Below are 44838 nucleotides of genomic sequence, written 5' to 3' on the forward strand. Positions count from 1 at the left end.
CGCCCGCCCCCGGCCGCGGGGGACCCCTCCCCCCCCCGCCTCCCGGGCGGGCCGCCCGCCTCATCTTAACACCCCACGTGCGGGGGCGGCCCGCCGCCCCCCCCCCCCCCCCCCACTCTGGTTCCCCCACCCGGACCCTGTCCCGGAAAGTCACGGAGATTCACTCCACCGGGGAGGCGCTCGGAGCAGAAGGGGGAGTGAGAGGGGGCGCGTTCCCCTCCGTGCGCCGTCGCCCGATCACCGGCCGCCTACCGTCGTCACCATGGGACGCGGGGACCTGGCGACGCTGGTGCGGATCTGCGATCCGGCGGGCCGGACGCGCGGCACCGGATTCCTCGCCGACCACCACGGGACGGTCGTCACCAGCCACGAAGCCGTCGACGGGCTCAGCCGCGTGCTGCTGCGCGCGCCCGACGACCGCAGCTGGCTCGCCGAGGCCGGGGCCGTCACCCCCCTGCCCGAGAGCGGGCTCGCCCTCGTCCGCAGCGAAGGACTCGGCGTCCGCCCCCTGCCGCTCGCCACCCGCCCCGAGATCGAACCCGGCACCTACGTCCGGATCGAGGCCCACGGCTGGCGCGAGGCGCGCGTCCTCGGTCCCGCCACCGTCACGTACACCGCCGCCGACCGCTTCCACGACCTCGACGAGGCCCTCGCACTCGCCATCGGCACCGAGGGCGCCGAGGCGCTCCGGCGCGGCGGCCGGGCCGCGGGGAGCCCCGTCCTCGACACCGCCACCGGCACCGTCCTCGCCGTCCTCGGCACCGCCCTCCACGGCGGCCGCAGGGCCGCCGGATACGCGGTCCCGCTCCGGCCCGAGGGCCCGCTCACCGAGCTGCTGCGGCGCAACGCCGCCACCGTCCCCGCCTACGGCCCCGACCTCAACCTCGCCGGGATCCTGGAGCTCACCGCCACCTCCACCGGCCCCGTGCGGGACCCCGGGCCCTGGCCCGAACCCGTCGAGCGCGCCGGGTGCGTCCGCGAACTCGACCGCTTCGCCGCCGGGGACGCCCCCGTCCTCGCCCTGGTCGGCACCCCCGGCAGCGGCCGCACCACCGCCCTCGCCGCGCTCTGCGCCCGCCGCGCCCGGGGCGAGGCCCCGGCCCCCACCGTCCGGCTGCGCGGCGCCGACCTGCGCGCCGAGGACCACTCCCTCGCCGACGCCGTCGGCCGCGCCCTGGACCGGGCCGGGCGCATCGTCACCGCCTCCGGCGCCCTCGGCGACACCACCACCGCCACCCCCGAGCGGGCCGCCGCCCTCGCCCGGGAGGCCGGCCGGCCGCTCCTCGTCGTCCTCGACGGCCCCGAGGAGATGCCCCCGCTCCTCGCCCACCGGCTCCCCGCCTGGACCGCGGCCACCGAGCGGTGGCTCCGCGCCCACGGGGTCCGGCTCGCCACCGCCTGCCGCCCCGAGCACTGGGAGCGGGCCGGCGCCCTCTACGGCCCGGAGGCCCCGCACCGCCCCGCGGCCGGGGACGACGGGAGCGGGCTCCCCCCGGCCGTCGTCCTCGGCCCGTACACCGAGGCGGAGGCGCGGGCCGTGCGCGAGGGGTACGGGCTCCGGGAGACGGACCTCGCCGAGGCGGACGCCCGGCACCCGCTCGCCCTGCGGCTGCTCGCCGAGGTCCGCGCCGCGCTGCCCGGCGAGGTGCCGGGCCGGCCCTGCCGCGAGGAGGTCTTCACCGCCCACCTCGACCTGATGTGCCTGCGGACCGCCGTCCGGATCGCCGCCGGGACCCGGCCCCTGGTCCGGGGGACCGCCGTCCGCCGGCTCGCCGCGCGCGTGACCGGCCGGGTCCACGAGGCGGCCCGCCGCTGCCTCGGCCCCGGCCACGGCGTCCTCGACCGGGCCTCCTTCGAGGAGCTGTTCCCCTGGCGGGAGGGCTGGGCCCCGGCCGTCCTCACCGAGGGCCTCCTCGTCCCGGCGGGCTCCGGCTACCGCTTCGCCCACGAGGAGCTCGCCGACTGGCTCCAGGCCGCCCACCTGGACCTGGACACGGCCCTCCACGCCCTGGTCCACGCCCACCACGAGGACCGGACGCCGGCCGCGTCCCCGGAGGCCCCCGGCCCGGTGCCGGGTCCCGCGCCCGGGAGCACCGGCCCGGGGGCCTCCGGGCCCCTCGCGCACCCGGGCGCCCCCGGTGGCACGGAAGCGGGCCCCCGGCCCCTCACCGGGGCGAACGGCCCCGACCTCCCCGCGAGCTCCGGCTCCCCCGTGGACCCGGACGTGCCCGGGCCCCGCACGGCCCCGGACGCCTCCGGACCGCCCCCGCGCCCCGGCACCCCCGCCCCCGTCGTACCCCCGGCCGTCCTTCCCGGTCCGGCCGGCGGGGAGTCCCGGGCCGCCGGGGCTCCCGAGGCGCCGCCCGTGCCCCGGCACCGGATCGGGCCCGTGCTCCAGGCGCTGCTGCTCGAACACCGGGAGCGGGGGGCGGGCGGGTCCGTGCCGCGGCTCGCCGGGCTCGTCGAGGCGCTCGCCCGGTTCACGGACGCCGGGAAGGACGGGGACGGGGCCTGGTGGGCCGCGCGGCTGCTCGGGGAGAGCCTGCGGCGGATCCCGGACCCCCGGCCCTGCCTGCCCGTCCTGCGGCTGCTCGCCGACCGGATCGGCGCCCGCCCGGGGCGGCACCCCGCCCTCGCCGCCTTCGGACCCGCGTTCTGGCGGGGCCTCGCGGTCGGGGAGGACGAGCGGATCGACCTGCTGCGGCGGCTCGTCACCGCCGACCCGCCGGGCGGGGACCGCTGGTTCGGCACGGTCGCGGAGCTGCTCGCCGCCGACCCCCGGGGCGTCCAGCCGCTCCTGTGCCGCTGGTTCGGCGACGCCCGCCCGCTGCCCGCCGCCCCGCACGCCACCGTCGCCACCGCCGCCCAGGCCCTCCTGCACGCCCACCGGGACCTCGCCGTCGACGACCTGTGCGAGGCGCTCGTCGCCACCGCCCACCCCCTCGCCGAGGGCCTCCTCGCCGCGCTCGCCCGGGACGAGACCTCCGCCCTCTGCCGGGCCGTCGACCGCTGGGCCCACGACGACGGGCGCCCGGAGCGGCGTGCCGCGGCCGCCGCGTACGGACACCTGGCCGCCGGCCGCGCCACCGCCCCCGCCGACCGCGAGCTCCTGCGCTACGCCGCCCTCGCCCTCCTCGCCCGCCCCGCCGACCGGGACCTGCACGGCGCCGCCCTCGGCCTCCTGGTCCGCGACCCCGAGTCCCGCGCCCGGCACCTGCCCCGCGCCGCGACCGAGCCCGGCGTCCCCGTCGACGCCCTCGTCGCGGCCCTCGCCACCCACCCCGGGGAGGCCCTCGACGCCCTCCGGACCCGCCTGGACGCCCCCGGCGGGGACCCGGCCGCGATCCTGGAGGCCCTCGCCGGGATCGACACGCCCGCCCTCGCCCGCCGCGCCGCCGCCCTCGTCCGCGACCACGCCCTCCTCCACCCCGGGGACGCCCCGCACGTGGCCGCCTTCGTGGACCGGCGCCTCGAAGCCGGACCCGAGGCCGGGGCCGTGCTGTTCCCGCTGGTCGGCGATCTGGTCCGGAGCCGGTCCGTCCCGCTCCGCCGCGCCCTCGCCCCCGTGCTCGCCGCACCCGGCACCGGCGCCTCCCGCCACCTGCGGGCCGAGCTGCTCGACGTACTCCTGGAGCACGAGCGGTACGGGGCCGAGGCCGGGGACTCCTCCGTCGTGGAGGCCCTCGTGACGGCCGCCGCCGAGCGGGCGGAGGAGCGCAGCGAGCCCCGCACCCGGCAGCTCACCCACCGGGCCGGACTGCTGTGCGTCCGCACCTCCGAGGGCGCCGCGCGGCTCGACCGGCTCCTCGCCGCCCTCGTCCGCGAGCGGCCCGTCTTCACCGAACTCCTCGGCGGCTGGATCGTCGCCGCCCCCGGCGACTGGGCGCCGCTCCTCGGCATCGAGACCCTCGACGCGCTGCGCTTCCCCGGCACTTCCATGCCGATGCGTGCCGACGGGCGTGGGCATGGCAGTCTTAGACCTGCGTAATCGGCGAACAGGCGGACGAGGAGCGGTCACAGTGCAGCGCTGGCGTGGCTTGGAGGACATTCCCCAGGACTGGGGGCGCAGCGTCGTCACCATCGGCTCCTACGACGGTGTGCACCGCGGGCACCAGCTGATCGTCGGGCGGGCCGTCGAGCGCGCCCGCGAGCTCGGCGTCCCCTCCGTCGTGGTCACCTTCGACCCGCACCCCTCCGAGGTCGTGCGCCCCGGCAGCCACCCGCCGCTGCTCGCCCCGCACCACCGGCGCGCCGAGCTGATGGCCGGCCTCGGCGTGGACGCGGTGCTCGTGCTGCCGTTCACCGCCGAGTTCTCCCAGCTCTCCCCGGCCGACTTCATCGTCAAGGTGCTCGTCGACAAGCTGCACGCCAGGGCCGTCATCGAGGGCCCCAACTTCCGCTTCGGCCACCGGGCCGCCGGGAACGTCGCCTTCCTCGCCGAGCTCGGCACCACCTACGACTACGAGGTCGAGGTCGTCGACCTGTACGTCAGCGGCAGCGCGGGCGGCGGCCAGCCCTTCTCCTCCACCCTCACCCGCCGTCTGGTCGCCGAGGGCGACATGGCCGGGGCCGCCGAGATCCTCGGCCGCCCGCACCGCGTCGAGGGCGTCGTGGTCCGCGGCGCCCAGCGCGGCCGCGAACTCGGCTTCCCGACCGCCAACGTCGAGACCCTGCCGCACACCGCGATCCCGGCGGACGGCGTCTACGCGGGCTGGCTGACCGCCGCCGGCGAGCGGATGCCGGCGGCCATCTCGGTCGGCACCAACCCGCAGTTCGACGGCACCGAGCGGACCGTCGAGGCGTACGCGATCGACCGCGAGGGCCTCGACCTGTACGGGCTCCACGTGGCCGTCGACTTCCTGGCGTACGTGCGCGGGATGCTGCGCTTCGACACCCTGGAAGACCTGCTCCGGGCGATGGCGGGCGATGTGAAGCGCTGCCGCGAGCTGACCGAGGAGTACGACCGGGAGCACCCGGAGCAGGTCTGATCCGTCGGGGCCGAGGCACCCGGAGCGGGTCCGGCCCGCCGTGGCCGAGGCGCCCGGACCGGGTCCGGCCCGCTGGGTCCGGAGCCCCGGCCCGGGTCAGTCCGCCTTCCCGCTCCCCACCCAGTGGCAGGCCACCGCGCCCGCCCCGCCGCCGGGCAGGACCGGCAGGTCCTCGCCCCGGCACCGGTCCGCGACCGCCGCCGCCGCGCCCGAGGCGAGGACCTGGCAGCGGGCGTGGAAGCGGCACCCGGAGGGGATCCGGGACGGGTCCGGGGGCTCGCCCGTCAGCACCACCGGCGGCCCCTCGGACTCCGGGAGCACCGAGAGCAGCGCCCGCGTGTAGGGGTGCCGCGGGTTCGTCAGGACGGTCTCCACCGGGCCCGTCTCCACGACCCGGCCCAGGTACATCACCGCCACCCGGTCCGCGATGTTCCACGCGAGCCCCAGGTCGTGCGTCACCACCAGGGCCGACAGGCCCAGTTCGTCGCGCAGCCGCAGCAGCAGCGCCAGGATCTCGCCCCGCACGGACGCGTCCAGGGAGGCCACCGGCTCGTCCGCGACGATCAGTTCGGGCTCCAGGACCAGCGCGCCCGCGATGACCACCCGCTGCCGCTGCCCGCCGGACAGCTCGTGCGGGTAGCGCAGGAAGAAGCGCTCCGGCGGGCGCAGTCCGGCCCGCGCGAGGGCCCCGGCGACGGCGGCCCGCTCGTCCCCCGCGTACCCGTGGATCCGCAGCCCCTCCGCCACCGCGTCGTACACGGTGTGCCGGGGGTTCAGCGAACCGCTCGGGTCCTGGAGGACGAGCTGCGCCCGCTTCCGGTAGGACTTCAGTGCCCCGGAGGAGTACGCGAGCGGCTCCCCGTCGAAGGCGACCGTGCCCGACGTGGGCCGGACCAGGCCGAGCAGCGAGCGGGCCAGGGTCGTCTTGCCGCAGCCCGACTCCCCGACGAGCGCCACGATCTCGCCCGCGCCGACGTCCAGGTCCACGCCGTCCACCGCCCGGGCGGGCGGCGCGCCGCGGCGTCCGGGGAAGACCACGCGCAGGTCCCGGGCCGAGAGCAGCGACCCGGTCGCCGTCCCCGTCTCCGGGCGCGCGGAGGTGTCCGTACTCATGAAGCGCTCCCCACGTGCACGCAGGCGGCCCGGCGCCCCGCGCCCGCCTCCCGCAGTTCCAGGTCCAGTTCCCCGCAGACGTCCACCGCCACCGGGCAGCGCGGGTGGAAGGCGCAGCCGCCCGGCAGGTCGGCCGGGTCCGGCGGATCGCCCGGCAGACCGCGCGGCGCCCGCCGGGAGGCGGGGTCGCCGATGCGCGGGAACGCCGAGGACAGCGCCCGCCCGTAGGGGTGCGCGGCCGCCTCGTACACCTCCCGCGCCGGACCCTCCTCGACGACCCGGCCCGCGTACATCACGGCGAGCCGGTCGCAGGTGTCGGCGAGGACCGCCAGGTCGTGGCTGATCATCAGGAGGCTGATCGACTGCTCGGCGACCAGGCCCTCGATCAGGCGCAGGATCTGCGCCTGGATCATCACGTCCAGGGCGGTCGTCGGCTCGTCCGCGACGATCAGCCGCGGATCGCAGGCGAGCGCCATCGCGATCATCACGCGCTGCCGCTGCCCGCCGGACAGCTCGTGCGGATACGCGCCGGCGCGGGCGGCGGGCAGCCCGACGTGTTCGAGGAGTTCCCCGGCCCGCTTGCGGGCCGCCGCCGGGGTCGCCCGGCCGTGCACGAGCAGCGGCTCCGCGATCTGGTCCCCGATCCGGTGCACCGCGTTCAGCGAGTGCATCGCGCCCTGGAAGACGATCGACGCGCCCGCCCAGCGCACGGCCCGCAGCCGTCCCCACGACATCGCGAGGACGTCCTCGCCGTCGAGCAGGATCTCGCCCTCCAGACGTGCCGACGCCGGGAGCAGCCGGAGCAGCGCGAGCGCGAGCGTGGACTTGCCGCAGCCGGACTCGCCGGCCACGCCCAGTTTGGTCCCCGCCTCCAGGGTCAGGTCGACCCCGCGCACGGCGGGCACGGCCGCCGCGCCCGACCCGTACGTCACCCTGAGGTCCCGTACTTCCAGGAGGCTCATCGCCCCACCCCCAGCTTCGGGTTGAGCACGGACTCGACGGCCCGGCCGCACAGTGTGAAGGCCAGCGCCACCAGCGCGATCGCGATTCCGGGCGGGGCCAGGTACCACCAGTGCCCGGAGGAGACCGCGCCGGCCTCCCGGGCGTCCTGGAGCATCCCGCCCCAGGAGACCACCGTCGGGTCGCCCAGGCCGAGGAAGGCGAGGGTGGCCTCGGTGAGGATGGCGGTCGAGATGCCGAGCGTGGTCTGCGCGAGGACCAGCGGCATCACGTTCGGCAGCACGTGCCGGGTCATGACGTGCCCGTGGCCGCCGCCGAGCGCGGTCGCCCGCTCGATGTACGGACGCGACTCCACCGCGATGGTCTGCGCCCGCACCAGACGGGCGGTGGTCGGCCACGAGGTCACCCCGATCGCGAGGACCACCGTCCACATCGAGCGGGACATCACGGTGGCGAGCACGATCGCGAGGACGAGCGTCGGCATCACCAGGAACCAGTCGGTGATCCGCATGACGACGGTCGAGAACCAGCCGCCGTAGTGCCCGGCGACGATCCCGACCAGGGTGCCGATGGCGACCGAGAGGGCCGCCGCGAGCAGACCGACGAGCAGCGAGATCCGCGCCCCCCAGACCAGCAGCCCGAGCAGCGAGCGCCCGAACTGGTCGGTGCCGAGCGGGAACTCGGCGCTCGGGGACTCCAGGGCCGTGCCCGGCGCCTCCGTCACCGACTGCACGTCGGCGCCGACGAGCAGCGGGGCGGCGAGCGCGAGCAGGGCGATCAGGACGAGCCCGGCGAGGCCGTACAGACCGGCGCGGTGGGTGCGGTACCGCTTCCAGAAGCGGACCGCCGAGGCCTTGCGGCGCTGCCGGGCGAGGGAGGCCGCCGAGGGCGGCTTCCGCGCGGGTTCGGGGGCGGATTTCCCCGGGGGCTCCGGGGCGGGTTCCGGCGCGGGCGTCGTGGAGGTCGTGGAGGAGGTCATCGGCCCACCCGGGGGTCGAGCAGCGGATAGAGCAGGTCGGCGAGCAGGTTCATCAGGATCATCGCTCCGGCGAAGACCACGAACAGGCCCTGCACCAGCGGCAGGTCGGGCACGCTGAGCGCCTGGTAGAAGAGCCCGCCGAGCCCCGGCCAGGAGAACACCGTCTCCACCAGGATCGAACCGGCCGCCACGTGGCCCAGGTTGATGAAGATCATCGTCACGGTCGGCAGGAGCGCGTTCGGCACCGCGTGCCGGCGGCGCACGGCGTCGTCGCGCAGCCCCTTCGCCCGCGCCGTCGTCAGGTAGTCGCCGCCCATCTCGTCCAGGAGCGAGGAGCGCATCACGAGCAGCGTCTGCGCGTAGCCGACCGCCACCAGGGTCACCACCGGCAGGACCAGGTGGTGGGCGACGTCCAGGACGTACGCGAGACCGGTCTCGCCCGTGCCCGACTCCATGCCGCCGGTCGGGAAGAGCCCGGGGACCGGGCCCGCGCCGACGGAGAAGACGATGATGAGGAGCAGGCCGAGCCAGAAGGACGGCACCGACCACAGGGTCAGCGCGATTCCCGTGTTCAGCCTGTCCCCGAGGCCGCCGTGGCGCCAGGCCGAGCGGGTGCCGAGCCACAGCCCGAGCGCCGAGTAGATCACCACGGCGACCCCGGTGAGCAGCAGCGTCGCCGGCAGCTTCTCCCAGATCAGCTCCCCGACGGGGGCGCGGAACTGGAACGAGGTGCCGAGGTCGCCGGTCAGGGCCTTCGCGCAGTAGTCGGTGAACTGCTGCCAGAGCGGCAGGTCGAGCCCGAACTGGCGCCTCAACGTGGCCAGTTGCTCGGCCGACGTGGGCATGCCGTGGGTCATCGCCTTCACCGGGTCGCCGGGGATGATCCGGAACAGGAAGAAGCTGGTGACGAGCACGGCGAAGAGCGAGACGAGCGCGCCGCCCAGCTTCCCCGCCGCGTGGCGGAGGTAGCCGGAGGAGGCGCCGGTGCGGGGTGCGCCGTCCGTGGCGCGGGCCTGGTCGGCCCGCACCACGTCGGCGGGGGTGCTGGTCGTCGTCACGGACTACTCGCGGTCGTCGGCGGTGGACCGGCGGCGCAGGCCGAGGACGACGCCGAGACCGACCACGACCACCACGGCCGCGCCGATCCCGACGATCACCCCGGTGGAGGAGCCGCCGCCCTCGGACCCGCCGGAGGCCGAGGCGGTCGGCACGGCCGACCACCAGCTCCAGTAGCCGTCCTGGCCCCACAGGTTCCCGGCGGCCTCGGGCATGGTCGTGATGGACGCGATCTGGTCCGTGCGGTACGCCTCCAGGGCGTTCGGATAGGCCATGACGTTCATGTACCCCGTGTCGTACAGGCGGGACTGCATCCGCTTCACCAGATCCGCCCGCTTGGCGGCGTCGTACTCCACCGCCTGCTGCGCGTAGAGCCCGTCGAACTCCTGGTCGCAGATGAAGTTGTCGGTGGCCCCGCTGTCCTTCGGGGTGGCCGGGAGGGCGCCGCAGGTGTGGATGGAGAGGACGTAGTCCGGGTCGGGGTTGACCGACCAGCCGTCGAACGCGAGGTCGTAGTCGCCCTTCACCCACGGGTCCGAGACGCTGTCCAGACACTCGACCTTCAGGCCGACGCCGAGCTCGCCCCACCACTCCTGGAGGTACTTGCCGACCGCCTTGTCGTTCGGGTCGGTGGCGTGGCACAGGATCCGGAAGTCCAGCGCCTTCCCGTCCTTGCCGACCCGCTTGCCCTCACCGTTCTTCCGGTACCCGGCGGCGTCCAGGACCCGCGCGGCCTCCTCCGGGTCGTACCTCCGCTCCTGGTCGCCGTCGGGCTTCCAGAAGTACGAGCCGAAGCGGGGCGGGATGTAGCCCTCGCCCTCGACGGCGTGGCCCTGGAAGACCTTGTCGACGAGGGTGGCGCGGTCGACCGCGAGGAAGAGCGCCTTGCGCACGGCCGGGTCGAGCAGCGCCTTGTGCCCGTTGCCGAACGCCTTCCCGTCCCGGGCCCTGGCGCCCGGGTTGGTGGCGAGGGCGAAGAAGCGGCGGCCGGGGGCGTCGTTGACCTTGATGTTCTTCTGGGTCTTCAGCGCGTCGGCCTGGGCCGGCGTCAGGTTCGGCACGAAGGACACCTCGCCCTTCTGGAGGGCGGCGACGGCGGCGTCCCCGTCCTTGTAGTACTTGAAGACCAGCTCGTCGAACTTGGGCGCGCCCCGCCAGAACTTCTTGTTCGGCTTGAGCTTGATGTACTGGTCGACCTTGTAGTCGGTGATGACGAAGGGCCCGTTGCCCACGACGGGGAACTGCTGGTCGTTGTTGAACTTCGAGAAGTCGCCGACCTTCTCCCAGACGTGCTTGGGCACGATCGGCACGTCGAGCGCGGTCATCGTCGCCTGCGGCTTCTTCAGCTTGATGACGAGCGTCTGCGGGTCGGGCGCGGTGACCTTCTCGAAGTTGGCCGTGAAGCTGCCGTTGGCGGTGGCGGCGTTCGGGTCGGTCATCATCTTGTTGAAGGTCCAGGCCGCGTCCTCGGCGGTGGCCTGCGTCCCGTCCGACCAGAGCGAGTCCCCGCGGATCGTGTACGTCCACGTCAGCTTGTCGGGCGAGGGCTTCCACGCGGTCGCCAGGCCCGGGACCGTACGGGCGTCCTTCGGGTCGTAGTTCGTCAGGTACTCGTAGGCCAGGCGGTGGATGCTCGTCGAGGTGAGCTTCTGCGCGAGGAACGGGCTCAGCGAGTCGATGCTCTGCGAGACCGCCACCGTGAGCGTGGTGCCGCCGGACTTGTCGTCCTCCGCCCGCGCGGTGCCGGGGACGACGACGAGCGAGGTGGCGGCGAGACCGGAGGCGAGCAGGATCCGGAGGGCTCTTCGGACGGGGGCGGGGCGGGGTGGAACCTTCGTGACCATGACCATGGGACGTGACCTCGCGTCGGAGTTTCTGTCGTGGATCTTGGGCTGACGGTGAGTGAAGCGAAGGTGTATCAGCGGTGGTCTGCCGTCGTCAACGATGACTCAAACCCCTTGTGGTCTGCGGGAACGCCATGAGGCCCCGTATCGGACGACCGATACGGGGCCTCATTGGTCTACTCCTGTGACGCCCTACTGTTGAGGGGCTGGCGGCGCCTGCGGAGGGGCCTGCGGCGGCGCCTGCGGGGGCAGCGGCTGCCCGGCGTGCTGCTCGGGAAGCTCCTGCGGCGGAACCTGCCCCGGAGCGGGCTGCTGCTGCCAGGCCGGGGGCATGCCGGGAGCACCCGGAGCACCCGGCTGACCGGGCTGCGGCGGGTAGGGCTGTCCGGGGTACGGCGCCTGGGGCGCGTACGGCTGACCGGGTGCCGGGTGGCCGGGCATCGGTTGGGCCGGGGCGAACCGACCGGGCATCGGGCCGGGGTCCTGTCCGGGCTGTCCGGTCTGTCCGGTCTGGCCGGGGGACGGGTACGCCTGCGGCGGGTAGGGCTGTCCGGGCTGGGGGGCCTGGGGGGCGTACGGCTGTCCGGGGGCGGGCTGCCCGGGGGCGAACTGGCCCGGCGCGGGCCGGCCGTACTGACCCGGCATCGGCTGACCGGGCTGGTCGTACTGTCCCGGCTGGCCGTACTGCCCCGGCTGACCGGGCTGGCCCGGCTGCTCCGGCTGTCCCGGCGCGAAGTGGCCGGGGACGGGCTGACCGGGCTGACCGGGCTGACCGGGGGCGAACTGACCGGGGTACGGCTGACCCGGCATCCCCTGACCCGGCATCGGCTGGCCGGGTCCCGGCTGACCCGGCATCGGCGGGGCCATGTGCGGGGGCAGCGCGCCCTGGCCGTCGCCGGTCCACAGGCCCTGCGCCTGCTGCGCCCGTACGAAGTCCTCGGCCACCATCGCCGACAGGTGGAAGTACGCCTCGCGGGTCTTCGGCCGCATCATGTCGAGGTCGACCTCGGCACCGGCCGCCAGGTGCTCGTCGAAGGGCACGACCACGACCCCGCGGCAGCGGGTCCGGAAGTGCTGCACGATGTCCTCGACCTTGATCATCTTGCCGGTCTCGCGGACGCCGGAGATGACGGTGATCGAGCGCTGCACCAGGTCCGCGTAGCCGTGCGCGGAGAGCCAGTCCAGGGTGGTCGACGCGCTGGAGGCGCCGTCCACGGAGGGCGTCGAGATGATGATGAGCTGGTCGGCGAGGTCGAGCACCCCGCGCATGGCGCTGTAGAGCAGGCCCGTGCCCGAGTCGGTCAGGATGATCGGGTACTGCTTGCCCAGGACGTCGATCGCCCGCCGGTAGTCCTCGTCGTTGAAGGTCGTCGAGACGGCCGGGTCCACGTCGTTGGCCAGGATCTCCAGACCCGAGGGCGCCTGCGAGGTGAACCGGCGGATGTCCATGTACGAGTGGAGGTACGGGATCGCCTGCACCAGGTCGCGGATGGTCGCCCCGGTCTCGCGCCGCACCCGGCGGCCCAGGGTGCCGGCGTCCGGGTTGGCGTCGATCGCCAGGATCTTGTCCTGCCGCTCGGTCGCCAGGGTCGCGCCGAGCGCGGTGGTCGTCGTGGTCTTGCCGACGCCGCCCTTGAGCGAGATGACCGCGATCCGGTAGCAGGAGAGGACCGGCGTCCGGATCAGGTCCAGCTTCCGCTGCCGCTCCGCCTCCTCCTTCTTGCCGCCGAGCTTGAAGCGGGAGGCGGCGCCGGGGGTGCGGCTGGACTTGGGCTTCTGCTTGTTGTTCCGCAGCAGCCGGTCGGAGGAGAGCTCGACGGCCGCGTTGTACCCGAGCGGGGCGCCCGGCACGGACCGCTCCCGCTGGTCGTGCGTCACGGGCGAGGGCCAGGCGCCACCGGTCCGGGGGTCGACGGGCGGCTGCGCGTCGTGCGGGGGCTGCGGCTGGGGCTGGGGAGCCTGCGGGGGTACGGCGCCGGGGTGCGGGAAGCCGTAGCCGCCCGGCTCCTGGGCCTGCGGCGGCACACCGCCGGGCTGCTGCGGGTAGCCGTAACCGGGCTGTTGCGGGTAGCCGTAACCGGGCTGCTGCGGAGGCGTACCGGGGTGCGGGAAGCCGTAGCCGCCCTGCTGCGGGGCCGGGGGCGCGGGCCGGGGCGCCTGGTGGGGCTGCGGGGCCTGCTGCGGGTAGCCGTAGCCGCCGGGCTCCTGCGCCTGCGGCGGTACGGGACCGGGCGCGGCGGACGCGGACGCGGGCGACGGCCAGGCGGCGGCGGTGGGCGGCAGCGGCGCGGCCGGGGGCACCGGCTGGGCGGACGGCTGCTGGGCGGGCACCGGCTGCGCGGGCCACTGCTGGGCGGGTCCGGGGGCGGCCGGCTGGAACGACGGGGGCAGCGGCGGCAGTCCGGGCGCGGCTCCGGCCTGCGGGGGGCCCGCGGGGGCCGGGAAGGCGCCGGGGTACGGGGCGGCCGGGCCGGGACCGAAGCCCTGCGGCGCGTCGGCGGCCGGGAGCGGCGCGGCGGGAGCGTCCGAGGGCGCGTCGGCCGGGGCCTCCGCCTCCGTCGCCGCCCTGGTCTCCGGCTCCGGCTCCGTGCCGGCTTCGGCCGGCCGGTCCTCGGGGCCCGGGGCGGCGTCGGAGGCGGCGACGGCCTCGGCCGGTTCCTCGGCGTCCCGCACGCCGTCGCCGCCGCCGCTCGTCGTGGACGAATCGGCGGCCTCGGCCTCTTCGGGACCCTCGGCGGAGGTCTCGTCTGAGCCCGCCGGGGCGTCGTCGCCCTCGGCCCGGACCGGGGCGTCGGCCGGGACCGGAGCATCAGCCGGAACCGGGGCGTCGTTCGGGCCCGCGGAGGCGTCCGTCTCCTCGGCGGCGGACGCCGCCGGGCTCTGAGCTTCCTCCGCCGCTCGTTCCGCGAACTCGCGCCGGAGCGCGGCGGGGGAGAAGCGCACGGTGGCACCGCTCTCCACGTCTCCGCCCCCGAAGGAGGAGGCGGCGGCCTCGGGCGCCGAGCCGTCGGGCGCGGAACCACCGGGCAGCGGCGCACCCGGCACGGAGGCGCTCGGCGCGGCACCGCCGGCCGTGAAGCCGTCCGGCAGCGAGCCGCCCGGCACCGGAGCCGCCGGTCCTGCGGCGGGAGGACCGGCCACGGGAGATCCGCCCACCGGGGTTCCGCCCACCGGCGCTCCACCCACCGGCGGCACCGCCGCCGACGGGATCCCCGCCGACGGGGTCCCCCCGGCCGGAGTCCCGGTCACAGGGGCGGGAACACCCGGAACGGCGGCGGGCGCGACGGGCGGCGCCGGCTCCGGTGCGACAGGAGCCGCAGGGGTCGCAGGGGTCGCAGGGATCGCAGGGATCGCGGGAGCAGCAGGGGGCACAGGAGCCGCAGGAGTCACGGGAGCCGTCGGCGAGGCCGGCGGGGCCGGGCTCCAGTGGGGTTCGAAACCGCCGCCCGCCGGGACGCCCGGCACGGGGACCGGCGCTCCGCTCGGCGGCGGGGGAGTGGCACCGCCCGCCCCCGTACCGCCCGGCGCGTTCTGCGTGTACCAGGCGGGCGGGGTGTAGTCGATGGTGAACTCACCCGTCATCTCGGCGGGATCCGCGTCGGACTGATCGTCGGCGGGTGGATTCCAACCCCCGTGGATCTCGTCGCGATCGCCGTTCACTTTGCCTCCTGGTGTGGTCGAGCACCCTTGTGCCGTCGTGGGCGGGGCCCTTCCACCCTAATCGGCGCGGGCAACCCCCGGGCAGGCCCGGCGGACCCTCCCCGCCCGCCCCCGCGGCCCGGTCCGGCCCCCAAGTGACCCGGCCGCGCCGCAGAGTGAGAACCCCCACCATGCAAAACAATGGAAAAAGGGACGTACGGGGGCGAGTTGGCGCCGCTCAGTCCATGCGGCGCGCGCCGCCCAACAATCCGGTCTCGGCGTCCGTCGCCTGTGTCATCACGAACTGGCGGTCGTCCTGGGTGCACCAGAGGGTCACCCCGTCCGCGAGCGTGGACAGCGCCCCGTACTCCTGGGGCGGCAGGTTCATGATGCGGCCGATCCGGTCCGCCTCGTCCGGGGACACCCGCTGGACCCCGACCAGGGAGGACTTCTCCAGGAGGCGGGGCGCGACCGGGCTCAGGTAGGGGAGCAGCGTCACCACCGACTGCCAGGGCGCCGACACGACACGGCCGCGCGGCGGCCGCATGCCGCAGTCGCGCACCACGACCACCGGACTGCCCGCCGACGCGCCCTGCGGCGGCACCCGGCCCACGTCGTGCAGCGTGATGCACGGCTGTCCTCCGCCCGCCGCCTGGGCGAGGGGCGTCCACGCCTGCGCGCGGCCGGTCTCGACCGCCACCCGGGCGCCCGTCGCGGCGGCCCGCAGCGCCAGGACCTGCGCGGTCCACAGGCCGCCGATGAGGGTGACGTCGTACGGGACGGGCCGGTTGATGCCGAGCACGGCGGGGCGGCCCTCGGCGTCGACGCCGATCACCACGCCGTCGTCGCCCACCGGCAGGGCCAGCGCGTCGAGTTGCTCCACGGATATGGAGTGCCGGTCGCGGCGCGGCCCGACGAGCCCGAAGCCGAACCGGGGCCGTCCGCTCCGCCCGGTGGGCCGGGGGAGGGGGGCGGCGGGGGCGGCCTGCCCGCCGTACGTACCGGAGGCGGGCTGTCCGCCGTACGTGCCGGAGGCCGACTGCGCGCCGTAGGCGCCGGGCACTCCCGGAGTGCCGGGAGCGCCCGCGGCCGGCTGCGTGCCCTGGGGCGTGGCGGTGGACATCAGCGCGCACCCCCCAGCGGAAGCGTCGCCAGGATGCCGGGCACCTGTTCCCGGTCCAGTCGCACGAGCCCCGTCCTCACCCCGCGCGCCGCGCGCTCCAGCTCGTGCCGCGCGGTCACCAGTTCCTCGTCGCTGCGCCCGGTGATCCGCACGTGTCCGGTCACCGTCACCTCCTGCCTGTCCCCGCCGCTCAGCGTCAGGCTGAACGTCGTCGCGAGCGCGGGCAGCGAGGTCAGCAGGGCCACCAGCTGCGGCATCGACGCGCCCGCGCCGCCGTTCCGGCCGCCCAACTGGGGCCAGCGGCCCACCCAGTACGTCGTGTGCCGGCGGTCGTCCACCCGCCAGGTCCTGGCGGTCTCCTGCGTCCGCCGCTCCTGTGCCCGGCCCCGGCCCGCCTGCGCGATCGCCATCGGGCTCGCGCAGCTCGACGTGGCGAGCGCCGAGGTGAGCTCCTGCTCGGTCAGCACGCTCGCCCGGAACCCGGCGCCCGCGAGCCGGCTCGCCAGCTGGTCCGCCGCGCGCACCAGGCACTTCTGCGCGCCCGTCATGCCGCCGCCGCGCGCGGCGACCGCCTCCGGGCACAGCTCGGGGTCGAGCTTGAGCGCGATCCAGGTGATCCGCACCGCGGGCGAACCCGTCTGCGCCTGGAGCGGCCCGTAGTTGCGCGCCGCCATCGACTGCGCGGGCAGGTGCGGCGCGGGCGCCGGCTGCGTGTGCTGCACGATCTGCGCCGACTCCAGCCGGACGCCGTCCACGCTCAGCACGTCCCGGACGATCCCGACCGGCAGCGGCCGTGCCGAGCGGTCCGGGCGCAGCGCCGTGCCGTCCGACTCGACCCGCAGGACCGCGGTCAGGAAGGTGCCGTCCCCGACCATGCCGACCGGACGCCGGTCGCGGTCGCTGTACGTGTGGGTCTGCAGCGCCGGGTCGCACTCCATGATCGGCGCGAACCCCGGCTCGGTGCCCTCGGGCACCGTGAACGACGAGGTCCGGCGCGTCCGGGCGCGCAGCGCGAGGAAGGTGCCGAGCCACTCGGGCAGGGAGCGCCGGTGCCGGCGCACCACGGCCAGCAGGACGAGCACGACGGCCACCACGCCCGCCGGGACGAGCAGCATCGGCTCCACGACCCAGGCGACGAGCAGCAGCGCCGCCGCCACCTCGACCAGTACGAGCTGTTGCAATCGGAACGAACCGAAATGACCGGGACGGGCCTGGAGCCTCGGCGCGACCGAGGAGCCGGACCCCGCGGGCGGGGCCGCGGACGGGGGTGCGGAGGCGGAGGCCGCGGCGGGCCGCCTCCGCGTCGCGGAAGCCATGATGGAGAATCCCCCTCAATTCGTCCCGATGACCCTGGCCCGCCAGGGCTTTGGCGGCCGGATCACCCTACCCGCCCCACGAACCCCACGGGACAGCAGGCATAGTAGGGGGCCGGTCCGACGGCCGGGGCCCGGGTGCCATCACCCCGGTCGCCCCGCGAGAAGATCGCGCCTGACGAGAATGGGGACTCATGGCATCGCGGCGGGACGAGCTCAACGCGTACACCTTTGCGAAGAAGCGCACGGTGGCGGCATTCCTCCAACCCTCTCCCTCCGGTACGGAGGAGGGGGCGCCGAGGCCGCTGCGCGCGGTCCTCCCCGGAGTGATCGTCGCCGCGCTGGTCGTCGCCGGGTTCGGCGCCTGGGGCATGTTCAAGCCCACCGCCCCCAAGGGCTGGGACGACCCCGGCACCCGCGTGATCGTCGGCAAGCAGTCGACGACCCGGTACGTCGTCCTGGAGACCGGCAAGGGCAAGGGCAGGAAGACCCTGCTCCACCCCGTCCTCAACCTCGCCTCCGCCCGGCTCCTGCTCGCTCCCGACAAGTTCCAGGTCATCCAGGTCGAGGACAAGAAGCTCGACGAGGGCAAGCCGCCGCGCGGCCCGATCCTCGGCATCCCCTACGCCCCCGACCGGCTGCCCACGGCGGACGACGCGGGGAAGGCCAAGCGGTGGGCCGTCTGCGAGCAGCCCGGCGGCGGCAAGGGCGCCGGGGTCCAGAAGGCGACCTTCCTCTTCGCCGAGCGCGACCTCAAGCGGACCGAGGGCGCCGAACGCCTCAAGGACGGGCAGGTCCTGTACGTCAAGGGCCAGAAGGGGAACACCCAGTTCCTCATCGACCACACCGGCACCAAGTACCCCGTGAAGGCCGATTCCACCGGCCTCCTCACCGCCCTCGTCGGCCTCGGCAAGGACCCGCAGCCCGTCACCGACGACTGGCTCGCCACCCTGAAGACCGGCGACGAGATCGACTTCCCGCGCCTCGACGGGCGGGTCGGGGAGTCCGCGGGCATACCCGGCAACACCCTGACCGGCACCGAGAACCGCATCGGCATGGTCCTCCTCGCCCAGACCGGCTCCGGCCCCCAGCACTACGTCGTGCTCGCCGGGAAGGTCCAGCCCGTCACCCCCTTCACCGCCTGGCTCCTCATCAACTCCCCGCAGACCGGCGTCCTCGACATGGACGGCCGGGCGACCACCGTCGACGCCTCCTCCGTCGACCCGGACCCCACCCCCTTCCACGACGGCGTCCGCTGGCCCCGCCTGAAGTCCGCCCAGGTCAACGCCGCCTCCGGCTCCGGCGCCCGCGACACCGTCTGCAGCGTCCTCACCCACGTCGACGAGAAGGGCGGGACGACCCTCACCACCTGGGCCGGCCGCGACTACCCCGCCGACATCACCGCCGGCGGCACCAGCACCTACGTCACGCCCGGCACCGGCCTCCTCTACACCCAGATCCAGGGCCGGCAGAAGGCGCCCGACGGCTCCCTCTTCCTCGTCACCGACACCGGCCTGCGGTACGCCGTCCAGGCCAACGGCGACTCCGACTCCGGCCGTTCCGAGATCGGCGCGGGGGAGCAGAAGCAGAGCGACGGGCGCCCGGAACCCAGCGACGCCCAGAAGCGTCTCGGCTACGAGAAGGTCACTCCGGTCCTCGTGCCGATGGAGTGGTCCGAGTTCCTCTCGAAGGGCCCGCGCCTCGACACCAACAGCGCGCGCCAGCCGCAGGGTTCCTAGGGGGTGGCACCGGTGACGACCACGCACCGCACGGCGGCCCTGCTCACCGCCGGCACCCTCGCCCTCCTCCTGGCGGCCCCCGCGGCCGCCGCCGCGCCCCCGCAGGACGGGCCCACCCTCGACGGCGGCGGCGAGTGCACCTTCCCCATGAAGAAGCAGATCGAGGGCACCCCCTGGCCGCTCCAGCGGGTCCTGCTCGACGAACTGTGGCAGGACACCAAGGGCAAGGGCGTCCGGATCGCCGTCATCGACACCGGGGTCGACGACGTCAACCCGCAGCTCCGCACCGCCGTCGACGCCAAGGCGGGCAAGGACTACCTCAAGCCCGACAAGAAGAACCCGAGCTCCGGCGACGAGAAGCGCGGCAAGACGGACGGCACCGTCGACGAGGTCGGCCACGGGACCAAGGTCGCCGGGATCATCGCCGCCCGTCCCCGCAAGGGCACCGGCTTCGTCGGGCTCGCCCCCGAGGCGACGATCATCCCGATCCGGCAGAACGACGAGAAGAACAGCGGCAAGACCGACACGATGGCCGAGGCCATCGACTGGGCCGTCGCGAAGAAGGCCCACGTCATCAACATCTCGCAGGACACCACCCAGGCCCTCTCGCCGGAATCCACCCTGGCCAGGGCCGTCGCGAACGCGATATCCAAGGGCGTCGTCGTCGTCGCCTCGGCGGGCAACGACGGCATGGACGGCGCCCTCAAGAACACCTATCCGGCCGCCTTCCCCGGCGTCCTCGCCGTCGCCTCCTCGGACCGCAACAACGAGCGCGCCGCCTTCTCCCAGTCCGGGACCTTCGTGGGCGTCGCCGCCCCCGGCGTCGACATCGTCTCCACCGTCCCCGGCGGCGGCCAGTGCGTCGACAACGGCACCAGCTTCTCCGCCCCGTACGTCGCCGGCGTCGCCGCCCTGCTCCGCGCCAAGTACCCGAAGTGGACCCCGGCCCAGGTCGTCGCCCGCATCGAGCAGACCGCCGTCCGCTCCGTCAACGGACACGACAACCACGTCGGTTGGGGCGTGGTGGACCCCGTACGGGCCCTCGCCGACCTCCCCGGGACGCCGCCGTCCTCGCCCACGCCCGACCCGGGCCCGCCCAAGCCGCCGGCCCCCGAGCCGGCCCGCCTGGCGCTGTCGGAGACGCCCCAGGAGCGCTCCGAACGGCTCGCCACCTACGCGTTGGGGATCGGCGGCGTCCTGGTGGCCGTGGTGGCCGGAACCGCCACCGTCATCCGTGACAGCCGCCGCCGCAAGGGGGTACACCCTTGACGGGTCCTTCGAACGGGACTTTGCAGTTGGAACTGTCGTACCAAGTAGCTAGAGTGGCCGTTGTTCTTGCGGGACGGGGGAGTTGACGTGGCTGGGCCGGACGGGAACGGCAAGAAGGACCTGGAAGTCGGAGAGGTGACGCTCCAGACATTCCAGACGCGCATGCAGAAACTGCTCGACGATCTGAAGGGCTCGCCCGCCGAGCACAAGAAGATCGGTGAGCAGAAGATCACACCGGACGCGTACGGCACGGGTTTCGCCGCCGCGACCGAACTGCACGGGGCGTACGACAAGGTGCGCACGCGGCTCGAAGAGCTGACGAAGATCTTCGGCGAGACGATCGAGGCGATGGGCATCAACGCCCAGATCGCCGACAAGGGTTACTCGGGCGTGGACGAGGAGGAGCGGCGTCGCTTCGCCGCGATCCAGAAGCACGTCGGGGACGACCACAAGAAGAACTACGGCACCGAGGGCCAGGGCGCGCCCAAGCCCGAGCAGCCGACCACACCGACGCACGGGACCGCCGACACCGGCGGATTCAGCTGACGCTACGGGGGAGGAACACACGATGTCAGGAGAGTTCGAGGGGAAGTCCCTGGACGCCCTGTACGCGATGATCGCGGCGGCCAAGCCCGAGGAGCTGTCGGGCAGCGGCACCGCCCTCGCGGCCGCGGTGCCCAAGATCCTCGCCATCGCCTCCGACCTGCGGCACTACATCAGCCGTGTGGAGTGGGAGGGCGAGGGCGGCGACGCGTTCCGCAAGTGGGGCGCGGGCATGGTCTCCGAGACCCTGGTCCTCGGCGACTTCACCAAGGTCGTATCCGACGAGATGAAGCGCGCCGGCCAGGCCCTCACCGAGGCGAAGGCCGCCGTGCCGAAGCCGGCGGGCATGTGCTTCGCGGACCCGGAGAAGGAGAAGGCCCGCCTGGAGGCCGAGAAGGGCCCGAAGCTCCAGGAGGCGATCCAGCAGCTCCAGCGCCTGTCGTCGTACTACGACACGACGCGGGACCGGCTGGCGGCGGAGCGGCAGCCGGAGTTCAAGCCGCTGAACGGCTCCCTCGACCTCGGTGAGAAGGCGTACGGTCCCGGAGGCGGTACGGGATCCTCCGGTATGGCCTCGGGCACGGGTACGGGCTCCGCCCCGGCCGGCCACTCGTCGTCCCTGCGGTCCGCCGAGCCGGGCACCGGCGGCACCGACCGGATCACGCCGCTGTCCCCGCCGACGACACCGACCTCGCCGACGACACCGACGCCGACGACGCCACCGACCACGCCACCGACCACGCCGACCCTGCCCACTCCGCCGGTCGCGCCGCCGGACAGGGCGGTGGACACCAACCTCGACTCGGTGACCGTCGCGCCGGAGGCGCCGACCCGGCCCACGGCACAGCCCCCGGTCGTGCAGCCCCCGACGACGAGCGGACCGGGGCCCGTGCTCCCGCCTCTCGCTCCGCCCCTCGTCCCGCAGACCGGGCCCCAGGGCGGTCAGCACTTCGGGCGCCCGGTCGTCCCGGGCCCGACCGCGACGGGTCCGGTCGGCCGTGCCCCCGGCCTCACGGGCCCCAGCCCGCTGGGCCCCGGTCCCCGGACCGAGGGCATCACCGGCGGCCGACAGGTCCCCGGGCGTCCCGTGGCCGGCCAGCAGATGGGGCGGATGCCCATGGGCACGGTCATCGGCGAGGAGCGCGGCGCCTCCCCGTACGGTCGCGGTGCCGCGGGCATGCACGGCCCCGGCGCGGGGATGCACGGCGGTACTCCCGTCGGCGCGCCCGGTGCGGCGGGCCGACGACTGGCGACCCAGCCGGGCGGAACCGTGGGGTCCGCCGCCGCGTCCACCACGGGTGGGCGCGCCTTCACCCCCGGTGGTACGGGACTCGTCCGCCCTCCGGCCTCGACCGGACCGGGCGAGGAGGAGCGTCGCGAGACGCGCAACCGTCCCGACTACCTGTCCGAGGACGAGGAGACGTGGACCTCGGGACAGCGCCGGATCGTCCCGCCCGTCATCGACTAGGAGCCCTTCCCTGATGTCCCTCCCCACCCGGGCCGTTCGCAGCCGAGCGGTCGGCCTGCTCGGCGCCCTGACCGCCGTCGTCGCGACGTGGACCGTCGCGGCGCCGGCGGCGCAGGCGGACGACATGCGGTCGCGCCAGTGGTACCTGGACGCGATGAAGGCGGACGAGCTGTGGAAGGTGTCGACGGGCAAGGGCGTTACGGTCGCCGTACTCGACAACGGCGTCGACTCGTCCATGGCCGAGCTGCGCGGCAAGGTGCTTCCGGGGCGCGACTTCTACGACGACAAAGGGAAGAACGGCCTGACGAACGGCGAGGACACGAGCCCTCACGGCACGAATATGGCCCTCGCCATCGCGGGCACCGGGGCGAACGGCGGCGTCAAGGGAATCGCCCCGGATGCCAAGATCCTCTCCCTGAAGGTCGCCGATGCTGTCGGGTCATACGACCTGGTGGGCTATGCGAGCCGGGCAATTCGGTACGCGGCCGACAACGGTGCCCGGGTGATCAATATCTCGATGGGCGGTGTCGAGTTCGAAGAGGGCATCCCCAAGTGGCAGGCGGCAGTGGATTACGCCCTGTCGAAGAACGTCCTGATCTTCGCGGCGTCCGGTAACGACGGGGAGGACGGGGTGTCCTATCCGGCGGCGACTCCTGGTGTCGTCGCCGTCGGAGCCCTCGACACCAAGGGAAAGATCGCCAAGTTCTCCAACTACGGCCCCCACCTCGCCCTTGCCGCCCCCGGCGTCGATGCGCCGGGCCGCTGTTCCAAGAACAAGTCCGAGTACTGCGCCTTCGAGGGCACCAGCCACGCCTCCGCCATCGCCTCCGGCGCCGCCGCCCTCATCTGGTCCGCCCACCCCGACTGGACCGCCAACCAGGTCCTCCGGGTCATGCTGGAGACCGCCGGGCACAACGGTCCCGTCCCCAGCAAGTACATCGGCTACGGCTCCGTGCGCCCCGCCCAGGTGCTCCTGGAGGGCAAGGGGAACCCCGGCGACCCGGACGTCAACCCGCTGCTCGCCGCGCGGGCGAGCAAGTCCCCCGCCCCATCCGCATCGCAGACTTCCCCCTCTCCTGACAACACGGGGGCAAGCGGCACGAGCCCGACCACGGGCCCCGGGACACCCGCGAAGGCCGGGTCGGCCACCGGGTCCGAGGAGAGCGGTCTCCCGCTCTGGGCCGTCGCCGCGAGCGCCGTCGCCGTCGTCGCCGTCCTGGGCGCCGTCGTGACGGTGGTAGTACGCAGGAGAGCGTCGACAGACGCATGAGCAAGGTCATCTCACCAACCGAGGAGCACGAATGAGCACTCCCGCCGGCGGGTTCGGACTCGCAGACGACCCGGTCGTCAAGGCCAAGAACAAGATCACGGAGACCGGTGAGGCGGTCTCCAAGCAGGCGCGTGAGCTCGCCAACATCCTGGAGACGTGCAGCGCCGGCTGGACCGGTGTCGGCGCGGTGGGCTTCAAGCAGGCCCAGACGCTCCTCAACGAGGACCACGACACCATCCGCCGTCTGCTGAACGTGCTGCTCAACGCCGTCGGCGAGACGAAGAACCTCAGCAACGCGAACGACGACGAGGTCCGTGCCGCGTTCGCCGCCGCCAACAACAGCTCCGCGCTCAACAACCTCTAAGAAAAGGGGACGAAATGTCTGTCGACAGCGCCGGCACCCGGGTACGGTACGAGAGCGTCCAGGAGATGGCGAACCGCATCCGCGCGGTCTCGCAGAACATCATCAAGGACATCCAGGAGATGGACACCGCGCTCAGGGTCGTCACCGACACCTGGGACGGTGACGCGCACCGCGAGTACGAGATCCTCCAGGGCAAGTACAAGAAGCGCGCCGAGGACATGAAGGAGCGGCTGGAGAAGGTCGCCAAGATCGTCGAGCAGGGCAAGGACAGCTACCGCTCCACCGACGTGAAGGCCTCCCGCCTCTTCACCGAGTCGTACTGAACCGCGTTCGCGCGGCGGTCCCCCGGGGACGCGCGAAGGGCCCGCTCCCTCGGGGGGAGCGGGCCCTTCCGCGTTCTCGTACGCCCTACCGCAGGTCGAACTCCCCGTCCTTGGCGCCCAGGACGAAGGCGTCCCACTCGGCCTTGGTGTACCGCAGCACGGTGTCGTGGTCGAGGGAGGAACGCATCGCGATGGCGCCGCCCGGCAGGTGGGCGATCTCCACGCGCTCCTCGTCGGGGCTCGTGCCGGGGGCTCCCTGCCACTCGACACCGCTGATGTCGAGCGCGTACAGCTCGTCCTTCTCCTGCTGGGTGCCCATCTGGCTCTGCTCCTTCGTGCGGTGGGAAAGGTGGAACGGTGCAGCGGGTTCCATCATGGACGCCCGGCGGACGCGCTGTCAGACGGAACCGGGGGATTCACTTCGCCTGCGAGGCGAAGGCCCGCGCGAGTGCGAGGACCTGCCCGCGCTCCAGCGAGGTCTTCCCGGAGTCGCCGACGGTCAGGACCAGGGCGACGTCCCCCTTGCCGCCGGAGTCGAGCCGGACCGTCACCACGTTCCCGCCCTCGCTCTGCACGGCCTCCCCGGGCTTCGCCTCGGCCCCCTTGACGGTGTACGCCTTGAGCGCGGAGAGGTCCATGCCGCCGGCGGCCTGGATGACGGGCGCCTGGAGGTACACGGCGCTCCCCTCGCCGGTGCTGCCGGTGTGGAGTTCCAGGTCCTCCCCGCCCAGGTGGTACGCGCAGCTGACGAGCGCGCCCGGCTTGCCGGCCCAGACCGACTGCGGGTCCGTCGTCCGCCCGCCCTCGGCGGTGGCGACGGGCTCACCGGCCTCGGCGCCGGCCGCCCCCGCCTCCATGCCCCGGTCCAGCTTCGCGGCCTCGGCCGCCGCGCCGGCGTCGTAGGGCAGCGGGCACGTGTCGGCCCCGTCCTTGCCGACCTTCTCAGCGGCCTCGATCACCCGGTCCACGCTCAGGGCCCCTCCGGCCTCCGACCCGCCGCTCCCGCAGCCGGCCAGGACGAGGAGGAGGACGGCGCCCGCCGCGCTCCGGACGATGTTCTTCACGTGGATCATCAGGAGGCGCTTCCGTTGAGGGGCTTCACGACGGGGTCCTTCTCCAGCGGCTCGTTCTCACAGCCGAGGAGTTCCGTGGCCTCGCGCGTCATGAGGTAGAGGAAGGAGAGCTCACTCGCCTCCCTCTGCCGGTCCACGTTCCTGCCGCGGTCCACCGTGAGTGCGGCGTCGGCGCGGAGAACGGCCTTGCGCGACGGCCCGCTCAGCTCGCCTCCCAGCTCGCACGGTGCGAAGAGCTCGGCAGCCAGCTGGCCCGCCGACCCCGTGGCACCGCTCACGTCGTAGACCTTGCCGCCCTCCGCACGCTCCTTCCCGGGCTGGTCGGCGGGAGACCACGCGAAGCCGAGAACCACGTGGTTCTCGCTGCCGTCGGGCACGAACTTGCACACGAAGGAGGGCGAGGTCGAGTTCGGGCCGCCGCTCCATTCCTTCAGGTCCTTCTTGAACCGCTCGGCGAAGCGGCCGTCCGGCGTGATGGCTTCGGCCGTGAAGTCGTCGGTCCCGAGGACTTCGCGCAGGGACTTCCCCGCGGCGGAGTCCGCCGCCGGACCGCACAACCCCTCGATCTGCGAGCCGGAGTCCCCGGAGGAGCAGGCGGTGGCGGTCAGCGCCACCACCGCCGCCACGGTCACACAGGAGAGGACCCGGGCGCGCTCAGTTGCCCAGGTGCGCCGCCGCGCCGCCGCGGCCGTCCTCGTAGGCGCCGTTCGCGGTGTCCTTCGCCGAACCGTACGCGGCATTGTTGAGGTTTCCTTCCTGCGTCTGCCAGGCGTTGTACAGACTGTTCAAGCCGTCCTTGCCCTTGGAGTAGTTCTCGCTCGAGTCCTTCTTGCCCTGCTCCTCCGCGGCGTCGGTGACGTCCTGGACCCATTCGAACTTGGCGGTGTCGACGATGGCGCCGGCGGCTGAGCCGGCGATGGGGATCTCGCCGACGACGCTGTTGACGCCGTTCCCCGCGTACTCCGCGGTCGACTCGGCCCACTTGACCTTGTCGTCCTCCTTGTCGATGTAGATGTCCGCGCCGATCCCGTTGAGGGCGCCCACCGCCAGGCCGACACCGCGCGACCGGTGGTCCCACTCGGCGCTCTGCCCGTGCTGGGCATCACCCTCGAACGGGGGAGCCTCGGCGAGCTGCTTGGCGGAGTAGGCGAGTTCGGACTCGTAGATCAGCGCGAAGGACTCGCTGTCGTCGCCGATGCCGCGCATGACACGGACGAGGCTGCCCTGACCGACCGCGATGTGGGAGTTGTCCCCTGAGCCGTGGATCGAGTCCTTGCCGGCACTGCCGCCGTAGTTCGCGTCCTCGCCGCCCAGGATCACGTGGGTGTCGGCCACGTAGTCGGCCAAGGCGTGCGCCATGGGCTTCTGGATGTTCTTGAGCTCGTCGGGCAGCTCGTCGCCGTTCATCTCGGAGTCGAGGTACTTGATCGCGCTGTGCATGACCCGCGCCTGCCCCTCGCCGTGCGCTCCGATCGGGCCCGGCTTCTCGCCCGGCTCGTGTCCCGTCGCCGCCGCCTGGATGGCGTTGCCGAGGCCCGTCGCCTTGAAGGGGTCGTCCATCTCCATGGGCGCCGAGTAGAGGGTGTTCATCACGGGGTCCGGCCACTTCCGGTCCGTGAGGAGGAACTTCAGGTGCTCGTTCTCGTTCCCGGGGGCCTTGGGGTCGAGGAAGTACTCCGCGTCCTTGGGATCCTTGCTCATGATGTTGAGCAGCCCGTCCAGCGGGTCGTGGACGATGTTCGGCCGCTGGCCGTCGAAGAAGTGCAGCCAGATGTTCGGCTTCTCCTTCTCGGCCCTGATCATGTCGCCGCCGATCTCGTTCAGGAACTCCTTGCCGTACGCCTTGGGGTCTCCCTGGTTCATCAGCGTGACGAGCATCTGGTAGCCGTTGGTCGGGCTGACGTTGCTCGCGAGGTTCTCCGTGCCGAGCTTCTTGAGCCCGTCCACGAACGGCCGGTACGCGTAACCGTTCGGGTCCTTCGTGCCGGAGGCGATCGTGTCCGCGAGGCCGGCGTTGATCGAGTTGTAGAGCTTCTTCTCGGCGTCCGAGATGCCCCGCTCGTTCGACGCCAGGTTCATCTGGTCCGCGATCTTCAGCGCGTCCTTCGCGCCGAGGCCGTCGAGATAGGCCTCGCTGAAGTGCTTGTCCTTCGAGTTCTGTTCGAGGACCCGGCGGTACTGCTCCAGCTCCTCCTTCGACGCCTTGCCCTCGCGCACCTTCTCCGACAGCGCCAGCGCCTCGACGGCCTCGACGTCGCCGACCGGCTTCGCGTTGAAGCCCAGGGGCGCGGTGCCGTCCGCGCCGGAGGCGTTGAGCAGGGCGGTCTTGACGTCCGCGTCGAACTCCGTGACCGCCTTGACCGCGTCGTTGATCTTGCTCGTGTACGACATCTCCACGTTCCGCAGGTCAGGATCGTGGCGGATGGTGTTGGCCTCCTGGGGGCTGACCTTGCTGAAGTCGTAGCTGGCGTTCCCGTACTCGGAGACCTTCATGCCGGCGGCCACCGCCTCGTCGACCGCCGCCTTCACCCGGCCCTTGAGTTCGGTGAACGTGCTGTGCGCGTCCCGGAGGAGCGACTCCATGGCGCGCGCCTCCCGCTGCGCCGAGTCGAGCTCCTTGCGGGTGACGGCGAAGTTGGTCGCGCCGACCTGCTGAGCCTGGCCGGTCCACAGCGGGCCGCCCGTGGCGACGCTCTGGACCTCCTTCTCGTACATGTTCTCGACCTTCTCGAACTTCTCCGCCATGCTCTTCCAGCCGTCGGCAGCGGTGTTCAGCTTGCCGAGATCGGTCTCCATGATCTCCTGGTACGTCGGCATTGCGATTCCCCCTAGAGTCCCGAGACCTTGGACTGCGCCGGGGCGAAGCTGTACCCCGTCACGATGTCGTTGTTGCTGAAAAGCGTCGACGCGCCCCGCAGCGCGCCCTTCTCCGAGTCCAGCCGCGCCATCAGGCGCTTCACCTGGCCGTCCCAGTGGTCGTGCGCCTTCTTCAGGCCGGTCGCCGTGTCCCAGCCCTTGAACTCGGCGACGGCGCCGTTGGTGCCCTCGTCACCGGCGTCCGCGGCCGCCTTCACGTCCGGCTGGATGTGGTTCTCGATGGTGTTGGCGGCCGCCTTCTTCTTGGCGGGCGTCGTCGCCAGGTCCGACTGGCCCCCGCCTCCGCCGGGGTCGGCGGGCACCTGGTTCAGCCGCGTGCTCGACGACTGTTGCTCCATGGCGACGGTCTTGTGCTGGGTCCACTCGTCGTCGAACGACACGGTTTCCTCCTTGGTCGAGCCTCGGCCGGGCCGGGGTGATGCTCTCAGTTTTGAGGTGCGCACGCCCAATCGCGGCCGTGCGGACGTGAAGACCGCCGAACGGTTCCGATCAGTTCCGGGCCGCCTCCACGGATTGCGTACGGGCGGGGCCGGGGCGGCGGGGAGGAGGCCTCGCCCCAGGACGTGTCCGGCCCCGCCACCCGGCCGCGCCCGGTCACAGCTGCGGCAGCCGTCCCGTCTGCACCAGCGACGCCCCGCCCCGCCGGCCCACGAAGTAGCCGCGGCCCGGCGGCATCGGGCGAGGGCGGACCGCACCGAGCAGGTCGCCCTCCGCCGGGTCGCCCGACAGGACGACGCCCTGCGCGCCCAGCTCCTTGATGCGCTGCATGAAGGACTCGTACATCGAGCGGGAGGCGCCCGCGCTGTTGCGCGCGATGATGAACCGCACGCCCGTGTCCCGGGCGAAGGGCAGGTACTCCGCGAGCGGCGCCAGCGGGTTGCCCGCGCTCGTCGCCACCAGGTCGTAGTCGTCGACGACGATGAAGACCTGCGGACCCGACCACCAGCTCCGGTCCCGCAGCTGCTGCGGCGTCACGTCCTGCGGCGGCTGGCGGCGCGCGAACACGCCCGACAGCGCCTCCATGTGCATCTGCATCGAGCTCGCCATCGGCGCGTACTCCAGGAGGTGCTCCTCCGGCAGGCTGCCGAGCAGCGCCCGCCGGTAGTCGCCCACGACGAGCTTCGCCTCGTCCGGGGAGTACCGCTGGGCGATCTGCTGGACGATCAGCCGCAGCAGGTTCGTCTTGCCGGACTCGCTCTCGCCGAAGATCAGGAAGAACGGATCCGTCTCGAAGTTGACGAAGACCGGTTCCAGACGGGTCTCGTCGATGCCGATCGCGACGCCGTGCTGCGGGAACTCGAAGCCCTTCGGCAGCCGGTCGGCCGACAGCTTGTGCGGAAGCAGCCGGACCGGCGGCGCCGGCGGACCCTGCCAGCCGGTCCGCACGGCCTCGACGAAGGACGCCGTGCCCACCGCCAGGTCGTCGTTCGCGCTCGACCCGTCGATCCGCGGCAGCGCCCCCATGAAGTGCAGCTTCTCCGGCACCTGGCCGCGCCCCGGCACCCCGGTCGGCACGTTCGCCGCGACCTTCCGGTCGAACTCCGAGTCCATGACGTCACCGAGCCGCAGTTCGAGCCGGCCCAGCATCTGGTCCTTGAGCGCCGCCCGCACCTCCATGTAGCGGGAGGCCGTGACCACCACGTGGATGCCGTAGCCGAGGCCGCGCGCGGCCAGGTCGGAGACGGTGCCCTCCAGGCCCTCGTACTCGTTGCGGAAACCGCCCCAGCCGTCCACCACCAGGAAGACGTCGCCCCAGGCCTCGCCCGGCAGCTCGCCCGCGGCCCGCTTGCGCCGGTAGGTCGCGATCGAGTCGATGGAGTGCGCGCGGAAGAACTCCTCGCGCCGGTTCAGCACCCCCATCACCTCCGCGACCGTCCGCCGCACCCGCTCCGGATCGAGCCGGGACGCGACCCCGCCGACGTGCGGCAGGTCCGCCAGCGACACCAGACCGCCGCCGCCGAAGTCCAGGCAGTAGAACTGCACCTCGGCCGGGGTGTGGGTGAGCGCGAACGACGAGATCAGCGTCCGCAGCATCGTCGACTTGCCGGACTGCGGGCCGCCGACCACCATCATGTGACCGGCCGCGCCCGAGAAGTCCCGGTACAGCACCTCGCGCCGCTGCTCGAACGGCTTGTCGATGAGCCCGAGCGGCACCGTGAGCGCGCCCTGACGCGTGTACTCCGTCGCCGTGAAGCCCCGCTCCGCCGTCCGCGCCAGCCCCGGCAGGAGCTGGTCGAGCGAGGGCGCCTGGTCGAGCGGCGGCAGCCACACCTGGTGCGCCGGCACCCCCTGCCCCTCCAGGCGCCGCACGATCACGTCGAGGACCGTGTCCGCCAGGGCGTCGTCCTCCTCCGCGCGCCGCTCCGCCAGGTACGCCGGGTCCGGCGCCGCGTACACCACCGGCACCGGCGACGCCGTGAACAGCGCGGGCCGCCGCTCCACCGGAAGCTGCCCCACCTCCAGGCGCGGCCCGCTCGTCCGGTACGTCCCCGACACGTACGCCGCCTTGAAGCGGGTCATCTCGTCCGTACCGAACTTCAGGTAGCCGGAGCCGGGCACCGACGGCAGGTGGTAGGCGTCCGGCACGCCGATCGCCGTCCGCGACTCCGCCGCCGAGAAGGTCCGCAGACCGATCCGGTACGAGAGGTACGTGTCCAGGCCGCGCAGCTTGCCCTCCTCCAGGCGCTGCGAGGCCAGCAGCAGGTGCACGCCCAGCGAACGCCCGATCCGGCCGATCTGGATGAACATGTCGATGAAGTCCGGCTTGGCGGTGAGGAGTTCGGAGAACTCGTCGATCACCAGGACCAGCGACGCCAGCGGCTCCAGCGGGGCGCCCGCCGCCCGCGCCTTCTCGTAGTCGTGGATGTTGGCGTAGTTGCCCGCCGAGCGCAGCAGCTCCTGGCGCCGCTGGAGCTCGCCGCGGATCGCGTCGCCCATGCGGTCCACCAGCGTCAGGTCGTCCGCCAGGTTGGTGATGACCGCCGCCACGTGCGGCATCTGCGACATGCCCGCGAAGGTCGCGCCGCCCTTGAAGTCCGCGAGGACGAAGTTCAGCGTCTCCGAGGAGTGCGTCACCGCCAGACCGAGGACCAGCGTCCGCAGCAGCTCCGACTTGCCGGAACCGGTCGCGCCCACGCACAGGCCGTGCGGGCCCATGCCCTCCTGCGCGGCCTCCTTCAGGTCCAGCATGACCGGCTGGCCGTCCTCGCCGACGCCGATCGGCACCCGCAGCCGCTCGGCCACCGACCGGGGCCGCCAGGTCCTGGCCACGTCCACCGAGCCCGCGTCCCCCAGGTTCAGCAGGTCGGTGAAGTCCAGATTGGCGAGCAGCGGCTCGTCGTCGCCCCCGCTGCCCATCCGCAGCGGCGCGAGCTGCCGGGCCAGCGCCTCGGCCGCCGGCAGGGACATGCCGTCCGGCAGCCCCTCGTACGCGAAGCCGCCACCCGATTCGAGCCGCAGCCGGCCCGGCCGCACCACCACCGACAGGCCGCCGCGCGGCTCGTCGAGCTCGCCGGACACCACTTCCACGATCGTCACGCCCTGGAGGCCCTCGGCCGCCGCGAGCAGCGAGTCCGGCGGCACCATGCCGCCGTCCAGGACCACCACCACGTGCGGCTGGTCCAGCACCGGCTGGCTCTCCCGCGAGAACCGCGGCCGCCCGTCCAGCCGGGAGCGCACCAACTGCTCCAGCTCACCGAGGTCGTCGCCGAACAGGCGCTTCGTACCGGCCCCGTCGACCTGCCCCGGCACCTGCGCGTGCGGCAGCCACTTCGTCCAGTCCCAGCGCTCCTGCGCCGACCGCGCCGCCACCACGGCCAGCATCAGGTCGTCGGGGGAGTGCAGCGTCACCAGCTGCGCCACCAGCGCGCGCGCCGCCGCCTGCGCCGACTCCGGCTCGCCCGACACCGTCACGTGGTAGAACGCCCGCATCGAGACCGCCATCGGCAGCCCGTCCAACGTGCCGTGCACCGCCAGGAACTGCTGCATCGCCCCCGCGCACAGCGGCTCCAGCTCGTCCACCGGCGCCGTCTCCGGCGCCACGAGCGGCGTCGCCAACTGCTGTGCGCCCAGGCCTATTCGGGCCTGCCCGAAGTCGTGGTCGCCGACCCGCCGCTCCCACACCCGCGAACCCTCGGCCACCACCGACCACAACTGCTCGGGGGAGGGGTGCAGATACAGCTGCGCGTCCCGCTGCCTGCGCGCCGTGCGCCGGACCGTGCGCCGCGTCTGCGCGAGGTATTTGAGGTAGTCACGGCGGACATCGGCCATTTGCCCCTGCGTACCGCGCCGGAACCGGACGACCTGGGCGATGGCCATGCCGACCGTCGACGCCAGCATCAGCACGCCCATGATCCGCATGATCGGCGACGGCGTCATGAAGAAGAAGACCACCGACGAACCCATGCCGAGCATCGGGAGCAACTGCATCAGCGCCGACTCCTGCTGCCCCCGCGGAAGTTCCGGCGGAGACTCCAGGACCAGTTCCTCACCGGGCACTTCCGGAGGAAGGGACCTCGGCGGGCGTTTGACGACGATCTGGCTCACCGGCGCATCAATCCCTCGTTGGAGGCGGGCTCGTGGCGGGAGCATCCGCGCCGGCACCCCGGTCGGCAGCCGGGCGCGCGGACTTCCCCCATGGGACGGCGATCCTACTTGCAGCCCCCGCCGGTGCTCCCCGGTAGGGTGGCGCGCGCATCGTGCGCAACCGCGAATCAGGGGGTCCACACACGTGAGTACGACCGCAGCGACCGGCTTCTGCCGCGTCACCGTCGTGGCGCCGGACAGCCGCATCGACGTCGCGCTCCCCGAGGACATCGCCGTCGCCGACGTCTACCCGGAGATCCTGCGCCTCACCGGACAGACCCAGGCCGCGGGCACCCCCACCGGCTACCACCTGGTCCGCCGCGACGGATCCGTCCTGGACGGCGCCCGCACCCTCGTCGCCCAGCAGGTCCTCGACGGCGAGGTGCTCTCCCTCCGCCCCTTCGCCCAGTCCCTGCCGCCGGCCGTCTACGACGACGTCTCCGACGCCGTCGCCTCCGCCGTCACCCGCGACCGGCACCTGTGGGGCGACGAGCTGCTGCGCGGCGCCGGACTCCTCGGCGGCGTGCTGCTCCTCGTCCTCATGGGCTTCGTCCTCTGGTACGCCGACCCGGTCCGCCACGACATGCACGGCCTCCCCGGGATCATCGCGGGCGCCGCCGGCCTCCTCCTCACCGCCTTCGCCGGCGTCCGCGCCCGCGTCTACCGCGACCGGCCGACCGCCGTCGCCCTCGGCCTCGGCGCCCTGCCGCTGCTGCTCATAGCCGGCTCCGGGATCATCGGCCCCGACGCCGGCCAGGGCCCCGGCCGCCTCCAGTTCCTGCTCGGCTGCGTCACCGTCCTCGTCGCCTCCGTGGCCCTCGTCGCGCTCACCCCCAGCGGGGACGCCCCCTTCGTCGCCGCCACCTTCCTCGCCGCCGTCGGTACCCTCGCCACCTTCGTCGCGATCCTCACCGAGTCGACCGCCACCGAGACCGCCGCCGTCTGCGCCCCCGTCGCCATCGGGCTCGTCGCCTTCCTGCCCGGCCTCTCCGCCCGCTTCGCCCGGCTCCCCATCGGCTACGCCGCCCCGCGCAGCGCCGCCGACGACGAGTTCCTCGGCGAGCCGCAGCGGTCCGGCGAGGAGGGCCGGGCCGTCGACGGCGAGCGCATCGCGCTCCAGGCCCGCCGCGGCCACGAGATGCTCCTCGGCCTGGTCGGCGGCTGCGCGGCCGTCGTCGTCGGCTCCGCCGCCGTCCTCGGCTTCGCCGGAAACGTCTGGGGCCAGCTCCTCGCCCTCGCCTCCGGCCTCGCGATGCTGCTGCGCGCCCGCCTCTTCCGCTACACCTCCCAGGTCACCTGCGTCCTGGCCGCCGGCATCGCCGCCGTCGCGCTGCTCGTCCTCGGCCTCTCCCTCAACCCGCCGGCCGACCTGGTCAAGGACCTCCTGATGTACGGGGACCGCGGCGGCCTCGACATCCGGACGATCTGGCTCACCGCAGCCGTCGCGGGCGGCGCCGCGCTCATCACCGCGATCGGCCTGATCATCCCGAAGAAGGGCCTCTCCCCCTTCTGGGGCCGCCTCCTCGACCTGGCCGAGGGCTTCGTCCTGCTCTCCCTCGTCCCGCTCTGCCTCGCCGTCCTCGACGTCTTCACCACGGTCCGCTCCCTCACCAGCAAGTAGCCGCCGGCGGGGAGGGCGGGAGAAGGCCGGGGGAGGGCGGGAGGAAGCCGGGAGGGAGGGCGGGAGAAAAGGGACCCCGGGGCGCTCCGGCGAGCTGGTACGCTGTGTGACGGCCGTTTGTGTACGCGCTCCCGGAAGCCCTCGAAGCCTCTGGAAGCTGCGCCCATCGGACCTTCGCCCGTCGAGTCACGGAAGCTTCCCCTGAGAACTGGACCAGGGGCACTCGCGGGCGCACGAACCAAGAGGAGATCCGCGTGGCTCTCGACGCCGCCGTCAAGAAGCAGATCATGGCCGAGTTCGGCACCAAGGAGGGCGACACCGGCTCCCCCGAGGTCCAGGTGGCGATGCTGTCCCGCCGCATCTCGGACCTGACCGAGCACCTCAAGCAGCACAAGCACGACCACCACTCCCGCCGTGGTCTGCTGATCCTGGTCGGCCAGCGCCGCCGCCTGCTGCAGTACCTGGCCAAGAAGGACATCCAGCGCTTCCGTACGCTGGTCGACCGCCTCGGCATCCGCCGCGGTGCGGCCGGCGGCGCCAAGTAAGACGCCGTGAAGGGAGCGGTTCCCACTGTCAGGGGGCCGCTCCCTTCGCCGTATGTGCGGTCGTACGCGATGCCGTGCGCGCCGCTGTACGTGCGCGAAGTACGCACGGACATTTAGTCTGGTAGTTACAACCCCATACGACGAGCGAGAAGCCGCCGGCCAGCCGCCGGTCCTCGGTAGTGGCCCCCGGAACCGAAACCCCGGGTGCTTCGATCGAAGACCGGCCCGCCCTTCGAGCGCGAGCTTCTCCGCCGCCGTCGCACACCGTCCCCGGCCACACGGGCCCCGGACGCAAAGACGAACACGTAGGAGAACCCCATAGTGGAGAACGAGACCCACTACGCCGAGGCCGTCATCGACAACGGCACGTTCGGCACCCGCACCATCCGCTTCGAGACCGGCCGTCTCGCCAAGCAGGCCGCCGGCTCCGCCGTCGCCTACCTGGACGACGACACCATGGTCCTCTCGGCGACCACCGCGTCGAAGCGCCCCAAGGACCAGCTCGACTTCTTCCCCCTCACGGTGGACGTCGAGGAGCGGCAGTACGCGGCCGGCAAGATCCCCGGCTCCTTCTTCCGCCGGGAGGGCCGCCCCTCCGAGGACGCGATCCTCACCTGTCGTCTGATCGACCGGCCGCTGCGCCCCTCCTTCAAGAAGGGCCTGCGCAACGAGATCCAGATCGTCGAGACGATCATGGCGCTCAACCCCGACCACCTGTACGACGTGGTCGCGATCAACGCCGCCTCCGCCTCCACGATCCTGGCGGGCCTGCCCTTCTCCGGCCCCATCGGCGCCACCCGCGTCGCCCTGATCAAGGGCCAGTGGGTCGCGTTCCCGACGCACACCGAGCTCGAGGACGCCGTCTTCGACATGGTCGTCGCCGGTCGCGTCCTGGAGGACGGCGACGTCGCGATCATGATGGTCGAGGCCGAGGCCACCGAGAAGACCGTCCAGCTCGTCAAGGACGGCACCGAGGCGCCGACCGAGGAGGTCGTCGCCGCCGGTCTCGAGGCCGCGAAGCCCTTCATCAAGACCCTCTGCAGGGCCCAGTCGGACCTCGCCGCCAAGGCCGCCAAGCCCACCGGCGAGTTCCCGGTCTTCCTCGACTACCAGGACGATGTCCTGGAGGCGCTCTCCGCTGCCGTCAAGGGCGAGCTCGCCCAGGCGCTCACCATCGCCGGCAAGCAGGAGCGCGAGGCCGAGCTCGACCGCATCAAGGAGCTCGCCGCCGAGAAGCTCCTCCCGGCCTTCGAGGGCCGCGAGAAGGAGATCTCGGGCGCCTACCGCGCGCTGACCAAGAAGCTGGTCCGCGAGCGCATCATCAAGGACAAGGTCCGCATCGACGGCCGCGGCATCACGGACATCCGTACGCTCGCCGCCGAGGTCGAGGCCATCCCGCGCGTGCACGGCTCCGCCCTGTTCGAGCGCGGCGAGACCCAGATCCTGGGCGTCACCACCCTCAACATGCTCCGCATGGAGCAGCAGCTGGACACCCTCTCCCCGGTGACCCGCAAGCGCTACATGCACAACTACAACTTCCCGCCGTACTCCGTCGGCGAGACCGGCCGCGTGGGCTCGCCCAAGCGCCGCGAGATCGGCCACGGCGCCCTCGCCGAGCGCGCCCTCGTGCCGGTCCTCCCGACCCGCGAGGAGTTCCCCTACGCGATCCGCCAGGTGTCCGAGGCCCTCGGCTCCAACGGCTCGACGTCGATGGGCTCGGTCTGCGCCTCCACCATGTCGCTGCTGAACGCCGGTGTGCCCCTCAAGGCCCCCGTCGCCGGCATCGCCATGGGCCTGATCTCCGAGGAGATCGACGGCCAGACGCACTACGTCGCCCTCACCGACATCCTCGGTGCGGAGGACGCCTTCGGCGACATGGACTTCAAGGTCGCCGGCACGAAGGACTTCGTCACCGCCCTCCAGCTCGACACCAAGCTGGACGGCATCCCGGCCTCCGTCCTGGCCGCGGCCCTCAAGCAGGCCCGCGACGCCCGCCTCCACATCCTCGACGTGATGATGGAAGCGATCGACACGCCGGACGAGATGTCCCCGAACGCCCCGCGGATCATCACCGTCAAGATCCCCGTGGACAAGATCGGCGAGGTCATCGGCCCCAAGGGCAAGATGATCAACCAGATCCAGGAGGACACCGGCGCCGAGATCACGATCGAGGACGACGGCACCATCTACATCGGTGCCCAGCAGGGCTCGCAGGCCGAGGCCGCCCGCGCCACGATCAACGGCATCGCCAACCCGACCATGCCGGAGGTCGGCGAGCGCTACCTGGGCACGGTCGTCAAGACCACCACCTTCGGTGCCTTCGTCTCCCTCATGCCGGGCAAGGACGGCCTGCTGCACATCTCGCAGATCCGCAAGCTCGCCGGTGGCAAGCGCGTGGAGAACGTCGAGGACGTGCTCGCGATCGGCTCCAAGGTCCAGGTCGAGATCGCCGAGATCGACCAGCGCGGCAAGCTCTCCCTGGTCCCCGTGATCGCGGACGAGGACGGCGCCGCCGAGGGCGAGAAGGACGACACCGCCAAGTGACGTCCCGTAGTTCCCGCGCGACGGCCCGCCCCTCCTCGGAGGGGCGGGCCGTCGCCCGTACCCAAACGCTTCTCCCGGGCAAGGACGGCATCGGCACGGTCCGCCGCACGACCCTCCCCGGCGGACTCCGCATCGTCACCGAGACCCTCCCCTCCGTGCGCTCCGCCACCTTCGGCATCTGGGCGCACGTCGGGTCCCGCGACGAGACCCCGACCCTCAACGGCGCGACCCACTACCTGGAGCACCTCCTCTTCAAGGGCACCCGCAAGCGGTCCGCCCTCGACATCTCCGCCGCGATCGACGCGGTCGGCGGCGAGATGAACGCCTTCACGGCGAAGGAGTACACCTGCTACTACGCCCGGGTCCTCGACACCGACCTGCCGCTCGCGATCGACGTCGTCTGCGACATGCTCACCGGCTCGCTCATCCTCGACGAGGACGTGGACGCCGAGCGCGGCGTCATCCTCGAGGAGATCGCGATGACCGAGGACGACCCCGGCGACGTCGTGCACGAGCTGTTCGCGCAGACGATGTTCGGCGACACCCCGCTCGGCCGCCCGGTCCTCGGCACCGTCGACACCGTCGAGGCGCTCACCCGCGGCCAGATCGCCCGCTTCTACAAGAAGCACTACGACCCGACCCACCTGGTCGTCGCCGCCGCCGGCAACGTCGACCACGCCACGGTGGTGCGCCAGGTCCGCCGCGCCTTCGAGAAGGCCGGCGCCCTCGGGCACGCCGACGCCGTCCCCGTCGCCCCCCGAGACGGCCGCCGCACCCTGCGCGCGGCGGGCCGCGTCGAGCTCCTGAACCGCAAGACCGAGCAGGCCCACGTGGTCCTCGGCATGCCGGGCCTGGCCCGCACCGACGAGCGCCGCTGGGCCCTCGGCGTGCTGAACACCGCCCTCGGCGGCGGCATGTCCTCCCGCCTCTTCCAGGAGGTCCGCGAGAAGCGCGGCCTGGCCTACAGCGTGTACTCGTACACCTCGGGCTTCGCCGACTGCGGCCTCTTCGGGGTGTACGCGGGCTGCCGGCCCGGCCAGGTCCACGACGTCCTGAAGATCTGCCGGGACGAGCTCCACAAGGTCGCCTCCGACGGCCTCACGGACGAGGAGATCCGCCGCGCCGTCGGCCAGCTCTCCGGCTCGACCGTGCTCGGCCTGGAGGACACCGGCGCGCTGATGAACCGCATCGGCAAGAGCGAGCTGTGCTGGGGCACCCAGATGTCGGTCGACGACATGCTGGCCCGGATCGCCGCCGTCACCCCGGACGAGGTCCGGGAGGTCGCCCGCGATGTACTGGAGCAGCGGCCCTCGCTCTCGGTGATCGGCCCGCTGAAGGACAAGCAGGCCGACCGCCTCCAGCAAGCGGTCTCCTGACCCACGAGTCCCCTTAAGGAAGAGCAATGAGCAAGTTGCGCGTGGCGGTCCTCGGAGCCCGGGGCCGCATCGGCTCCGAGGCGGTCCGGGCCGTCGAGGCCGCCGAGGACATGGAACTGGTCGCGGCCCTCGGCCGCGGCGACGGGCTGGAGAGGCTCGTCGAGGCGGACGCCCAGGTCGTGGTCGAACTGACCACGCCCGACTCGGTGATGGAGAACCTCGAGTTCTGCCTGCGCCACGGCATCCACGCGGTCGTCGGCACCACAGGCTGGACCGAGGAGCGCCTCGCGCGGCTGCGGACCTGGCTCGACGCCTCCCCGGGGACCGGCGTCCTCATCGCCCCGAACTTCTCCATCGGCGCGGTCCTCACCATGAAGTTCGCCCAGATCGCGGCTCCGTACTTCGAGTCCGTCGAGGTCGTCGAGCTGCACCACCCGAACAAGGTCGACGCCCCCTCGGGCACCGCGACCCGCACCGCCCAGCTCATCGCCGAGGCCCGGTCGAAGGCGGGCTGCGCCCCGCAGCCCGACGCCACGGCCACGGCCCTGGACGGCGCGCGCGGCGCCGACGTCGACGGGGTCCCGGTGCACGCCGTGCGCCTGCGCGGGCTCCTCGCCCACCAGGAGGTGCTGCTCGGCGGCGAGGGCGAGACCCTCACCGTCCGGCACGACTCCCTGCACCACTCCAGCTTCATGCCGGGCATCCTGCTCGGGGCCCGACGCGTGACCGCCGCCCCCGGCCTCACCTTCGGCCTGGAGCACTTCCTGGACCTGGGCTGACGGCCATGGGCGGAAAGATCACGTACGTCTTCCTCTCCACCGTGCTCGTGCTCGTCTTCGGGGTGGTGGGGATGGAGGGCGTCCTGCTGTTCCTCACGGGCGAACCGGCCGCCATGGGCATGGGCGCGGTGGCGTTCCTGCTGCCGCTCGTCGGCGGCTGGTTCCTCTGGAAGAACACCCGCTTCGCGCGCCGGGCGAACCGCCTCGCCGCCGAGCTGGAGGCCGAGGGCGGTCTGCCCGTCGACGAGCTGACGCGCACGGCGGGCGGCCGGATCGACCGGGACTCGGCCGACGAGGTCTTCGCCCGGCGCAAGGCCGAGACGGAGGACTCGCCCGAGGACTGGCGCTGCTGGTTCCGGCTCGCGGTCGCCTACCACGACGCCCGCGACACCCCCAGGGCCCGCAAGGCGATGCAGCGGGCCATCGCGCTCCGCGAGGGGCGCCCGGTCAGCGCGTAGCTGCGGCCGGTGCCGGTGCCGGGGCCGGGGCCGGGCCGTACTCGGCGTTCCAGGCCTCGACCGTGTCGGCCGCCCGGTCGAAGGCCTCGACCCGGGAGAGGAAGTCGGCGCTGTGGTCGGTGAGCAGCACGAGCTGCTCACCGCCCTGTCGGCCGAGCACCAGGGCCTGTCCCTGGACGGTGCGGGGGAGACCCAGCCAGCGCACCGGCTGCTGGGTGGTCCGCACGGAGGTCACCTTGGCCCACGGCACGGTGACGGTCGAGAGGAAGCCCACGCGGCGCACGCCGGCCCGGCTCACCCAGGTGCCCATCCGCAGCATCCGCAGGGTGGCCGCGATGAAGGCCCCCGCGATGGCGAAGGTGGCGCCCGCGCCGCCCACGGAGCCCGCCGCGGCGATGATCACCGCGGCGAGCAGGACGAAAGAGGCGAGCAGCAGCGCCAGCGCCGCCGCCCCGACCCGCCAGGACCCCGGCCGGTACGGACGACGCCACTGGTCGTGGTCGTCGAACGGCAGGGCGACCTGGTCGTTCGTGTCAAAAGCACGGTCGGCCGTCAGAAAGGGCAGGGGCACGACAGATCCTCACTCACAAGCACGCTCGAAGGGGCGATGCCCGGTGAGGCTACCTCAGCGGTTGTCGGAGGCCTCGGACTGCTGCTGACGAGTGGCGGAGTCGCCCGACTGGAGCGAGGGCATCCCGAGGACCAGCGACCCGACGAGGCCGGCCACGACGGTCAGCCCGAGCAGGGTGCGGCCCACGATCTGCGAGGCGCTGGCCCGCTCCCGGGGCGGTGGAGTGACGTTACTGCGAAAGCTGTCGGCCTCCGCGACGAACGCGAACGGTACGGGCTCTCGCCGGCGCAGCATCAGGGCCACTCTCCTAGGGTGTCGTCGTGCTTCACCGATACAGACGACGGAACCGGTCCTTTGGTGCCCGTTTTCGCCAAGGATTTCACCAAACCGGCCGAATGTAGTCCTCCGGTAGGAGGGGGGTCAGACCTGTGGGGGATCCCCCGTCGGCCCCTCGTTAAAGTGGGCGGCTGCACCCCGACTGGAAGGACCGCTGGTGAGCGACAGCCCCACCGAGAACGTGAAGATCGACTTCCGGAGCGACGTCACCGTCGACCTGGTCAAGAGCGCGGCGGCCGACTCCGACGTCCTGTGGGCCGCCCGGGTCTCCACGGCGGGCGAGCAGTCCCTCGAAGAGCTCCAGAAGGACCCGGAGCGCTCGAAGGGCCTCATCAACTACCTGATGCGGGACCGCCACGGCAGCCCGTTCGAGCACAACTCGATGACCTTCTTCATCAGCGCCCCGATCTTCGTGTTCCGCGAGTTCATGCGGCACCGCGTGGGCTGGTCGTACAACGAGGAGTCGGGCCGCTACAGGGAGCTCCAGCCGGTCTTCTACGTCCCCGACGCCTCCCGCAAGCTCGTCCAGGAGGGCCGCCCGGGCAAGTACGTCTTCGTCGAGGGCACCCAGGAGCAGCACGACCTGGTGACCCGCACGATGGAGGACTCCTACCGGAAGGCGTACGAGACGTACCAGGAGATGCTGGCCGCCGGCGTCGCCCGCGAGGTCGCCCGTTCGGTCCTCCCGGTCGGACTCTTCTCCTCGATGTACGCCACCTGCAACGCGCGCTCGCTCATGCACTTCCTGGGCCTGCGCACCCAGCACGAACTGGCCGCGGTCCCGTCCTTCCCGCAGCGGGAGATCGAGATGGTCGGCGAGCGGATGGAGGAGCACTGGGCCCGGCTGATGCCGCTGACCCACGCCGCCTTCAACAAGAACGGGCGCGTGGCCCCGTAGGGCACACATGTCCGACTCGTGACGCGAAGTGTCCGTATTGCGACGTTTCACGAAGTTCATCTAGGCTGATCAAACGGACCCGGCGCTGTCTGAACCCCCGAGCAGGCAGCGCCGGGCTCCCTTTCTCCCGTCCCCCGGGGGGACACCCGGCGCTGAGCAGCGAGTAGCGTGTTACCCATGGCTCCGATCTCCACTCCGCAGACCCCCTTCGGGCGGGTCCTCACCGCCATGGTCACGCCCTTCACGGCGGACGGCGCACTCGACCTCGACGGCGCCCAGCGGCTCGCCGCCCACCTGGTGGACGCAGGCAACGACGGCCTCGTCGTCAACGGCACCACCGGCGAATCCCCCACCACCAGCGACGCGGAGAAATCGGAGCTGGTACGAGCGGTGCTGGAGGCGGTCGGCGACCGCGCCCACGTCGTCGCCGGCATCGGCACCAACGACACCCACCACTCGATCGAGCTCGCCCGCACGGCCGAGCGCGACGGCGCCCACGGACTCCTCGCCGTCACGCCGTACTACAACAAGCCCCCGCAGGAGGGCCTGTACCGGCACTTCTCGGCCATCGCCGACGCCACCGAGCTCCCGGTGATGCTGTACGACATCCCCGGCCGCAGCGGCGTCCCGATCGACACCGAGACGATCGTCCGCCTCGCCGAGCACCCGCGCATCGTCGCCAACAAGGACGCCAAGGGCGACCTCGGCCGCGCCAGCTGGGCCATCGCCCGCTCCGGCCTCGCCTGGTACTCCGGCGACGACATGCTCAACCTGCCCCTGCTCTCCGTCGGCGCCTGCGGCTTCGTCTCCGTCGTGGGCCACGTCGTCACCCCGGAGCTCCGCGCCCTCCTCGACGCCCACCTGGGCGGCGAGGTCCAGAAGGCCACCGAGATCCACCAGAAGCTGCTCCCGGTCTACACCGGCATGTTCCGCACCCAGGGCGTCATGACCACCAAGGCCGCCCTCACCCTCCAGGGCCTCCCCGCCGGCCCGCTCCGGCCGCCGCTCGTGGAACTTTCCCCGCAGGAGACGGAGCAGCTCAAGGTCGACCTGGCCGCCGGCGGGGTAGAACTCTGACAACGGACTTCACAACTGAACACGGTCTCGACAACTGAACACCCACAACAGCAAGTGCACGATTGTCATGCGCGCCACGTGCCAGGGGGTACGTGGCGCGCGTGGTGAGGAGAGTCTTTTGAGTCATCCGCATCCCGAACTCGGCGCCCCGCCGAAGCTGTCCAAGGGCGCCCTGCGCGTCATCCCGCTCGGCGGCCTCGGCGAGATCGGCCGCAACATGACGGTCTTCGAATTCGACGGCCGTCTGCTCATCGTCGACTGCGGCGTCCTCTTCCCCGAGGAGGAGCAGCCCGGCGTCGACCTGATCCTGCCCGACTTCACCATCATCCGGGACCGCCTCGACGACATCGAGGGCATCGTGCTCACGCACGGCCACGAGGACCACATCGGTGCCGTCCCCTACCTGCTCCGGCTCAAGCCGGACATCCCGCTGATCGGCTCCAAGCTGACCCTCGCCCTGATCGAGGCCAAGCTCCAGGAGCACCGCATCCGCCCCTACACCCTCGAGGTGAAGGAGGGCGACCGGGAGGTCCTGGGCGCGTTCGACTGCGAGTTCATCGCGGTCAACCACTCCATCCCGGACGCGCTCGCGGTCGCGGTCCGCACCCCCGCGGGCATGGTCGTCGCCACCGGCGACTTCAAGATGGACCAGCTCCCGCTGGACGGCCGTCTCACCGACCTGCACACGTTCGCCCGGCTCAGCGAGGAGGGCATCGACCTCCTCCTCTCCGACTCGACGAACGCCGAGGTCCCGGGCTTCGTCCCGCCGGAGCGGGACATCTCGAACGTCCTGCGGACCGTCTTCGCGAACGCCCCGAAGCGCATCATCGTGGCCAGCTTCGCCAGCCACGTGCACCGCATCCAGCAGATCCTCGACGCCGCCCACGAGTACGGGCGCCGGGTCGCCTTCGTCGGCCGCTCGATGGTCCGCAACATGGGCATCGCCCGCGACCTGGGCTACCTCCGGGTCCCGGCCGGTCTCATCGTGGACGTGAAGACCCTCGACGACCTGCCGGACGACGAGGTCGTGCTCGTCTGCACGGGTTCCCAGGGCGAGCCGATGGCGGCCCTGTCCCGCATGGCCAACCGCGACCACCAGATCCGGATCGTCCCCGGCGACACCGTGATCCTGGCGTCCTCCCTGATCCCGGGCAACGAGAACGCGGTCTACCGCGTGATCAACGGTCTGACCCGCTGGGGCGCGAACGTCGTCCACAAGGGCAACGCCAAGGTCCACGTCTCGGGCCACGCCTCGGCCGGCGAGCTGCTGTACTTCTACAACATCTGCCGGCCGAAGAACCTCATGCCGGTCCACGGCGAATGGCGCCACCTGCGCGCCAACGCCGAGCTCGGCGCGATGACGGGCATCCCCAAGGACCACATCGTCATCGCCGAGGACGGCGTCGTCGTCGACCTGGTCGACGGCCGCGCCCGGATCACCGGCAAGGTCCAGGCGGGTTACGTGTACGTCGACGGCCTCTCGGTCGGCGACGTCACCGAGTCCTCCCTCAAGGACCGCCGGATCCTCGGCGAGGAGGGCATCATCTCGGTCTTCGTCGTGGTCGACTCCTCCACCGGCAAGATCGTCGGCGGCCCGAACGTCCACGCCCGCGGCTCCGGCATCGAGGACTCCGCCTTCGACGCGGTGCTCCCGAAGATCGACCAGGCGCTCAACAAGTCCTTCCAGGACGGCGTCGTCGAACCCCACCAGCTCCAGCAGCTGATCCGCCGCTCCGTCGGCAAGTGGGTCTCCGACACCTACCGCCGGCGCCCGATGATCCTCCCGGTCGTCGTGGAGGTCTGACCGGTACGGCGGCGCTGACCAGCGCATCAGTGGAGCGGGGCGCCTCGATTTGCATCGGGGCGCCCCGCTCCAGTACGTTTACGGCTCCGCCAGAACGGGAAGCCCCGGCGCCGACGTGCGCCCGGAAGGCCGAACGGGAGGCGGGAAATCCGACTCAGAACTTCTGATAAAGTCGGAAACGCCGAAAGGCCCCCGGAGTGAAAACAAAAGGGACCGGAAAGCACCGGGGAAATCGGATCGGAAAGATCTGATAGAGTCGGAAACGCAAGACCGAAGGGAAAAGCCCGGAGGAAAGCCCGGAAGG

The 44838-nt window shown here is 72.8% G+C and carries 34 protein-coding genes; 18 read left to right on the forward strand and 16 right to left on the reverse strand.

Annotated features, from left to right (window positions below):
* The first annotated feature begins 262 nt into the window (after positions 1–262).
* Together ACWGSR_RS21540 and ACWGSR_RS21545 are read left to right on the forward strand one after the other, a co-directional pair.
* On the forward strand, positions 263–3988 hold the full coding sequence (locus ACWGSR_RS21540; protein WP_453568218.1) for a trypsin-like peptidase domain-containing protein: 3726 nt from the start codon (positions 263–265) through the stop codon (positions 3986–3988).
* Positions 3989–4019: 31 nt separating this feature from the next.
* The gene (locus ACWGSR_RS21545) at positions 4020–4988 is read left to right on the forward strand and encodes a bifunctional riboflavin kinase/FAD synthetase (RefSeq protein WP_453568220.1); all 969 of its coding nucleotides are present in this window, start codon (positions 4020–4022) and stop codon (positions 4986–4988) included.
* Between the two features lie 96 nt (positions 4989–5084).
* Here the strand turns inward: ACWGSR_RS21545 and ACWGSR_RS21550 are convergent, their stop codons facing one another.
* The 8 genes from ACWGSR_RS21550 to eccE form a co-directional block, all read right to left on the reverse strand.
* Positions 5085–6101 (reverse strand): ABC transporter ATP-binding protein, encoded by a 1017-nt coding sequence (locus ACWGSR_RS21550; RefSeq protein WP_453568222.1) that lies wholly within the window; start codon positions 6099–6101, stop codon positions 5085–5087.
* Positions 6098–7063, reverse strand: coding sequence for an ABC transporter ATP-binding protein (locus tag ACWGSR_RS21555; protein WP_453568224.1), 966 nt, complete (start codon positions 7061–7063; stop codon positions 6098–6100). Before ACWGSR_RS21555 ends, ACWGSR_RS21550 begins: the two co-directional genes overlap by 4 nt.
* Positions 7060–8040, reverse strand: a complete 981-nt coding sequence (locus tag ACWGSR_RS21560) for an ABC transporter permease (protein ID WP_376241916.1) — start codon at positions 8038–8040, stop codon at positions 7060–7062. Before ACWGSR_RS21560 ends, ACWGSR_RS21555 begins: the two co-directional genes overlap by 4 nt.
* Positions 8037–9098, reverse strand: a complete 1062-nt coding sequence (locus ACWGSR_RS21565) for an ABC transporter permease (RefSeq protein ID WP_376241914.1) — start codon at positions 9096–9098, stop codon at positions 8037–8039. The genes ACWGSR_RS21560 and ACWGSR_RS21565 overlap by 4 nt, the downstream gene beginning before the upstream one ends.
* Before the next feature lie 3 nt (positions 9099–9101).
* Positions 9102–10940: an ABC transporter substrate-binding protein gene (locus ACWGSR_RS21570; RefSeq protein ID WP_453568262.1), complete on the reverse strand. Its 1839-nt coding sequence runs from the start codon at positions 10938–10940 to the stop codon at positions 9102–9104.
* A gap of 192 nt (positions 10941–11132) precedes the next feature.
* Positions 11133–14600 carry an SCO5717 family growth-regulating ATPase gene (locus ACWGSR_RS21575; RefSeq protein ID WP_453568227.1) on the reverse strand — a complete coding sequence of 1156 codons (3468 nt, stop codon included), beginning with the start codon at positions 14598–14600 and terminating at the stop codon, positions 11133–11135.
* 217 nt (positions 14601–14817) lie between these two features.
* Complete coding sequence (locus ACWGSR_RS21580; RefSeq protein WP_453568229.1) at positions 14818–15702, reverse strand: hypothetical protein; 885 nt, start codon at positions 15700–15702, stop codon at positions 14818–14820.
* Positions 15702–17018 carry a type VII secretion protein EccE gene (gene eccE, locus ACWGSR_RS21585; protein ID WP_376241908.1) on the reverse strand — a complete coding sequence of 439 codons (1317 nt, stop codon included), beginning with the start codon at positions 17016–17018 and terminating at the stop codon, positions 15702–15704. Before eccE ends, ACWGSR_RS21580 begins: the two co-directional genes overlap by 1 nt.
* Before the next feature lie 191 nt (positions 17019–17209).
* On the opposite strand from eccE, the gene eccB reads away from it, so the two are divergent.
* From eccB to ACWGSR_RS21620, 7 genes are all read left to right on the forward strand, one after another.
* Positions 17210–18754, forward strand: coding sequence for a type VII secretion protein EccB (gene eccB, locus ACWGSR_RS21590; protein WP_376241906.1), 1545 nt, complete (start codon positions 17210–17212; stop codon positions 18752–18754).
* Positions 18755–18766: 12 nt separating this feature from the next.
* Positions 18767–20023, forward strand: coding sequence for a type VII secretion-associated serine protease mycosin (gene mycP, locus ACWGSR_RS21595; RefSeq protein ID WP_453568232.1), 1257 nt, complete (start codon positions 18767–18769; stop codon positions 20021–20023).
* 87 nt (positions 20024–20110) lie between these two features.
* Positions 20111–20569: a hypothetical protein gene (locus ACWGSR_RS21600; protein ID WP_376241902.1), complete on the forward strand. Its 459-nt coding sequence runs from the start codon at positions 20111–20113 to the stop codon at positions 20567–20569.
* Between the two features lie 22 nt (positions 20570–20591).
* On the forward strand, positions 20592–22034 hold the full coding sequence (locus tag ACWGSR_RS21605; protein WP_453568234.1) for a hypothetical protein: 1443 nt from the start codon (positions 20592–20594) through the stop codon (positions 22032–22034).
* Positions 22035–22047: 13 nt separating this feature from the next.
* Positions 22048–23304 (forward strand): S8 family serine peptidase, encoded by a 1257-nt coding sequence (locus ACWGSR_RS21610; protein WP_453568236.1) that lies wholly within the window; start codon positions 22048–22050, stop codon positions 23302–23304.
* A gap of 31 nt (positions 23305–23335) precedes the next feature.
* Positions 23336–23668, forward strand: coding sequence for a hypothetical protein (locus ACWGSR_RS21615; RefSeq protein ID WP_366372296.1), 333 nt, complete (start codon positions 23336–23338; stop codon positions 23666–23668).
* 14 nt (positions 23669–23682) lie between these two features.
* Entirely contained in the window at positions 23683–23991 is a 309-nt protein-coding gene (locus ACWGSR_RS21620) for a WXG100 family type VII secretion target (protein WP_376241895.1), read from the forward strand.
* A gap of 85 nt (positions 23992–24076) precedes the next feature.
* On the opposite strand, the gene ACWGSR_RS21625 is transcribed toward ACWGSR_RS21620, so the two are convergent.
* From ACWGSR_RS21625 to eccCa, 6 genes are all read right to left on the reverse strand, one after another.
* Entirely contained in the window at positions 24077–24310 is a 234-nt protein-coding gene (locus ACWGSR_RS21625) for a DUF397 domain-containing protein (RefSeq protein WP_125661844.1), read from the reverse strand.
* A 97-nt stretch (positions 24311–24407) separates the two neighbouring features.
* A complete protein-coding gene (locus ACWGSR_RS21630) occupies positions 24408–25064 on the reverse strand; it encodes a hypothetical protein (protein ID WP_453568239.1) in 657 nt (218 codons plus the stop codon).
* The gene (locus ACWGSR_RS21635) at positions 25064–25696 is read right to left on the reverse strand and encodes a hypothetical protein (protein ID WP_453568241.1); all 633 of its coding nucleotides are present in this window, start codon (positions 25694–25696) and stop codon (positions 25064–25066) included. The genes ACWGSR_RS21630 and ACWGSR_RS21635 overlap by 1 nt, the downstream gene beginning before the upstream one ends.
* Positions 25697–25718: 22 nt before the next feature.
* The gene (locus ACWGSR_RS21640; RefSeq protein ID WP_453568243.1) at positions 25719–27881 is read right to left on the reverse strand and encodes a hypothetical protein; all 2163 of its coding nucleotides are present in this window, start codon (positions 27879–27881) and stop codon (positions 25719–25721) included.
* Between the two features lie 11 nt (positions 27882–27892).
* A complete protein-coding gene (locus ACWGSR_RS21645) occupies positions 27893–28321 on the reverse strand; it encodes a hypothetical protein (RefSeq protein ID WP_376241887.1) in 429 nt (142 codons plus the stop codon).
* A gap of 214 nt (positions 28322–28535) precedes the next feature.
* Positions 28536–32486, reverse strand: coding sequence for a type VII secretion protein EccCa (gene eccCa, locus ACWGSR_RS21650; protein WP_376241885.1), 3951 nt, complete (start codon positions 32484–32486; stop codon positions 28536–28538).
* Positions 32487–32670: 184 nt separating this feature from the next.
* Here eccCa and eccD point away from each other — a divergent pair, with 184 nt between their 5' ends.
* The 6 genes from eccD (at position 32671) to ACWGSR_RS21680 (ending at position 39848) form a co-directional block, all read left to right on the forward strand.
* Positions 32671–34146 carry a type VII secretion integral membrane protein EccD gene (eccD, locus tag ACWGSR_RS21655; RefSeq protein WP_376241883.1) on the forward strand — a complete coding sequence of 492 codons (1476 nt, stop codon included), beginning with the start codon at positions 32671–32673 and terminating at the stop codon, positions 34144–34146.
* Between the two features lie 254 nt (positions 34147–34400).
* Positions 34401–34691: a 30S ribosomal protein S15 gene (gene rpsO, locus ACWGSR_RS21660; protein WP_015036567.1), complete on the forward strand. Its 291-nt coding sequence runs from the start codon at positions 34401–34403 to the stop codon at positions 34689–34691.
* Positions 34692–35012: 321 nt separating this feature from the next.
* Positions 35013–37235 (forward strand): polyribonucleotide nucleotidyltransferase, encoded by a 2223-nt coding sequence (locus ACWGSR_RS21665; RefSeq protein ID WP_453568246.1) that lies wholly within the window; start codon positions 35013–35015, stop codon positions 37233–37235.
* The gene (locus tag ACWGSR_RS21670; protein ID WP_376328422.1) at positions 37232–38611 is read left to right on the forward strand and encodes a M16 family metallopeptidase; all 1380 of its coding nucleotides are present in this window, start codon (positions 37232–37234) and stop codon (positions 38609–38611) included. The genes ACWGSR_RS21665 and ACWGSR_RS21670 overlap by 4 nt, the downstream gene beginning before the upstream one ends.
* Before the next feature lie 26 nt (positions 38612–38637).
* Positions 38638–39390, forward strand: coding sequence for a 4-hydroxy-tetrahydrodipicolinate reductase (dapB, locus tag ACWGSR_RS21675; RefSeq protein ID WP_376246992.1), 753 nt, complete (start codon positions 38638–38640; stop codon positions 39388–39390).
* A 5-nt stretch (positions 39391–39395) separates the two neighbouring features.
* Complete coding sequence (locus ACWGSR_RS21680) at positions 39396–39848, forward strand: hypothetical protein (protein WP_453568248.1); 453 nt, start codon at positions 39396–39398, stop codon at positions 39846–39848.
* On the opposite strand, the gene ACWGSR_RS21685 is transcribed toward ACWGSR_RS21680, so the two are convergent.
* Together ACWGSR_RS21685 and ACWGSR_RS21690 are read right to left on the reverse strand one after the other, a co-directional pair.
* The gene (locus ACWGSR_RS21685) at positions 39838–40419 is read right to left on the reverse strand and encodes a hypothetical protein (protein WP_453568250.1); all 582 of its coding nucleotides are present in this window, start codon (positions 40417–40419) and stop codon (positions 39838–39840) included. The genes ACWGSR_RS21680 and ACWGSR_RS21685 overlap by 11 nt on opposite strands.
* Before the next feature lie 54 nt (positions 40420–40473).
* Entirely contained in the window at positions 40474–40713 is a 240-nt protein-coding gene (locus tag ACWGSR_RS21690) for a hypothetical protein (RefSeq protein ID WP_376246984.1), read from the reverse strand.
* A 199-nt stretch (positions 40714–40912) separates the two neighbouring features.
* Between ACWGSR_RS21690 and thyX the strand changes: the two genes are divergently transcribed.
* The 3 genes from thyX (at position 40913) to ACWGSR_RS21705 (ending at position 44534) form a co-directional block, all read left to right on the forward strand.
* Positions 40913–41653: an FAD-dependent thymidylate synthase gene (thyX, locus tag ACWGSR_RS21695; protein ID WP_376246981.1), complete on the forward strand. Its 741-nt coding sequence runs from the start codon at positions 40913–40915 to the stop codon at positions 41651–41653.
* Between the two features lie 177 nt (positions 41654–41830).
* Positions 41831–42730, forward strand: a complete 900-nt coding sequence (gene dapA, locus ACWGSR_RS21700) for a 4-hydroxy-tetrahydrodipicolinate synthase (RefSeq protein WP_366372311.1) — start codon at positions 41831–41833, stop codon at positions 42728–42730.
* 118 nt (positions 42731–42848) lie between these two features.
* Complete coding sequence (locus ACWGSR_RS21705) at positions 42849–44534, forward strand: ribonuclease J (RefSeq protein ID WP_453568253.1); 1686 nt, start codon at positions 42849–42851, stop codon at positions 44532–44534.
* Positions 44535–44838: the final 304 nt, after the last annotated feature.

It is taken from the genome of Streptomyces sp. NPDC055632 (assembly GCF_053618675.1).

What these genes read in the sequence shown, in the direction of transcription:
- ACWGSR_RS21540 (WP_453568218.1), top strand. Translation starts at nt 263, where the DNA reads ATGGGACGCGGGGACCTGGCGACGCTGGTGCGGATCTGCGATCCGGCG.
- ACWGSR_RS21550 (WP_453568222.1), bottom strand. Translation starts at nt 6,101, where the DNA reads ATGAGTACGGACACCTCCGCGCGCCCGGAGACGGGGACGGCGACCGGG.
- ACWGSR_RS21555 (WP_453568224.1), bottom strand. Translation starts at nt 7,063, where the DNA reads ATGAGCCTCCTGGAAGTACGGGACCTCAGGGTGACGTACGGGTCGGGC.
- ACWGSR_RS21560 (WP_376241916.1), bottom strand. Translation starts at nt 8,040, where the DNA reads ATGACCTCCTCCACGACCTCCACGACGCCCGCGCCGGAACCCGCCCCG.
- ACWGSR_RS21570 (WP_453568262.1), bottom strand. Translation starts at nt 10,940, where the DNA reads ATGGTCACGAAGGTTCCACCCCGCCCCGCCCCCGTCCGAAGAGCCCTC.
- ACWGSR_RS21580 (WP_453568229.1), bottom strand. Translation starts at nt 15,702, where the DNA reads ATGTCCACCGCCACGCCCCAGGGCACGCAGCCGGCCGCGGGCGCTCCC.
- eccE (WP_376241908.1), bottom strand. Translation starts at nt 17,018, where the DNA reads ATGGCTTCCGCGACGCGGAGGCGGCCCGCCGCGGCCTCCGCCTCCGCA.
- eccB (WP_376241906.1), top strand. Translation starts at nt 17,210, where the DNA reads ATGGCATCGCGGCGGGACGAGCTCAACGCGTACACCTTTGCGAAGAAG.
- ACWGSR_RS21605 (WP_453568234.1), top strand. Translation starts at nt 20,592, where the DNA reads ATGTCAGGAGAGTTCGAGGGGAAGTCCCTGGACGCCCTGTACGCGATG.
- ACWGSR_RS21610 (WP_453568236.1), top strand. Translation starts at nt 22,048, where the DNA reads ATGTCCCTCCCCACCCGGGCCGTTCGCAGCCGAGCGGTCGGCCTGCTC.
- ACWGSR_RS21615 (WP_366372296.1), top strand. Translation starts at nt 23,336, where the DNA reads ATGAGCACTCCCGCCGGCGGGTTCGGACTCGCAGACGACCCGGTCGTC.
- ACWGSR_RS21620 (WP_376241895.1), top strand. Translation starts at nt 23,683, where the DNA reads ATGTCTGTCGACAGCGCCGGCACCCGGGTACGGTACGAGAGCGTCCAG.
- ACWGSR_RS21625 (WP_125661844.1), bottom strand. Translation starts at nt 24,310, where the DNA reads ATGGGCACCCAGCAGGAGAAGGACGAGCTGTACGCGCTCGACATCAGC.
- ACWGSR_RS21630 (WP_453568239.1), bottom strand. Translation starts at nt 25,064, where the DNA reads ATGATCCACGTGAAGAACATCGTCCGGAGCGCGGCGGGCGCCGTCCTC.
- ACWGSR_RS21640 (WP_453568243.1), bottom strand. Translation starts at nt 27,881, where the DNA reads ATGCCGACGTACCAGGAGATCATGGAGACCGATCTCGGCAAGCTGAAC.
- dapB (WP_376246992.1), top strand. Translation starts at nt 38,638, where the DNA reads ATGAGCAAGTTGCGCGTGGCGGTCCTCGGAGCCCGGGGCCGCATCGGC.
- ACWGSR_RS21680 (WP_453568248.1), top strand. Translation starts at nt 39,396, where the DNA reads ATGGGCGGAAAGATCACGTACGTCTTCCTCTCCACCGTGCTCGTGCTC.
- ACWGSR_RS21690 (WP_376246984.1), bottom strand. Translation starts at nt 40,713, where the DNA reads ATGCTGCGCCGGCGAGAGCCCGTACCGTTCGCGTTCGTCGCGGAGGCC.
- dapA (WP_366372311.1), top strand. Translation starts at nt 41,831, where the DNA reads ATGGCTCCGATCTCCACTCCGCAGACCCCCTTCGGGCGGGTCCTCACC.